Origin of the sequence: Comamonas sp. 17RB, assembly GCF_030056555.1 — a bacterium.
Classification (GTDB): Bacteria; Pseudomonadota; Gammaproteobacteria; order Burkholderiales; family Burkholderiaceae_C; genus Comamonas; species Comamonas terrigena.
In genome coordinates this window covers 1-57,671 of sequence record NZ_JASHHY010000001.1, presented here as the reverse complement: position 1 = coordinate 57,671, position 57,671 = coordinate 1, and the positions used below count along the sequence as shown (strand labels likewise).

General features: G+C 61.3%; 47 protein-coding genes, 7 tRNA genes and 1 pseudogene (1 of these 55 running past the window's edge). 30 read left to right on the top strand and 25 right to left on the bottom strand.

Annotated elements, in window-relative coordinates:
- The 3 genes in view from imuA to QM470_RS00265 are tightly spaced (at most 6 nt apart) and all read left to right on the top strand, a layout consistent with a single transcriptional unit that may run on beyond the window.
- A protein-coding gene (imuA, locus tag QM470_RS00275) for a translesion DNA synthesis-associated protein ImuA (protein ID WP_283337704.1) crosses the window boundary here: on the top strand, positions 1-323 show its 3' end. It extends 475 nt beyond the left edge of the window; 323 of the gene's 798 nt are visible here — the last part of the coding sequence; the start codon falls outside the window, past its left edge; its stop codon occupies positions 321-323.
- Entirely contained in the window at positions 268-1,572 is a 1,305-nt protein-coding gene (locus QM470_RS00270) for a Y-family DNA polymerase (protein WP_283337703.1), read from the top strand. Before imuA ends, QM470_RS00270 begins: the two co-directional genes overlap by 56 nt.
- 6 nt (positions 1,573-1,578) lie before the next feature.
- Positions 1,579-4,695: an error-prone DNA polymerase gene (locus QM470_RS00265; protein ID WP_283337702.1), complete on the top strand. Its 3,117-nt coding sequence runs from the start codon at positions 1,579-1,581 to the stop codon at positions 4,693-4,695.
- A gap of 386 nt (positions 4,696-5,081) precedes the next feature.
- Here QM470_RS00265 and QM470_RS00260 read toward each other — a convergent pair whose 3' ends face one another.
- Positions 5,082-5,513: a carboxymuconolactone decarboxylase family protein gene (locus QM470_RS00260; protein WP_283337701.1), complete on the bottom strand. Its 432-nt coding sequence runs from the start codon at positions 5,511-5,513 to the stop codon at positions 5,082-5,084.
- A 660-nt stretch (positions 5,514-6,173) separates the two neighbouring features.
- On the opposite strand from QM470_RS00260, the gene aceA reads away from it, so the two are divergent.
- From aceA to QM470_RS00180, 16 genes are all read left to right on the top strand, one after another.
- Positions 6,174-7,505, top strand: a complete 1,332-nt coding sequence (aceA, locus tag QM470_RS00255) for an isocitrate lyase (RefSeq protein WP_066531856.1) — start codon at positions 6,174-6,176, stop codon at positions 7,503-7,505.
- A 375-nt stretch (positions 7,506-7,880) separates the two neighbouring features.
- A complete protein-coding gene (gene thrS, locus QM470_RS00250; RefSeq protein WP_283337700.1) occupies positions 7,881-9,800 on the top strand; it encodes a threonine--tRNA ligase in 1,920 nt (639 codons plus the stop codon).
- Between the two features lie 77 nt (positions 9,801-9,877).
- The gene (gene infC, locus QM470_RS00245; RefSeq protein ID WP_083520170.1) at positions 9,878-10,498 is read left to right on the top strand and encodes a translation initiation factor IF-3; all 621 of its coding nucleotides are present in this window, start codon (positions 9,878-9,880) and stop codon (positions 10,496-10,498) included.
- Between the two features lie 187 nt (positions 10,499-10,685).
- Entirely contained in the window at positions 10,686-10,889 is a 204-nt protein-coding gene (gene rpmI, locus QM470_RS00240) for a 50S ribosomal protein L35 (protein ID WP_066531848.1), read from the top strand.
- Between the two features lie 26 nt (positions 10,890-10,915).
- Positions 10,916-11,275, top strand: a complete 360-nt coding sequence (gene rplT, locus QM470_RS00235) for a 50S ribosomal protein L20 (protein ID WP_066531841.1) — start codon at positions 10,916-10,918, stop codon at positions 11,273-11,275.
- Between the two features lie 182 nt (positions 11,276-11,457).
- Positions 11,458-12,510 (top strand): phenylalanine--tRNA ligase subunit alpha, encoded by a 1,053-nt coding sequence (pheS, locus tag QM470_RS00230; RefSeq protein WP_218332250.1) that lies wholly within the window; start codon positions 11,458-11,460, stop codon positions 12,508-12,510.
- 159 nt (positions 12,511-12,669) lie between these two features.
- Positions 12,670-15,126, top strand: a complete 2,457-nt coding sequence (gene pheT, locus QM470_RS00225) for a phenylalanine--tRNA ligase subunit beta (protein WP_283337699.1) — start codon at positions 12,670-12,672, stop codon at positions 15,124-15,126.
- Between the two features lie 30 nt (positions 15,127-15,156).
- Positions 15,157-15,504 carry an integration host factor subunit alpha gene (locus QM470_RS00220; protein WP_066531827.1) on the top strand — a complete coding sequence of 116 codons (348 nt, stop codon included), beginning with the start codon at positions 15,157-15,159 and terminating at the stop codon, positions 15,502-15,504.
- A 103-nt stretch (positions 15,505-15,607) separates the two neighbouring features.
- The gene (locus tag QM470_RS00215; protein ID WP_283337698.1) at positions 15,608-16,036 is read left to right on the top strand and encodes a MerR family transcriptional regulator; all 429 of its coding nucleotides are present in this window, start codon (positions 15,608-15,610) and stop codon (positions 16,034-16,036) included.
- A 30-nt stretch (positions 16,037-16,066) separates the two neighbouring features.
- A tRNA-Pro gene (locus QM470_RS00210) sits at positions 16,067-16,143 on the top strand.
- Between the two features lie 289 nt (positions 16,144-16,432).
- A tRNA-Val gene (locus QM470_RS00205) sits at positions 16,433-16,507 on the top strand.
- 34 nt (positions 16,508-16,541) lie between these two features.
- A tRNA-Val gene (locus QM470_RS00200) sits at positions 16,542-16,616 on the top strand.
- 35 nt (positions 16,617-16,651) lie between these two features.
- Positions 16,652-16,726: transfer RNA gene (locus QM470_RS00195), tRNA-Val, on the top strand.
- Positions 16,727-16,760: 34 nt separating this feature from the next.
- Positions 16,761-16,835: transfer RNA gene (locus QM470_RS00190), tRNA-Val, on the top strand.
- 34 nt (positions 16,836-16,869) lie between these two features.
- Positions 16,870-16,944: transfer RNA gene (locus QM470_RS00185), tRNA-Val, on the top strand.
- 34 nt (positions 16,945-16,978) lie between these two features.
- Positions 16,979-17,053, top strand: a tRNA-Val gene (locus tag QM470_RS00180).
- A gap of 589 nt (positions 17,054-17,642) precedes the next feature.
- Here the strand turns inward: QM470_RS00180 and QM470_RS00175 are convergent.
- Positions 17,643-17,903 (bottom strand): helix-turn-helix domain-containing protein, encoded by a 261-nt coding sequence (locus QM470_RS00175; RefSeq protein WP_172591805.1) that lies wholly within the window; start codon positions 17,901-17,903, stop codon positions 17,643-17,645.
- Between the two features lie 188 nt (positions 17,904-18,091).
- Here QM470_RS00175 and QM470_RS00170 point away from each other — a divergent pair, with 188 nt between their 5' ends.
- Positions 18,092-18,853 (top strand): EAL domain-containing protein, encoded by a 762-nt coding sequence (locus QM470_RS00170; protein WP_283337697.1) that lies wholly within the window; start codon positions 18,092-18,094, stop codon positions 18,851-18,853.
- 118 nt (positions 18,854-18,971) lie between these two features.
- On the opposite strand, the gene QM470_RS00165 is transcribed toward QM470_RS00170, so the two are convergent.
- The 3 genes from QM470_RS00165 to QM470_RS00155 all read right to left on the bottom strand — a co-directional run bounded on the left by QM470_RS00165 (position 18,972) and on the right by QM470_RS00155 (position 22,434).
- Entirely contained in the window at positions 18,972-21,476 is a 2,505-nt protein-coding gene (locus tag QM470_RS00165) for an EAL domain-containing protein (protein WP_283337696.1), read from the bottom strand.
- Between the two features lie 14 nt (positions 21,477-21,490).
- Positions 21,491-21,838, bottom strand: coding sequence for a hypothetical protein (locus QM470_RS00160; protein ID WP_283337695.1), 348 nt, complete (start codon positions 21,836-21,838; stop codon positions 21,491-21,493).
- A 233-nt stretch (positions 21,839-22,071) separates the two neighbouring features.
- On the bottom strand, positions 22,072-22,434 hold the full coding sequence (locus QM470_RS00155; protein WP_283337694.1) for a VOC family protein: 363 nt from the start codon (positions 22,432-22,434) through the stop codon (positions 22,072-22,074).
- A 319-nt stretch (positions 22,435-22,753) separates the two neighbouring features.
- Between QM470_RS00155 and QM470_RS00150 the strand changes: the two genes are divergently transcribed.
- Positions 22,754-23,659, top strand: coding sequence for an SdiA-regulated domain-containing protein (locus tag QM470_RS00150; protein ID WP_283337693.1), 906 nt, complete (start codon positions 22,754-22,756; stop codon positions 23,657-23,659).
- Between the two features lie 229 nt (positions 23,660-23,888).
- Here QM470_RS00150 and QM470_RS00145 read toward each other — a convergent pair whose 3' ends face one another.
- Both QM470_RS00145 and QM470_RS00140 read right to left on the bottom strand, forming a co-directional pair.
- On the bottom strand, positions 23,889-24,881 hold the full coding sequence (locus QM470_RS00145) for a Bug family tripartite tricarboxylate transporter substrate binding protein (RefSeq protein ID WP_283337692.1): 993 nt from the start codon (positions 24,879-24,881) through the stop codon (positions 23,889-23,891).
- Positions 24,882-24,945: 64 nt separating this feature from the next.
- On the bottom strand, positions 24,946-25,620 hold the full coding sequence (locus tag QM470_RS00140; protein WP_283337691.1) for an RraA family protein: 675 nt from the start codon (positions 25,618-25,620) through the stop codon (positions 24,946-24,948).
- 154 nt (positions 25,621-25,774) lie between these two features.
- On the opposite strand from QM470_RS00140, the gene QM470_RS00135 reads away from it, so the two are divergent.
- Positions 25,775-26,635, top strand: a complete 861-nt coding sequence (locus tag QM470_RS00135) for a sulfurtransferase (protein ID WP_283337690.1) — start codon at positions 25,775-25,777, stop codon at positions 26,633-26,635.
- Positions 26,632-27,315, top strand: a complete 684-nt coding sequence (locus QM470_RS00130; protein WP_283337689.1) for a GntR family transcriptional regulator — start codon at positions 26,632-26,634, stop codon at positions 27,313-27,315. Before QM470_RS00135 ends, QM470_RS00130 begins: the two co-directional genes overlap by 4 nt.
- Positions 27,316-27,936: 621 nt before the next feature.
- Here QM470_RS00130 and QM470_RS00125 read toward each other — a convergent pair.
- The 8 genes and pseudogenes from QM470_RS00125 to QM470_RS00090 all read right to left on the bottom strand — a co-directional run bounded on the left by QM470_RS00125 (position 27,937) and on the right by QM470_RS00090 (position 37,666).
- Complete coding sequence (locus QM470_RS00125; RefSeq protein WP_283337688.1) at positions 27,937-28,938, bottom strand: porin; 1,002 nt, start codon at positions 28,936-28,938, stop codon at positions 27,937-27,939.
- A 296-nt stretch (positions 28,939-29,234) separates the two neighbouring features.
- Positions 29,235-29,348: pseudogene (locus QM470_RS00120) on the bottom strand (IS5/IS1182 family transposase); the annotation flags it as partial.
- A 371-nt stretch (positions 29,349-29,719) separates the two neighbouring features.
- Positions 29,720-29,944 (bottom strand): hypothetical protein, encoded by a 225-nt coding sequence (locus QM470_RS00115; RefSeq protein ID WP_283337687.1) that lies wholly within the window; start codon positions 29,942-29,944, stop codon positions 29,720-29,722.
- A 226-nt stretch (positions 29,945-30,170) separates the two neighbouring features.
- The gene (locus QM470_RS00110; protein ID WP_283337686.1) at positions 30,171-32,633 is read right to left on the bottom strand and encodes a TonB-dependent siderophore receptor; all 2,463 of its coding nucleotides are present in this window, start codon (positions 32,631-32,633) and stop codon (positions 30,171-30,173) included.
- Between the two features lie 219 nt (positions 32,634-32,852).
- Entirely contained in the window at positions 32,853-33,884 is a 1,032-nt protein-coding gene (locus tag QM470_RS00105; RefSeq protein WP_283337685.1) for a FecR family protein, read from the bottom strand.
- On the bottom strand, positions 33,881-34,390 hold the full coding sequence (locus QM470_RS00100) for a sigma-70 family RNA polymerase sigma factor (RefSeq protein ID WP_283337684.1): 510 nt from the start codon (positions 34,388-34,390) through the stop codon (positions 33,881-33,883). Before QM470_RS00100 ends, QM470_RS00105 begins: the two co-directional genes overlap by 4 nt.
- Positions 34,391-34,837: 447 nt before the next feature.
- Positions 34,838-36,418, bottom strand: a complete 1,581-nt coding sequence (locus tag QM470_RS00095; RefSeq protein ID WP_349307052.1) for an esterase-like activity of phytase family protein — start codon at positions 36,416-36,418, stop codon at positions 34,838-34,840.
- Between the two features lie 105 nt (positions 36,419-36,523).
- A complete protein-coding gene (locus tag QM470_RS00090) occupies positions 36,524-37,666 on the bottom strand; it encodes a porin (protein WP_283337682.1) in 1,143 nt (380 codons plus the stop codon).
- 381 nt (positions 37,667-38,047) lie between these two features.
- Between QM470_RS00090 and QM470_RS00085 the strand changes: the two genes are divergently transcribed.
- Positions 38,048-38,857 (top strand): SprT-like domain-containing protein, encoded by an 810-nt coding sequence (locus QM470_RS00085; protein WP_283337681.1) that lies wholly within the window; start codon positions 38,048-38,050, stop codon positions 38,855-38,857.
- Between the two features lie 102 nt (positions 38,858-38,959).
- Here the strand turns inward: QM470_RS00085 and QM470_RS00080 are convergent, their stop codons facing one another.
- The gene (locus QM470_RS00080) at positions 38,960-39,955 is read right to left on the bottom strand and encodes a DNA-binding protein (protein WP_283337680.1); all 996 of its coding nucleotides are present in this window, start codon (positions 39,953-39,955) and stop codon (positions 38,960-38,962) included.
- 115 nt (positions 39,956-40,070) lie between these two features.
- Here QM470_RS00080 and QM470_RS00075 point away from each other — a divergent pair, with 115 nt between their 5' ends.
- Entirely contained in the window at positions 40,071-41,141 is a 1,071-nt protein-coding gene (locus QM470_RS00075; RefSeq protein WP_283337679.1) for a site-specific integrase, read from the top strand.
- A gap of 272 nt (positions 41,142-41,413) precedes the next feature.
- Positions 41,414-42,385 carry a Bug family tripartite tricarboxylate transporter substrate binding protein gene (locus QM470_RS00070; protein ID WP_283337678.1) on the top strand — a complete coding sequence of 324 codons (972 nt, stop codon included), beginning with the start codon at positions 41,414-41,416 and terminating at the stop codon, positions 42,383-42,385.
- 17 nt (positions 42,386-42,402) lie between these two features.
- Here the strand turns inward: QM470_RS00070 and QM470_RS00065 are convergent, their stop codons facing one another.
- From QM470_RS00065 to scpA, 7 genes are all read right to left on the bottom strand, one after another.
- A complete protein-coding gene (locus QM470_RS00065) occupies positions 42,403-43,086 on the bottom strand; it encodes a hypothetical protein (protein WP_283337677.1) in 684 nt (227 codons plus the stop codon).
- Positions 43,086-43,556 carry a VOC family protein gene (locus QM470_RS00060; protein WP_283337676.1) on the bottom strand — a complete coding sequence of 157 codons (471 nt, stop codon included), beginning with the start codon at positions 43,554-43,556 and terminating at the stop codon, positions 43,086-43,088. Before QM470_RS00060 ends, QM470_RS00065 begins: the two co-directional genes overlap by 1 nt.
- Before the next feature lie 95 nt (positions 43,557-43,651).
- The gene (locus tag QM470_RS00055) at positions 43,652-44,470 is read right to left on the bottom strand and encodes a YdcF family protein (RefSeq protein ID WP_283337675.1); all 819 of its coding nucleotides are present in this window, start codon (positions 44,468-44,470) and stop codon (positions 43,652-43,654) included.
- Between the two features lie 207 nt (positions 44,471-44,677).
- Positions 44,678-46,726, bottom strand: a complete 2,049-nt coding sequence (locus QM470_RS00050; protein WP_283337674.1) for an acetyl-CoA carboxylase biotin carboxylase subunit — start codon at positions 46,724-46,726, stop codon at positions 44,678-44,680.
- A 30-nt stretch (positions 46,727-46,756) separates the two neighbouring features.
- Complete coding sequence (locus tag QM470_RS00045) at positions 46,757-48,292, bottom strand: acyl-CoA carboxylase subunit beta (RefSeq protein ID WP_066534210.1); 1,536 nt, start codon at positions 48,290-48,292, stop codon at positions 46,757-46,759.
- A 76-nt stretch (positions 48,293-48,368) separates the two neighbouring features.
- On the bottom strand, positions 48,369-49,379 hold the full coding sequence (gene meaB, locus QM470_RS00040; RefSeq protein WP_283337673.1) for a methylmalonyl Co-A mutase-associated GTPase MeaB: 1,011 nt from the start codon (positions 49,377-49,379) through the stop codon (positions 48,369-48,371).
- Positions 49,380-49,418: 39 nt separating this feature from the next.
- Positions 49,419-51,605 (bottom strand): methylmalonyl-CoA mutase, encoded by a 2,187-nt coding sequence (gene scpA / locus QM470_RS00035; protein ID WP_283337672.1) that lies wholly within the window; start codon positions 51,603-51,605, stop codon positions 49,419-49,421.
- Positions 51,606-51,725: 120 nt separating this feature from the next.
- Here scpA and QM470_RS00030 point away from each other — a divergent pair, with 120 nt between their 5' ends.
- Both QM470_RS00030 and QM470_RS00025 read left to right on the top strand, forming a co-directional pair.
- The gene (locus QM470_RS00030; protein WP_283337671.1) at positions 51,726-52,367 is read left to right on the top strand and encodes a GntR family transcriptional regulator; all 642 of its coding nucleotides are present in this window, start codon (positions 51,726-51,728) and stop codon (positions 52,365-52,367) included.
- A 272-nt stretch (positions 52,368-52,639) separates the two neighbouring features.
- Positions 52,640-54,685 carry a sensor domain-containing diguanylate cyclase gene (locus tag QM470_RS00025; protein WP_283337670.1) on the top strand — a complete coding sequence of 682 codons (2,046 nt, stop codon included), beginning with the start codon at positions 52,640-52,642 and terminating at the stop codon, positions 54,683-54,685.
- Between the two features lie 57 nt (positions 54,686-54,742).
- Here the strand turns inward: QM470_RS00025 and QM470_RS00020 are convergent, their stop codons facing one another.
- Both QM470_RS00020 and QM470_RS00015 read right to left on the bottom strand, forming a co-directional pair.
- On the bottom strand, positions 54,743-55,015 hold the full coding sequence (locus tag QM470_RS00020; protein ID WP_283337669.1) for a PsiF family protein: 273 nt from the start codon (positions 55,013-55,015) through the stop codon (positions 54,743-54,745).
- Positions 55,016-55,199: 184 nt separating this feature from the next.
- Entirely contained in the window at positions 55,200-55,655 is a 456-nt protein-coding gene (locus tag QM470_RS00015; RefSeq protein WP_066534222.1) for an Lrp/AsnC family transcriptional regulator, read from the bottom strand.
- A gap of 316 nt (positions 55,656-55,971) precedes the next feature.
- Here QM470_RS00015 and gloA point away from each other — a divergent pair, with 316 nt between their 5' ends.
- Positions 55,972-56,388 carry a lactoylglutathione lyase gene (gloA, locus tag QM470_RS00010; RefSeq protein WP_283337668.1) on the top strand — a complete coding sequence of 139 codons (417 nt, stop codon included), beginning with the start codon at positions 55,972-55,974 and terminating at the stop codon, positions 56,386-56,388.
- A 515-nt stretch (positions 56,389-56,903) separates the two neighbouring features.
- Positions 56,904-57,671: MCP four helix bundle domain-containing protein (locus QM470_RS00005; protein WP_283337667.1), on the top strand; the 768-nt coding region annotated here is incomplete at its 3' end.

Sequence of the window (57,671 nt, the reverse complement as noted above, 5' to 3'; positions counted from 1 at the left end):
GCCTGCAAGTTCATGCCATCCATTGTGATGCCCCTGTGTTCCTGGTCCGCCCGGAGACGGCCATGTCCGAAGCCTCGGCAGCTCCGCTGCGGGTGTCGCTGGCCCTGGGTACAGGCTGGGAGCTGGATGTGTGCATCCGAAAGCGCCGGGGGGCGGTGTGTACCGAGGTGCTGCACCTCAAGGCGATCCCTGGCAACTTGAATTCCGTAATCACCCCCCGCATGCGCGAACTTCAGGCGCCAGGGGGGCTGCAGAAGGAGGTGCTCCATGCATTGGGCCGCTCTGATTCCCATACCGCTCCCGGACACCACCTCACCCATTGACTCTGTGCAGCTTGCTGTCTGGGCCCTCCAGTTCACGCCGCGCGTGGCGCTGCTCGAGGAGGCGGTGCTGATCGAAGTGGAAGCCAGTTTGCGTTTGTTTGGGGGCGTGAAAAGCCTGCACGCCCTGGTGGAAGAGGGTGCCCGGGATCTGGGTGCCCGTGTGGCCTGGGCGCCCACCGGCATGGCCGCTCTGGCCTTTGCGCGGCAGAGGGGTATCGACGGATTTTCCGCGCCTGTGGAACGGCTGCTGGACCGGCTGCTGCTGGAATGCATCACCGCCGTGAAGCGCCACCAACCGACATTGGCGCGGGTCGGGTGCCGGACCCTGGGCCAGGTACGTGCCCTGCCGCGCGCAGGCATTGCGCGCCGGTTCGACAAGGCCCTGTTGGAAGCCATGGACCAGGCCTATGGTCTGCGCCCTGAAACCTACGAGTGGGTGAAGGCTCCGGACACTTTCCATGCGCGCCTTGAGCTGATGTCCCGGGTGGAACTGGCGCCGGCCATGCTGTTCGGGGCGCGGCGTCTGCTTGTGCAGATGGCGGGTTGGCTGAAGGCTCGCCAACTGGGCGCGACCGCCTTCACGCTGCGCTGGTGCCACGATGCCATGCGCGCACGGGATGTCGGCAGCAGCGGGGAGCTGACCATTCGGACGGCAGAACCAACACAGAATGTCGATCACTTCGCGCGCCTGCTGTCCGAACACCTGGCCCGGGTGGCGCTTCTGGCGCCGGTGGGGGACCTGGAGCTGCGGGCCACCGAGGTGGAGCCCATGGTGGAAGAGAGCCGATCGCTGATTCCGGAGGTGGCGGGCAAGGGCTCCTCCATCAAGCTGGCTCTGGAGCGCATTCAGGCCCGGCTGGGCAACGATGCCGTGCGCCGGCCCGTGCTCTCTGCGGACCACAGGCCCGAATGGATGCAGCAGTGGCTATCGGCTGGGCAGCACCGCCCCAGCAAACCGGAGCTGGTGTGCGAGCTGCCGCAGCCGACCTGGATGCTGGGCACACCTGTGCGTCTCGTCGAACGCGCCAACAGGCCCATCTACCAGGGCGCCCTGCAGTTGCTGCTGGGCCCGGACCGTGTGGAAGGCGGCTGGTGGCACCGTGACCAGGTGGACAGCGGGGAGGTGCCGTTGAATGTGCAGCGCGACTACTGGCTTGCGCGCAGCGAGCATGCGGGCCTGCTGTGGATTTTCCAGGCACGTCTGGCCGGCGATGAAACCGCCTGGTTTCTACATGGGCACTACGCCTGAGGCACGATGCAACACGTTCTTCCCGCGTACGCCGAGCTGCGCTGCATCTCCAATTTCACCTTTCTACGGGGTGCCAGCCGCCCGGAGGAACTGGTGGAGCGTGCCAAGGCGCTGGGCTACAGTGCCTTGGCCATTACCGACGAATGTTCCTTGGCGGGCATCGTGCGCGCCCATGTGGCTGCCAGGCAGCAAGGCCTGGCCCTGTTGCTGGGCGCCCAGTTCTGCATCCAGCCACGCGATGCCGGCGAAGCGCCTTTCACCTTGGTAGTGCTGGCCCAGAATCTGAATGGCTACGGCAATCTGTGCCAGTTCATCACCAAGCTGCGGCGCGCTTCGGACAAAGGCACTTACCACCTGGACTTGGGCTGCATCACCGGCCAGGAGCTGCAGGACTGTCTGGTGCTGCTGTGCCCGGAACGCAAGGCCACCGATGCGCAGCTGGAGGCCATGGGCCGCTGGACGCTGACCCACTTCACAGGCCGCTGCTGGATCGGCGTGGACCTGGTACGGCGCCTGGACGATGAGCTGTGGCTGTACCGCATGCGGGCGCTGTCGGCGCTGACCGCCGTGCCCCTGGTGGCCGTAGGCGACGTGCACATGCACGTGCGCTCGCGCAAACCGCTGCAGGACGTGCTGACCGCCACCCGCATGGGCAAGCCACTGACCGAATGCGGCTACGCCCTGCAGCGCAGCGCCGAGCGCCACCTGCGCAGCCGTCTGCGCCTGGCCCAGACCTTTCCTGCGGAACTGCTGGCCCAGACCCTGGCCGTGGTGGCGCGCTGCAGCTTCAGTCTGGACGAACTCCAGTACCAGTACCCCGATGAGGTAGTGCCTGCAGGGCACACGGCGGCCAGTTACCTGCGCCAGGCAAGCTATGACGGTGCCAGCCGCCGCTGGCCTGCGGGCATCCCCGAGAAAGTCCAACGCCAGATCGCATACGAGCTGGATCTGATCTGCGAGTTGAAGTACGAGCAGTACTTTCTGACCGTCTACGACATTGTGGTCTTCGCACGCTCGCGCGGCATTTTGTGTCAGGGCCGCGGTTCGGCTGCCAACAGTGCGGTGTGCTACTGCCTGGGCGTGACCGAGGTGGACCCGGACCGAACTGCCGTGCTGTTCGAGCGCTTTATCTCCAAGGAGCGCAACGAGCCCCCAGACATTGACATCGACTTCGAGCACCAGCGCCGCGAAGAGGTGATCCAGTACCTCTATGCGAAGTACGGCCGCGACCGCGCGGCCCTGGCTGCGGCCGTGATCTCCTACCGGCCGCGCTCGGCCATCCGGGATGTGGGCAAGGCCCTGGGCTTCGATCCCGCTGTGGTGGACGCCATCGCCAAGGGGCAGCAGTGGTTCGATGGGCGCAGCATCCGGCAGGAGCGTTTTGCCGAGCTGGGCCTGGATGCGGGTTCCCTGGCCGTGCAGCAGCTGACCACGCTGACCGAGCAGTTGATCGGGTTCCCCCGCCACCTGTCCCAGCACACCGGCGGTTTTGTGCTCACGCGCGGCCTGCTGTGCCGCATGGTGCCTGTGGAGAACGCGTCCATGGACGAGCGCACGGTCATCGAGTGGGACAAGGACGATCTGGACGCGGCAGGGCTGCTCAAGGTGGACGTGCTGGCCCTGGGCATGCTGTCGGCGATCCGCCGCGCCCTGGACTTCATCGGTCAGCGCCGAGGCAGCGCGTTCACGATGCAGGACATCCCGCCGGAGGATTCGGCCACCTACGACATGATCTGCCGCGCCGACACCATCGGGGTGTTCCAGATCGAGAGCAGGGCGCAGATGTCCATGCTGCCCCGGTTGCGCCCGCGCGAGTTCTACGACCTGGTGGTGGAAGTGGCGCTGGTGCGGCCGGGCCCCATCCAGGGCGGTATGGTCCACCCCTATCTGCGCCGACGCCAGGGCAAGGACCCGGTGGTCTACCCGAGCGAGGCTTTGGAGGAGGCGCTGGGCCGTACGCTGGGGGTGCCGGTGTTCCAGGAACAGGTCATGCAGATCGCCATGCTGGCCGCCGGTTTCACCCCCGGTGAGGCCGATGGCCTGCGCCGGGCCATGGCGGCCTGGAAGCGCAAAGGGGGGCTGGAGAAGTACTACGACAGGATCGTGCAAGGGATGACCGAGCGCGGTTACGAGCGCGACTTTGCCGAATCCATCTTCGAGCAGATCAAGGGCTTCTCGGAATACGGCTTCCCGGAAAGTCACGCGGCCAGCTTTGCTCTGCTGGTCTATGCGTCCAGCTGGATCAAGCGCCACGAGCCCGCGGCCTTTCTGGCGGCGATTCTCAACAGCCAGCCGATGGGGTTCTATTCCGCCAGCCAATTGACGCAGGATGCGCGCCGCCACGGGGTCGAAGTACGTCCCGTGGATGTGATGCACAGCGATGTGGACTGCACGCTGGAAGAGACCGGCAAACCGCAGCCGGCGGTCCGGCTGGGCCTGCGCATGGTCTCGGGCCTGGGCCGCAGCAGTGCCCGGCGCATCGAGGAGAACCGCCGCCAGGCACCTTTCGGCAGCGCCGAAGCACTGGCCCGGCGCACGCGCCTGGACCAGCAGGAGATGAAGTCCCTGGCCGCAGCAGGGGCCCTGGCCAGCTTGTCAGGGCACCGTCGCCAGCAGGTCTGGGAGGCTGCGGCCTTGCACGCCGCGCCTGAGCTGCTGGAAGAAGCTCGCTTCGATGAAGCCTTGCTGGCGCTGCCTGAGGCGCCCGAGGGTGAAGAAGTGGTCTGGGACTATGCCTCCACGGGCCTCACGCTGCGCAGCCATCCCATGCGGCTGCTGCGCCCCAAGCTCGACCGCTGGAAGGTCAAGACCTCGCAGCAGCTGCGCCGTCTATCCAACGGCCAGCGGGTTCGGACTGCAGGCATTGTGACTTTGCGGCAGCAGCCGGGGACCGCCAACGGGACCGTCTTTGTGTCGCTGGAGGACGAGCATGGCTGCACCCAGGTCATCGTCTGGCGCGACGTGCGCGATGCGTATCGGCAGGTGCTGGTGGGCTCACGCCTGCTGGCGGTGGAGGGCATATGGCAGCGCCAGGGCCCGGTGTGCAATCTGATCGCAGAGCGCATGGCCGACTTGTCGCATTTGCTCGGCCGGCTGGCCACCGAGAGTCGGGATTTCAAATAAGGAAGGCCCCATGTCCCCATGCCACCTGTCTGGCAGCGAAGAGGTTCAGGTCCCAATCCCTGGTCGGGTCACCCAACGCGGGAGCCTGGGCCAGGGCAAGGAGCCGGAGTAGGTCTCCTTCGTCCGGGTCTTGCCGTTGGGAAACGGCTGGGTAAAAGCCGTGTCACGTAACAGAGCTACGTCATGCGGCGCAGGAGGGGATGTTGACGGCAGCCCTCGGGCCTCCCGTGTGAAGAGGGGTCTCTGCGCAAGCCGCGTTCGCTTCTGCTGGGGAGCGGACCGTGCATTGCACGGCCTTTTTGTGCCGGTCGGCGTGGGCCGGGGTTGGGCTGCCGCAGCATGCCCATGGACAAGAAGGTTGCGCTGACAGGTGCGCTGACTATTTGCTACTGGCGCATGCCGATGGCCAGACGGTTGAAGGCGCTCATCAGCGCAATCGCAAAGCTCAGATCGGAAATCTCGGTATCGCTGAAGTGTGGCTGCAGCGATGCAAAGTCGGAGTCCGGTGCGTGGGTGTGGGCCACATCGACCAGAGACTCCGTCCAGGCCAGTGCTGCGCGCTCCCGGGCATCGAACTGGGCGCTGACCCGCCAGCCGGCCAGGCTGTCGAGCTTGGCCTGTGCCATGCCTCCGGCGCGCAACGCCTTGGCATGCATCTCCAGGCAGAAGGCGCAGCCATTGATTTGGGACACGCGCAGATAGACCAGCTCGATCAAAGGCTTGCCCAGGCTGCTGTGGTCCAGTGCAGACTTGGTGGCCAGCAGACCCTGGTAGGCAGCCGGCGAGAGGGTGGAATAGGGCAGACGCAAAGTGCTCATGGAAGATGCTCCGAAAAAGAACCGTCAGGCGGCAGGATAAAGAGGACTCTTGACGATCTCCAGAATCTGCTGGATCTCTGGGGCCAAGATGGCATTTGCAGCCCCTACAGGAGGAGCCTTCAAAGAATACGAAGCGATTGCGCACGGGGGGGCAGTCGCGCAAGCCGTCTCTGCAGGCGCGGCGGAAAGCCCGGCTCGCAGGAAACATGGACATGCTTGCCATCCAGAAGTAGGTACATGCAGGATACTGTACATGAATACAGTATCCTGTTGAAGCTGCCATCTGCAGCCCTGGGACTGCAGGGGATATGCCAGTGCTGAGCCGCTTGCGGGAAGCCCTGAGGTGGCGCCTGTCAGGCGCCTCTATCGGGGTGCTTCTTTCCTGTCCGGCGTGATCATTTCCTGGTGGGGATGTTGCATTGCAGAAAAGCGTTTCCGCAATGTGGAAAATGATGCGTGTTGCTTCGCAGCATTTTTTCTCAATATGAGAAAAAACATTTCACATACAGAAATATAAAAATAAGCATTTGATTTAAAACGAATATTTTTTCGTCTTATATAAGATAGAAGTGATTGTTGGGAGCCGTCGCTTTGCCTACAGTTGTCTCCAAGGCCGCACACCACGGCAAACCAGTTTCACTACCTTTCAAGGAGATCACGATGACCAAAGCGCTGAACACCCAACTGAGCCGCGAACAGCAAATCGCCGCCCTGGAAAAAGACTGGGCCACCAACCCCCGCTGGAAGGGCGTCAAGCGCGGTTACTCCGCGGCTGACGTGGTGCGCCTGCGTGGCAGCCTGCAGCCCGAATACACCCTGGCCCAGCGTGGCGCCGAAGTGCTGTGGGAAAAAATCAACGGCAGCTCCAAGAAGGGTTACGTGAACGCTTTCGGCGCCATCTCTGCCGGCCAGGCCATGCAGCAAGCCAAGGCCGGCCTGGAAGCCGTGTACCTGTCGGGCTGGCAAGTCGCTGCCGACGGCAACACGTCCGAAACCATGTACCCCGACCAGTCGCTGTACGCCTATGACTCGGTGCCCACCATGGTGCGCCGCATCAACAACACCTTCAAGCGCGCTGACGAAATCCAGTGGGGCAAGGGTGTGAATCCCGGCGACAAGGAGTTCATCGACTACTTCCTGCCCATCGTGGCCGATGCGGAAGCCGGTTTCGGCGGCGTGCTGAACGCTTTCGAGCTGATGAAGAACATGATCCAGGCCGGCGCTGCTGGCGTGCACTTTGAAGACCAGCTGGCAGCCGTGAAGAAGTGCGGCCACATGGGCGGCAAGGTGCTGGTGCCCACCCGTGAAGCCTGTGAAAAGCTGATTTCCGCCCGCTTTGCTGCGGACGTGATGGGCGTGCCCACCATCGTGCTGGCCCGTACCGACGCCGAGGCGGCCAACCTGATCACCAGCAACCACGACGCCAACGACCAGCCTTTCCTGACCGGCGAGCGCACCCAGGAAGGCTTCTACCGTGTCAAGAACGGCCTGGAGCAATCCATCAGCCGCGGCGTGGCCTACGCTCCCTACGCCGATCTGGTGTGGTGCGAAACCGGCGTGCCCGACATCGGCTTTGCCCGTGAATTCGCACAAGCCGTGCACGCTGCCTGCCCCGGCAAGCTGCTGAGCTACAACTGCTCGCCCTCGTTCAACTGGAAGAAGAACCTCAACGACAGCCAGATCGCATCCTTCCAGGAAGACCTGTCTGCACTGGGCTACAAGTTCCAGTTCATCACCCTGGCCGGCATCCACAGCAACTGGTATAACACCTTCAAGTTCGCCCACGCCTATGCACGCGGCGAAGGCATGAAGCACTACGTGGAAATGGTGCAGGAACCCGAATTCGCGGCACGCGAACTGGGCTACACCTTTGTGTCGCACCAGCAGGAAGTGGGTGCGGGTTACTTCGACGACGTGACCACCGTGATCCAGGGCGGCTCTTCCAGCGTGAAGGCCCTGACCGGTTCCACCGAAGAAGAGCAGTTCCACTGATCTGCACGGCTCTGCTGGACCACTGACATGGCACAGTAGAACGGACGGAAGCTTGTTGTCTGGGGCCTGTGCGGCGGCCTAAAAACCGTCGCCAGGACACCCATTTAGGCCCGAAGCGCTGTTGCTCCGGGCTTTTTTGTGCATACGGCGTTAAAATGGTTGCCAGTATCCATTTACAAGAGCGAGAAAGGCAGTCTGGTTATGACACCGCGAACGAGTACCTTGCAAAGGTTGTGCAGCCGCTGAGGCTGCGAGTTCGCGCCTGCCCGGAGTTTTTTCTCCCTCTTATCCAAAGCGCGGACCTGTTCCGCGCTTTTTGCTTTTCAAAGCACTGGCCGCGGCCCCGTATCCCACATTAGGTTTCCAAGGATTTCCATGCTGAAAATTACGCTTCCCGACGGTTCGCAACGTGAATTCGACGGCCCGGTCACCGTCATGCAGGTGGCCCAGTCCATCGGCGCCGGTCTGGCCAAGAACACGGTGGCCGGCCGCGTCAACGGCCGTCTGGTCGACGCCTGCGATCTGATCAGCGAAGACGCCAAGCTGCAGATCATCACGCCCAAGGACGACGAAGGCGTGGAGATCATTCGCCACTCCACCGCCCACTTGGTCGGTCATGCCGTCAAGCAGCTGTATCCCACGGCCAAGATGGTGATCGGTCCGGTGATCGAGGAGGGCTTTTACTACGACATCTCCTACGAGCGCCCGTTCACGCCCGAAGACATGGCCGCCATCGAAACGCGCATGAAGGAGCTGATTGCGCAGGATTACGACGTCGTCAAGAAGATGACTCCGCGCGCCGAAGTCATCAAGGTGTTCCAGGAACGCGGCGAAGACTACAAGCTGCGCCTGGTCGAAGACATGCCCAATGAAACCGCCATGGGCCTGTACTACCACCAGGAATATGTCGACATGTGCCGTGGCCCCCACGTGCCCAATACCCGCTTCCTGAAGGTCTTCAAGCTGACCAAGCTGGCCGGCGCCTACTGGCGCGGCGACGCCAAGAACGAGCAGCTGCAGCGCGTGTACGGCACGGCCTGGGCGGACAAGAAGGATCTGCAGGCCTACATCACCCGCATCGAAGAAGCTGAAAAGCGCGACCACCGTCGCCTGGGCCGCGAGCTGGACCTGTTCCACATCGACGAATGCTCGCCCGGCACCGTGTTCTGGCACCCCAAGGGCTGGCGCGTGTGGCAGGAGGTGGAGCAGTACATGCGCCGCGTCTACCGTGAAAACGGCTACGAAGAAGTGAAGGCGCCCCAGATTCTGGACAAGACCCTGTGGGAGAAAACCGGTCACTGGGACAAGTACCGCGACAACATGTTCATCACGGAGTCGGAAAAGCGCGACTACGCGCTGAAGCCCATGAACTGCCCGGGCCACATCCTGATCTTCAAGCAAGGCATCAAGAGCTACCGCGACCTGCCGCTGCGCTACGGCGAATTCGGTCAGTGCCACCGCAACGAACCCACGGGCGGTCTGCACGGCATCATGCGTGTGCGCGGCTTCACCCAGGACGATGGCCACATCTTCTGTACCGAAGACCAGATCCAGAAGGAAGTGCTCGACTTCACGCAGCTGCTGCAAAAGGTCTACGCCGACTTCGGTTTCACCGACATCATCTACAAGGTCGCGACCCGTCCGGAAGCGCGCATTGGCTCGGATGAAGTCTGGGACAAGGCGGAAAAAGCGCTGTTCGACTCGCTCAAGGCTTCGGGTTGCGAATACCAGATCGCGGTGGGTGACGGTGCCTTCTACGGCCCCAAGATCGAATACACACTCAAGGATGCCCTGGGTCGCCAGTGGCAGTGCGGCACCATCCAGGTGGACTTCTCCATGCCCGTGCGTCTGGATGCCGAGTACGTGGGGGAAGACGGCAACCGTCACCGCCCCGTGATGCTGCACCGTGCAATCGTCGGTTCGCTGGAGCGTTTCATCGGCATTTTGATCGAACAATTCGCCGGTGCGCTGCCGGTTTGGCTGGCGCCCGTGGAAGTGGCCGTGCTCAACATCACCGACTCCCAGGCCGACTACGTGCAAGACGTTGTGGCAAAGCTGCAAAAAGCATTGCCGAATCAAAGTCTTAAGATTGTGTCTGACCTGCGCAATGAAAAGATCACGTATAAAATACGCGAGCATTCGTTGCAAAAGCTGCCTTACATCCTTGTCGCCGGCGACAAGGAGAAGGCCGCAGGAACTGTCGCAGTGCGCGCCCGGGGCAATAAGGACCTGGGTGTGATGTCCGTCGACGCCTTCATTGAACTGTTGGCCAACGACATCGCTTCCAAAGCCTGATTGAACATCAATTTGTGCTTTGGACTGCGTCAATTGCGCGCAAGCAGCTACGCTTTTCGTAGCGTTTTGAAATTAGGGTGAAAGCCATAGCTACTGAATTTCGTGATCGTCGCCACCGCGAGGAACGCAAACACCGTCTCAACCGTGAAATCCAGGCGCCTGAAGTGCGTCTGTCCGGTCCTGATAACGAACCCATCGGGGTTGTGAGCCTGGCGGAAGCGCTGCGCATGGCTGGCGACTTGGACGTGGATCTGGTGGAGATTGCCTCCACTGCGAACCCGCCTGTCTGCCGCCTGGTGGACTACGGTAAGTTCAAGTACCAAGAGCAAAAGCGCGCGGCCGAGGCCAAGGCGAAGCAAACCGTCATCGAAATCAAGGAAGTCAAATTCCGTCCTGGTACCGATGATGGTGACTACAACATCAAGTTGCGCAATATCCGCCGCTTCCTGGCCGAGGGCGACAAGTGCAAGATCACGTTGCGTTTCCGCGGTCGTGAAATCACGCACCAGCAACTGGGTCTGGATCTGCTGAACCGTCTGCGTGACGATCTGGCCGACACCATCCAGGTGGAGCAGTTCCCCAAGCTGGAAGGCCGCCAGATGATCATGATGATCGCTCCGGCGCGCAACAAAAAGCCCGCTCCAGTGGCCAAGCCCGCTGCAGCACCGGCAGAAGAAGCAGGCAAGACTGCCGCCTGATTCATAGGCATTTGCCGCGAATCGGGTTAGAATATGCGATTGGCGCCTTCGGGCGCCAATCGCATCGTGCTTTCTCAGGGAGGCACGGCCCCAGTCACATGGGGCAAACAAGTGTCTCGGTGTGCCTACAAGTGCCGCGTATTGGTTGCGCAGCCGCCTCACGAGCACAAATAACAGGAGCATTCACATGCCCAAAATGAAAACCAAGAGCAGCGCGAAGAAGCGTTTTCGCGTTCGTCCCGGTGGTACCGTCAAGCGCGGTCAAGCCTTCAAGCGTCACATCTTGACCAAGAAGACCACGAAGAATAAGCGCCACCTGCGTGGCATTACCTCCGTGCATGAAGGCGACATGGGCTCCATCGCAAAGATGTTGCCTGGCGCTGGTCTGTAATTCACTGACGAACTAGGAGAAAATACATGCCTCGCGTCAAACGTGGTGTAACGGCCCGTGCCCGTCACAAAAAAGTTCTGACCCTTGCTAAGGGTTTCCGCGGCCGCCGCGGTAATGTCTTCCGCGTCGCCAAGCAGGCGGTGATGAAGGCCGGTCAATACGCTTACCGTGACCGTCGTAACAAGAAGCGCGTGTTCCGTCAGCTGTGGATCGCCCGTATCAACGCCGCTGCACGTGAACTGGGTCTGACCTACAGCCAATTCGCCAACGGCCTGAAGAAGGCTGCCATCGAAATCGACCGCAAGATGCTGGCCGATATCGCTGTGCACGACAAGGCTGCTTTCAGCGCCATCGTGAACCAAGTCAAGGCCAAGCTGGCTGCTTGAGATCACGGTCAGTAGTTGCGACTCATGTAGTAGCTGCTGATGCACAAACAGCAAGGGCTAGGGCTTGAAAAGGCACTAGCCCTTGTTTTTTATCGCCGGGCTTTGGCATGTGGCGCGCTCCGTGTGGAGCGGTGCGGCAGGGCAGGGCTTGCAGGTTTTTCAAACGTCGATAAAGAGTCGATATGAACGAGTTGGATTCTCTGGTCGAGAGCGCGCAGCAGCTGTTTGCGCAGGCCCATACCCCCGCTGATCTGGAAAACGCCAAGGCGCAGTTTCTGGGCAAGTCGGGCAAGATGACCGAGCTCATGAAGGGCATGGCGCAGCTTTCCGTCGAAGAGAAAAAATCGCGCGGCGCTGCCATCAACGTGGCCAAGCAGGCGATCGAAGCGGCCCTGACCGCCCGCCGCAAGGCCCTGGCCGATGCCGAGCTGGAAGCCCACCTGAAGGCCGAAGTGCTGGATGTGACCCTGCCTGGTCGCCGCCGTGGCGCAGGAGGACTGCACCCTGTCTCCATCACCCTGGAGCGCATCGAGGGCATTTTTGGCTCCATGGGCTTTGATGTGGCCCAGGGCCCCGAGATCGAATCCGACTGGTTCAATTTCACGGCGCTGAACACGCCCGAAGACCACCCCGCGCGCTCCATGCATGACACCTTCTATGTGGAAGGCGGCACGCAACACGCGCCCAACTTGCTGCGCACGCACACCAGCCCCATGCAGGTGCGCCATGCCGTGCAGCATGTGAAGAAATACCGCAATCAGCTGGATGCCGGCCAGACCATGCCCGAGATCCGCGTGATTGCCCCCGGCCGCACCTACCGTGTGGACTCGGACGCCACCCACTCGCCCATGTTCCACCAGTGCGAAGGCCTGTGGATTGGCGAGAACGTGAGCTTCAAGGACCTGAAGGTCGTGTTCACGGACTTCTGCAAGACCTTCTTCGAGCAGGATGATCTGGTGCTGCGTTTCCGCCCCAGCTTCTTCCCGTTCACCGAGCCTTCGGCTGAAATCGACATCCAGTTCCAGAGCGGCCCGCTGGCCGGCAAATGGCTGGAAGTGGCAGGCTCCGGCCAGGTGCACCCCAACGTGGTGCGCAACATGGGCCTGGATCCTGAAAAGTACATCGGCTTTGCCTTTGGCATGGGCCCCGACCGCCTGACCATGCTGCGTTACGGCGTGAACGACCTGCGCCTGTTCTTCGACGGCGACATCCGTTTCCTGTCGCAGTTTCAGTAATTGAAGAAGCGGGCTGCCAGCGCTGTGGCTGCAGGCACTTCAGATGGTTTTGTCGAAGTCCTTGTGAATCCCGCGCCGCAGCTTCTTTTGAAAGTACGCATGCCCAGCCGGCTGCAGACCGCTACGGTGCAGCTGGCATGAACGCCAAAGAGTCTGACTATGCAATTTCCTGAATCCTGGTTGCGCGAGTACTGCAACCCCAACCTGACCACCCAGCAACTGGCCGATACCCTGACCATGGCCGGTCTGGAAGTGGAAGAGCTGGATCCTGTGGCGCCTCCTTTCGCCGGCATTGTCGTCGGTGAAATCAAGGAAGCCGTGCAGCATCCCGATGCCGACCGCCTGCGCATCTGCCAGGTGGACGTGGGTGGCCCCGAGCTGCTGAATATCGTCTGCGGCGCGCCCAATGCGCGCGTGGGCATCCGCATTCCCTGCGCCACTGTGGGCGCCGAGCTGCCGCCGGGTGAAGACGGCAAGCCGTTCAAGATCAAGATCGGCAAGCTGCGCGGCGTGCAGAGCTTTGGCATGCTGTGCTCGGCCAAGGAGCTGGGCATTGACGAAGATGCCAGCGGCTTGCTGGAGTTTCCGTCCGATGCGCCCCTGGGCCAGGATGTGCGCGAGTACCTGAACCTGGACGACACGCTGTTCACGCTGAAGCTCACGCCCAATCTGGCGCACTGCCTGTCGGTATACGGCGTGGCCCGCGAGCTGTCGGCGTTGACCGGTGCAGCTTTGAAGCCGCTGTCTTTCCCCGCTGCAGCCGTGGCATCGCAAGACAAGCTGCCCGTCAAGATTGAAGCGACCGACCTGTGCGGCCGTTTCTCGGGCCGTATCGTGCGCAACGTCAACACCCAGGTAAAGACGCCCCAGTGGATGCTGGACCGTCTGGCACGCTGCGGCCAGCGCTCGGTCTCGCCCCTGGTGGACATCTCCAACTATGTGATGTTCGAGCTGGGCCGTCCGTCCCACATCTTCGATCTGGACAAGATCAGCGGTGGTCTGAACGTGCGCTGGGGCAAGCAAGGCGAAACGCTCAAGCTGCTCAACGGCAACACCATCCAGATCGACGACTTCATCCAGGTGGGCGTGATTGCCGACGACAAGGAAGTGGAGTCGCTGGCCGGCATCATGGGTGGCGATGCCACCGCCGTGTCGGACGACACGAAGAACATCTACATCGAAGCTGCGTTCTGGTTCCCCAAGGCCGTGGCTGGGCGCTCGCGCCACTTCAATTTCTCGACCGACGCGGGCCACCGTTTCGAGCGCGGCGTGGACCCCGAGTTCACCACCGAGCACATCGAGCGCATCACCGCGCTGGTGCTGGAAATCTGCAGTACGCCTGACACGCAGGTGGCGGCCATGGACGACCAAAAGCCCAACATGCCCCAGCCCAAGCCCGTGCAACTGCGCGTGGCCCGTGCGGCCAAGGTGATCGGCATGGCCGTGACCCAGCAGCAGTGCCTGGATGCACTGAACGGCCTGGGCCTGCCCGCCACGCTGGCATCCGAAGGCGTGATCTCGGTCACGGCGCCAACCTTCCGCTTCGACATCAATCTGGAAGAGGATCTGATCGAAGAAGTGGCCCGCATGATCGGCTACGAGAATCTGCCGACCACCAAGCCTCTGGCCCCCATCTCGCCCAAGTTGCGCGCTGAAAACCAGCGCAGCCCGTTCGGGGTACGCCATGAACTGGCTGGCCTGGGCTACCAGGAGACCATCAACTTCAGCTTTGTCGAAGAAAAGTGGGAGCAGGAGCTGGCGGGCAACCACCATGCCATCAAGCTGCTCAACCCCATTGCCAGCCATTTGAGCGTGATGCGTTCGTCGCTGCTGGGTTCGCTGCTGCAGGTGCTGAAGTTCAACGTGGACCGCAAGGCCCAGCGCGTGCGCGTGTTCGAACTGGGTCGCGTGTTCTTCAAGGATGAATCCGTGGTCGAGTCCGACACCACTGTCAAGGGCTTCTACCAGCCCATGCGTGTGGCGGGTCTGGCCTACGGTGCCGCCGACCAGCTGCAATGGGGCCGGGCCGAGACCAAGGTTGACTTCTACGATGTCAAGGGCGATGTCGAAGCGCTGCTGGCCCCGGCCAAGCCGGTGTTCGAGCCTGCAGAACATCCTGCCATGCACCCTGGCCGCTGCGCCCGTGTGCTGCTGGATGGCAAGGCCATCGGCTTTGTCGGCGAGTTGCACCCCAAATGGCGCCAGGAATGGGATCTGGCCCAGGCGCCGGTGATGTTCGAGCTGGAACTGGATGCCGTGCTGGCCCGCCAGGTTCCGGTGTTCAAGCCGGTGGCCAAGCACCAGGCCGTGGAGCGCGACATTGCCGTGGTGGTCAAGGAGGCCGTAACCCATGCCCAGGTGATGGAAGCGGTGCAGCAAGGCGTGCAGGGCGGTATCCTGCGTTCGGCCGCGCTGTTTGACGTGTTCCGCCCCAAGAAGCTCAAGGCCGGCGAAGAAGCTGCGCCGGGCAGCCTGGCTCAGGATGAGAAGAGTCTGGCCATCCGCCTGACGCTGGGCCGCGATGAGGCCGCGCTGACGGATGTCGAAATCGACGCCGCCATGCAGGGCGCGATTGCATCGCTGGTGGAGCGTGTGGCTGCACGCCTGCGCGGCTGATGTGCCGCGTCATTTCCCAAGGAGCCTGAAATGATCGAATTTGCAGATGATGGCGCAGAGGCGTCCTCCGCCCTGACCAAAGCGCAATTGGCCGAACTGCTGTTCGATCAGATCGGCTTGAACAAGCGCGAATCCAAGGAAATGGTGGATGCGTTCTTCGACCTGATCTCCAAAAGTCTGGTCGATGGCGACGATGTGAAGCTGTCGGGTTTCGGCAACTTCCAGATCCGCACCAAGGCGCCGCGCCCGGGACGCAATCCACGCACCGGCGAGCTGATCCCCATCGACGCTCGCCGCGTGGTCACCTTCCACGCCAGCTCCAAGCTCAAGGAACAGATTCAGGGCGCAGAGGGTGGCGGCACGCCAGTTCAGCTCTAAAGCTCTCGGTACCTTGTACAAGCGCTCTTGGTCTATTGCACAAGCTGCGGTAGGCTAGGGCGCTTGTTTTGTTTGGCACGCCTGCGTTCGCAACCATCGGTTTATGGCCAACCTTCCTCCCATCCCTGCCAAACGTTATTTCACGATCAGCGAAGTTGCGCTGTTGTGTGATGTCAAGCCCCATGTGCTGCGCTACTGGGAGCAGGAGTTTGTGCAGCTGCGCCCCATGAAGCGGCGTGGCAATCGCCGCTACTACCAGCACCACGAACTGCTGATGGTGCGCCGTATCCGCAATCTGCTCTACGACGAGGGGTTCACCATCCAGGGGGCACGCAACCAGTTGCGTGCGCACGCTGGCGAGGAGGCAGCCTCCGGACGGGTGGATGCCACGGAGGCTGCGCCGGCGGATGCCAACCTGCAAACCCAACTGCTGCTGGATCAGCTGCTGCGCCAGGAGGGCGGGGCGCCAGCAGCCTCTTTGGAGCAGGTCCGCCACGAGCTTTTGCAGATTCGTTCGCTTTTGGCGCTGTAGGCCAAAAAATGTGTATATAATTCAAGTCTTCGGAATGTAGCGCAGCCTGGTAGCGCACTTGCATGGGGTGCAAGGGGTCGCGAGTTCGAATCCCGCCATTCCGACCATACGATAAGCCTCCTGACTTCGGTCAGGAGGCTTTTTTGTTGGCGCCGCCGCCCTTGGCCTTCCGGTGTGCGCTGCATGCGCACCATGGGCGTCTCCTCTTGCCCCATGCATGGCGCCGGAGCATTGGATTCCTTGCGCCGTGCGGGCAGCAGTATGCGCGGGGCACAAACATGCAGACTGGCAGCGGTGCTAGCAAAAAGCTGAGCACTTTCCAAAAGTGGTGCGCACTTGATGCTAGAATCTCAGCTTCGCCGGATCAGCACAATACTGTGTGAATCTGGACGAAAGGGGTGATTAGCTCAGCGGTAGAGCACTGCCTTCACACGGCAGGGGTCACATGTTCGATCCATGTATCACCCACCACAATTTCAGTGCAGATCTGTCCGGTCTGCACATCGGGTGATTAGCTCAGCGGTAGAGCACTGCCTTCACACGGCAGGGGTCACATGTTCGATCCATGTATCACCCACCACAATTTCAGTGCAGACCTGTCCGGGTCTGCACATCGGGTGATTAGCTCAGCGGTAGAGCACTGCCTTCACACGGCAGGGGTCACATGTTCGATCCATGTATCACCCACCACAATTTCAGTGCAGATCTGTTCGGTCTGCACATCGGGTGATTAGCTCAGCGGTAGAGCACTGCCTTCACACGGCAGGGGTCACATGTTCGATCCATGTATCACCCACCACAATTTCAGTGCAGATCTGTCCGGTCTGCACATCGGGTGATTAGCTCAGCGGTAGAGCACTGCCTTCACACGGCAGGGGTCACATGTTCGATCCATGTATCACCCACCACAATTTCAGTGCAGATCTGTCCGGTCTGCACATTGGGTGATTAGCTCAGCGGTAGAGCACTGCCTTCACACGGCAGGGGTCACATGTTCGATCCATGTATCACCCACCAACAAAAGCCTCTTGAACTCCGGTTCAAGAGGCTTTTTTCTTTGCCACGCTCCGGCGCTGGGAAAGCAGGCGTCTTCTCCATGCATGGAGATGCCAGGCCGGGTGGCCGCCGCCCTGTGCTGCCATGCGCTTGGGAGGAGGGTAAGGCGGCATAGCCTGGATCACCCTTCGGCCAAGCTGCAGCCGTCATGGTGCGCCGCGGCCGGTTTGGTGCGATGAAGAGTGGGATACCGAAGGGAAGTGGGGCGGACATTGCGCAAGCGCCGTACAGACACTGCTGCAGCCACCCATGGTTTAGGCCCTGAAAACCATGTCTTGCCACCGCATGCGCCTTCACGCCATGCATATCCGGAGAGGGCAGCTGCCGCAAGAGTGCGCGTGCGGGAGAATTTTCCGGGAAAAGCCGCCCGCACCGTGGCATGCGTCACATCCACAAGACGCCAGCCTTCCGAATGCTGTGGCAACACAAGGCTGCAGCGGAACAGGCTACCGTTATTGAACCTGAGTCTGGTTTCCCTGTTCTTGGGAATTAATCTGAAAATTAATAGGGATATATTTCATATAACAAACGAAGCTTTGCATGGATGCGCTCAATAGTAATTGATCTTTTCTTTCCATGGAAAGATCAAGTCTTTGGCTTCTCGCACTTCGCTGATGATTTCAACCGCATCCACATTCATTGCATCGCATAGCTCCAGGAACTCCACTACATTCAGGTTTCTCTCTCCGGACTCTATTTTTGAAATAAAAGACTGTGGTTTATACAATCGGTCCGCAAGTTGTTTCTGCGACAGTCTTTGGCGCTCTCTTGCTTCACGCAATACACTACGAAGCTTTTTTTCGCGATCCACATGCAAGAGATTCAATGGTGGTCATTGCAAATTTTGAGATAACTTAATTTTCAAACAAATTCTAACAAATCCCAAAATGGGATATTGTAAAAAATATATAAAATTATCAGTCTGGACCACCCCACAGGGCAATATCTCAGTTTGGAATGTATTTATAACAATTCTGCGCGGAATAGAAATTTGTTTTTATGATGAAAAGAGAAGTACTTGCAGCGGAAGAGAGGCGGTGTTCCAGGATAAATAAAGACGAATTGTTTTTTATGTTTCAACCCATGGTTGACAGCAGGTTCAGCATAACGGGAATGGCCGCCGAATTGCAGCACGCCAGATGCAACCGAATCATCCACTCCGTGAAGGACTTGCTCATTCCGCCAGCCAGCGGCTCCTCATCTGCATTGGAGAGCGCCTGGTCCTTTGCGGAGGCATGCAGTCAGATTTCTCGCTGGGAAAAAGAAGAAGAGAAGCGGGACTGGAAGCTGAGCATTGCATTTCATCTTGATGCGGTCGTCAGAAATTACGGAATAGATTTTCTGAGACGTATTCTGAATACAAGCCAAATTGACACTTCAAAAATATACCTGGAGGTGGATGAAATAGCCAGCTTGCCCAGAATAGATTGCACGCTGATCAATGGGATCAAAGCCTTGCGCAGCATGGGCGTGAAAATATCAGTCAACAACTTTGGGACTGAATATTCATCGCTTCACAGACTGAAAGAAGTCCCGGTGGACAGGATCACCATTGGCGGGGAGTTTATAGAGTCTATTTTTTATAACAAAACAGACCAGCTTATATTTTCCAATATCATGGCGCTTGCGAAAATGCTCAAGGTGGAGGTCCTGATAAAAGACATAAACAATCTTGAGCAGTTTGAATATTTTGCAAAAAATCAATGCGATATGCTATCGGGCGCTGTTCTGGGCTTCAGGGCCAATCAGCAGGAAATATGATCCTTGCACACTTGCCGGCCTTGCTGCGCCGGCGGCCATGCGCCATGCGATGCCAAGTGTGACCATGCGGCATGGAGGACTTGAGGTCGGTGACGCACAGACCGATGTTCCAGGCAGATCAGTGCAAAGATTGGGTGGCGGCCCGACCCACAGGCGCCCGACTGGCGTTCACCGCCCATTGTGCGGCCGGCTGTGGCTTGCCAAACAGATAACCTTGCTGCAGCAGACACCCCATTTTCCGGAGCAGATCGGATTGTTCGGTGGTTTCCACACCCTCGGTGATGATGCTTAACTCCAGGTCTCTGGCCATGGAGGAAATGGCACGCACAATCTTCTGATCTTGAGAGGATGTGGCGATATTCTGCACAAAGCTACGATCGATCTTGATGAGATGCACCTGGTATTTCGAAAGATAGCCCATCGATGAATAACCGGTGCCAAAGTCGTCGATGGCGATGCGTACGCCTTGAGAGCGGATTTGTGCCAAGACCTCGATCGCTGAATTTTCATCGTGCAGTAGCATGTCTTCCGTCACCTCCAGAATCAAACGGTTGGCGGGCATGCCTGTTTCTTTCAATATTTCAGCCAGGCGGTTGGGCAGATCCCCCGTATAGATATCACTGACCGAAATATTAACGCCCAGGTAGGGACATTCGGGATTGGCGAGATGAGGCCGAAAGGCCTCACAGGATTGGCGCAACACATATTGCGTCAGCTTGGAGATATGGCCTGAATCTGTGGCAGCGAGGATGAATTCGGGGGGGGGGATCATCCCCAGTTCAGGATGTTTCCAGCGCGATAATGCTTCAAATCCGGCGATGCAACCGCGTTGCGTATCCATTATCGGCTGGTAATAGATTTCGATATCACCCTTTGCGATGGCATCGGGAAGAGCCGATTCGATCTGGAACTGGCGTGTAGAGCGCTCGAACAGGCAGCGGTCAAAAGTCACCACATGCGTGTTTCCGCTGCGCTTCGCCTCGTACATTGCCGTATCTGCTTCACGCAGCATATTGTCGAGGTTGATCTGAGGCGGATGGGCAATGCTGATGCCAAAGGCAGCAGAAACGGATATATGCTGTCCGTTGACGCTGAGGGGGGTGCTGAACAGGTCCTCGCAACGTGTGCACAAGTCATTCAATGCGCCATCGTCATCCAGGCGTGAAACGATGACGAATGAGTCGCCACCGAAGCGCGACAAGGCCTCATGCCTGGAACACCAGGCCTTCAAGCGATCCGCCACCGCGCGCACTACGGTATCGCCAAAAGCATGGCCGTAGGTGCTGTTCAGGAGCTTGAAACGGTTCAGACCGAGCATCACCAGCGCGACCTGATCACGCTCTGCAGTACGGTCGAATTGCCGGAATAACTGCGGCAATTCGTGGCGATTGGGCAGTCCTGTGAGGTCGTCGTGTGTGGCTTGGTAGCGTAGGGCACGTTGACGGTCAGCCAGCACCCGGCTTCGGATGACCAGGGCAGCAAGACAGGCGATCAGCGTGGCAATGATGACCGAGAAGATGATCAATGGCTTGCGATATTTTGAATCGAATATCGAAGCGGGTTCATTGATGAAAGCGCTGCCCGAGGGAAGATCCTGCTTGCTCAGACCCAGGCGTTGCAATTCAAGGTAATCGAAAACCAGAGCCAAAGGTGTTTTTCGAACGTACGGTATTTGGGAAGGGGCAACGCCGGATAGAACCTTCTGCGCCATGGCTGCCTGCAGCCGGCCGGTTTCAATTCCGCTGTTCATGTATCCGCCGACCGCGCCTTTTCCGACCGAGGTGTCCAAATCGGTGTAGACCGGCAAATCGGTGGCAGCACGCACGAAAGACACAGCTTCTTCAGGCTCCAGCGGGGATAAGCCTTTTTTGGCCGGAATCGCTCCCAAAACAAAGAGCAAGGTCTCCTGCGTTTTTTCTTTCAGCCTGTCCTTGATGGCCAAAAGCTCAGGCGTTATCCAATGCTCCACGATGGGGCCTGCGGGCTCCAGCGCCATCACCGTATTGATGTCGTTGCGCATGCTGACGCCCACATCATCTTCAGGGGTGACGAAGACAAGACGCCGAGTGCCGGGATGGAGTGACAGTGCCGTGTGCAGCGTACGTGACAGATCAAAACGTTCAAGGATGCCCGTCACCTCGGTCATGTTGCCGATGAGATCGCCAGGACTGCCATTGATCCCGCTGAACACAACAGGGGGATTGCCGAAGATCCGGGGATTGCGCGCGACGAAAGCGAGCGCATTGTCGTCAACCGTCAGCACCAGATCGAAACGTTTGTTGATGTACTTCTGTGTGAGGTAATTCAGGACGTTGTCATATTGGGCCGGGCCAGGAAGACGTTTGCTGTCCAGCCATTCCGTATGAAAGACGGGCCGGGATTCACCATTGCCCTGCCATTCGTTTATGCCTGCCAGGATTCTGTCTTCCCAGCTGTGCCCGGGATGGTAGGAGAGCAATATCAGAACTTCCGGACGCTGATGCGCCGCATTCTGCGCCCGGGCCGGGCTCCACCAGGCGAAGCCCAGGATACAAGCCACCATGCAGATCAAGCGTTGCAGTCGGCCGCCACGGCTCCAAGCATGAAGAGGAGGGCGATGGGGAGGCATGGAGCATTGGGCCATAGTGAACGTGCAGCTCATTCTTGCATGCAGATGTGCGGAAACGTGCAGTACATACCCTTTATTTTGTTTTTCACATTAATTAATATTAATAAGCTTGGGGAAACTGAAGACTTGAATCCATTTTGAGGATAGATTCCATGTCCATTTAAAATCCAGGACATTACCGACCCAGCATCCACATGCAGCATCTTTGCACGCACTGCGGTACGGGATTTCCTGAAAAGAAGGCTTTTTGCCCAGAAGCCAACGGGCGGCATGAATGGCTGAAAGCCGCTGGACAGAACAGATGCCTGTGGCGTTTGGCTGGATGTGCTGCAGTCGTTCAGATCAGCAGGCTTAGATAGCAGGGGCCGAACCAGCATGGATGACTCCTTCCTACCAAGCCCTCAAAGGCCGCTCGACAGACAAAAGAATTTTGGCTTTCGCCTTCACCGTGGGCGATAGCTGCCTGGAAGCAATACCTGCCTACAACGTGGAAAGGTGAATGCATCAACTGTCGCCATGGTGGGCGGGCAAGGAGTCCGACTATATATGCTGCCGTGCTCCACCCAGGGAAAATGTCCTGACCGGATGCCTTGTATGGACACATGGGGTGTCATGCACGGTATTGGCGGCTCGACACACTGATGGAATTGCCGTCGGGATCCTTGGTATTGGCGAACGCATAACCCCTGGCCCGATGGATGGTTCCGAAATCGAGCCCGGCAGCGGCAGCCGTGGCGACGAACCGGTCAACATCCGGCACGCTGAACGACAGTTTCAGCGTAGCAGAGCCCAACTTGAGGCTCTTGGCGGCCTGGTGGATCAGAATCTCTGCACCACCGTCCTGAGGCTTCAACTCTATCAGTCCATCGACCACGGCGTAGCTGGTGACATAGCCAAAGTGATCAGCATAAAAGCGCGCTGAGCGCTGCATGTCTTTGGCATAAATAAGCAAGGTGGTAAGCGCGATGGTCATGGCCAGGCAGTATGGCAGCGTGGACTCCTTGAGCGGACCTTGGTGGGCGATAACGCGCGCGTCAGCTCCGCGTCTTTATATCCAGCGGCTGTGTTGGAGCGGTGTCTTTGCCTCTTGCAGCCATGGGCCAGCTCCAATCCTGGACCGGGGAGGGTGCTTACCGAGACAGGTCGCAAAATATTTAAGGGTAAATACCAGGCGCTAGGATGCAGGCCCTGTTTGCGTTCTTGCCCTTGTCATGCTGTCTGTTGTTTGTGCTGCGCGTGCGCGGTGTTGGTTACGTCGTCTGGCACTGGCGATGTTGGCGGTGGGGCTGATCATGGGTGCCTATTTCCAGGTGCCTGCCGTTGCGTACTACTGGGCGCAGAGTGCCTGGAAAAACACCGATGCCGCGCATCCGCAGGCGCTGTGGCTGCCGCAATACCAGGCGGTGGTGCAGGCGCGGCCAGTCGTCGGGCTGGAAGACAATCTGTCGGGGCTGACCTTCAGCACCCACACCGGAACCTTGTTTGCCACCACCAACCGTCCGGCACAGATTGCGGAGTTGAGTACGGAAGGGGAGGTGCTGCGCACCATCCCGATCCACGGTGCACGAGATACCGAAGGCATCACCCACATTGCCGGCGAACGCTTCCTGCTTTCGGATGAGCGCACCAACACCTTGTATGCGGTGAACATCGGGCCCGATACGCAAGCAGTGCAGGCGCGCGAGCCGCTGCCCATGCCGCTGACGTCGCTGCACCGCAACCTTGGAGTGGAAGCCGTGTCCTGGGACGCACGCCACCAGCGTTTGCTGGTGGGGCAGGAAAAATGGCCTTTGCGCCTGCTGAGCGTGGAAGGCAGTCCCGAGATAGCCGCTTCTGGCGCTGTCACCCGCCCCGCCGAGCTGGCGGTGAAGGAGTGGAGCGCACGCGGGCTGGGGGCGCTGTTCATCAATGACCTGGCTTCCGTCACCACCCATGAGGCGACAGGCAATCTGCTGCTGCTGAGCGAAGAGTCCGCGATGGTGGTGGAGTACACCCCGCAGGGTGACCCCGTGAGTCTGCTGCCCCTGTGGTCCGGCTTGCACGGCCTGGAGCACAAGATTCCACAGCCGGAGGGCATCACCCTGGCGCCGGATGACCGGATGTTCATTGTCTCGGAGCCCAATCTGTTCTATCGCTTTGAAAAGCCCGCCACCCGTGGCGTGGTCCGGCAAGCCACGGGGCTGGGCGCCGCGTCCTGAGCCAGCATCGCCAGCGGCCGTACCTGGGCAACTACGGACGGCAGCAAGCGAGGGCCTTGCGGAAAAGTGATGCCAGCGACCGCGACCGTCTGCCAGTATCGCCGCGTTATTTATTGCGCAAGGGCGGGTGGATTGCCAACGGGTCGCGGTGCACGGCGAATGCACCGCGCGGCTACGGGACCTAGGCAAAAGAGCGCAGGTCCGGGCATGGAGCCAGGGCTCCGCCCCATCATTGGGCGCGCACGCCGGCATCCTGGGCTGCCTTGCTCCACTTGGTGACTTCCGACTGGACAAATGCCGCAAAGGCCTCTGGTGAGTTGCTGACCGGCGTGGCGCCGCTGTCTTCGATGCCCTTGACCACACCTGGGTCCTTCAAGGCCTTTTGCACGGCACGGTTGAGTTTCAGCAGGATGGGTTTCGGGGTTCCTGCCGGAGCGAACAGACCGGTCCAGCTGGTGAACACTACGCTGGCGAAACCGGCTTCGGCGGTGGTGGGGACATCGGGCAGCAGCGGTGAGCGCTTGTCGCCGGTGACCGCCAGCGCGCGCAGCCGGCCCGCGCGGATCAGCTCCGGCACGCTGGGGATGGAGGGGGATGCGATATCGCCTTCGCCGGCCACAACGGCCCGCACGGCTTCCATCGGGCTGCGATAGGGCACGTGGATCATGTCGAGCTTGCTGTGCAGGCGCAGCAGTTCGATGGTGAAGCGGGAGCCGCTGCCATTGCCGGCGGATGCATAGCTCAGGCGACCGGGACTGGCTTTGGCGCGCTCCACGAAGTCGGAGAGGGTGTTGATGCCCGAACCGGGGTTGACCACCAGTGCCAGGGGCGAGTCGTTGAGCTGCGAAATCGGTGCGAAGTCCTTGATGGGGTCATAGGCAAGGTTCTTCTCAGTGCCGGAAAGCAGCCCGTGGGTGCTGACCGAGCCGATCAGCAGCGTGTAGCCATCGGGTTTGGCCCGGGCGACGGTCTGGGCGCCAATGATGCCGCTCGCACCTGCGCGGTTCTCGACCACGACTGCCTGGCCAAGCTGTTCGCCAAGGGCTTTGCCGACCAGGCGCGCCATGATGTCGGCAACCGATCCGGGCGACTGGGGAACGATGAGGACGATGGGTTTTTCGGGGAAGCTCGCCACATCCGCTGCAGCGAATGCCCCGAAAGAGAAGAGCGATGCCAGAGTGGCAGCAAGAAAGCGTTGAACGCCAAGGGAAACGGTCTTCATAGGATATCGACTCGGAAATGGCGGAGCCAGGAGGCGGGCCCCGCGGTATGCATGGAGGAGGGGATCAATTGCCTTGCGCGATGGCCTGGTCCACCCAGGCCCGAGGCCAGGACCGGGTTGCGATCTGCTGCGCCCATTGCGCTTCCGTTGCCGCGTGCGCAAGTGCCTTTTCGATCACGGGTGCTGCATCCTCGCGCGGGAGGACGATGATTCCGTCCTGGTCACCAACAACCAGGTCCCCCGACGCCACCACCACGTTTGCGGCGGCAATCGGGTAGCCGATTTCGCCTGGACCCGATTTCCAGGGGCCATTGGGTGTCACGCCACGGGCATACACGGGGATAGGCAGCTCGGCCAGGCCTTCGATGTCGCGGACAGCGCCGTCGATCACGATGCCGGCAATGCCGCGAGATACCGCATACCTGCCCATCATCTCGCCAATGATGGCGTTGTCCAGTGCACCGCCCGCAGCCACGACGATGACATCGCCCGGCAATGCAAGGTCCAGAGCCTTGTGCAGGAACAGGTTGTCACCGGGGCGCACCTTGACGGTAAAAGCAGGGCCTGCGACACGGTTGGCCTTGCTGGAGTAGTTGCGAAAACCCCCGGGAAAGCTGAAGAGGCGGTGTGAGACATCGCCAATGACGGCGACCGGGATGCCGCGGGCCTGGGCTGAAAGTGCATCGGGGATACGAGCGAAGCCGGTGTCAATGCGCCAGCCCAGTTGATCTTCTGCCATGAGAACGTCCTTCTTAAAAGTTCAGGACGGCAGTATGTTTTTTTATTGTTTTTTACCTAAGCATGTTTTCTGCAGATTCTTAGTCGAATTTTGCCTTTGCAGGTTAGCAAGCATTCCACATAATTAGAACAATCTAAAGACAATATAAATTCATATGAGCAACTCTCCACTGATCTCTGCCGAGGGACTGAAGGCCGCCGTGGCGGCAGGCAAACCGGTTGTCGTGCTGGATGTGAGCTATGACCTTTCCGACCCAGACGCCGGCCTGCGCGCCTACCTGGAAACGCACATCCCAGGCGCGCTGTACGCGGACCTGGGCGATGTACTCAGTGCGCACCATGGGCAAGGGGCTTCCGGTGGTCGGCACCCGCTTCCCCAACGCGCGGAATTTGCGAGCTGGCTGGCAAGCCAAGGGGTGTCCAACAGCACCCATGTCGTGGTCTATGACCGCAACCGCTGCAATTTCTGTGTGCGCTTGTGGTGGATGCTGCGCTGGCTGGGCCACGATGCGGTGTCCGTGCTGGACGGCGGGTTGCAGGCGTGGGTCGCCACCGGCGGTGAGGTGGTTTCAGGTCCCCCGCCAAGACCGGCTTCGGCCAGGTTTGAGGTGCAGCCGCCGCTGGTGGACCTGGTCGACGCCGAGCGGGTGGAACAGCTGCTGGGTGACGGTACCCATGTCCTGATCGACGCGCGTGCCGCCGAACGCTATCGGGGGGATGTGGAGCCGATTGACACGGTGGCAGGGCACATCCCAGGGGCACTGAACCGTCCTTTTGCCCTCAATTTCCGCCCGGATGGGCGCTTCAAGTCCGTCCAGGAACTGCGCGCCGAATTCGCCGCGTTGCTGCCCGCCAACTATGTGGGTCTGGTGAACTACTGCGGCAGCGGCGTGAGTGCGACACCGAACGTGCTTGCACTGGAACTTGCGGGTTTGGGCCCAGCCAGTCTTTATGCCGGCAGCTGGAGCGACTGGAGCCGTCGCCTTGGTGCACCGGTGGAGAAGGGCGCCCCATGAAGGCCGTGGGTACGCGACGCGGGTCTGCTGACGAGGTGTATGCGCTGCTGCGCAAGCGCATCACCTTGGGCACCTATGGACCCAATTTCCGGCTGAAGGAAGTTTCACTGTCGGAGGAGTTGGGCATTAGCCGCACCCCGATACGTGCCGCGTTCCAGCGTCTGGAGCAGGATGGCTTCATCGAAGCGGTACCCAATCGGGGGGTGATCGTCGCGCCCTGGACCGATCTGGACAATGATGAGGTGTTTGACCTGCGCATCCAGCTGGAATCCCATGGAGCTTCCTTGGCTGCGCAGCGGCGCAGCGAAAGCGATATCGCGCGCCTGCATGCACTCAACGCGGAGATGGCTAGCTTGATCCAGCAGCGATCGGAGGACTTTCGCTCCGACATTCAGGACATCAACCGGCGATTTCATGAAGCCGTGGTTCAGGCCGCCCGTTCACCGCGTCTGGTCCAGATGGTGGCAAGCCTGCTCAACACGCGGCGGGTCACCGGTGCCTTCTTCTTTTATTCTGACGATCAATTCACCGAGAGCCTGGAAGACCACCAGGCCATCACACGCGCCATCGAGCGGCAGCAAATTGAGCTTGCCAAGACGCTCATGGCCAGCCACGTCCGTGTCACCTGGGAGCGGCTGAAATCCCAGCGTCAGGATGCGAACCCAGCGGCTGCAGCATGACAAAAGACCATACGCTGGAATGCCAGCGTGAGGAGGTGCTGTCGGTGTACAAGGCTGCTGCAGCCTTGTACATCACAAATTCATCGCACGATTTTACCAAGGAACCGATGGAGCAACTGAGGCGAACGGGGTTGCGGCAGAGGGCCGCATCTGCCATATACGCAATGCTGGCTGCCATGTTATTTAACATAATACACATCGTATTCTTTACATAGACTCCAAAAAAACGAGTGGCGGACCTGGGATCTGATGCTTTTGCCTACAACTTTGTGCGGGCTGGCAAGCACCACTTGTTGACACACGGTTCGCGCTCTATGGACTAGCTCCCAACCTGCCAACTAAAACGGTTCAACTCAGCTGGTCAAGTTCATCAGCTGCTCCCTCAAGACCATCGCTGCTGGCAGCTTTGCACATCCGAAGATGTTCATCTTCGAACTCGGGACAGACAATCAGCACCCCCTGGTGCGGCTGCAAGACGCCTGGGCAGTACGCCCGCGCTACATGCCGTACCCCCGACCTGAACACAAGGCGAAAAAACGGCGGTCCACAGACCGCCTTGGGGGCGGCTGCTGCGCATTACCGCTGCAGCCACCGCACCTTCAGAGGTGCTGCATGCAACGCTTAGAAGGCGTGGGCCATGCCCACTCCCCATGCGGTGCGCGAAGGCTGCTGGTCAAAGCGCTGGTAGCCCAGGCTGGTGTAGAGCATGGTGCGCTTGGAGAGGTGGTGCTCCGCCCCCACCGAGACCATCTTGTTTGTTGCATCACCCGCCACGCCGTCCAGACGCACGCGCTGCTGCCCATAGCTGGCGCGCAGCGTGGTGGCGTCGATGGCATAGGTGCCTCCCACCGACACCATGCGGGAGCGATCGGCCGAGTCGCCCGCCTGGCTGTGGTTGTAGCTGAGCAGCACGGCCGCCGCACCGAAGCGGTAGGTACCGCCGGCAAACCAGTCCTTGTCACCGCTGCCGTTGCGCTCGTAGCCCAGCATGGTGCCCACGGCACCTTGGTCGTAATTCACGGCGGCCGACACAGCGCGTCCGTCGCGGCCGGGGGCCGTGGTGCGTTCGGGCGATGCGCTCAGGTGCACGGTGACGCCGCCCCAGTTGGGCGAGTCGTAGAAGATGCCGTTGGCCATGCGCCCGTATTCAGGGTCACCGTTATTACTGGCCCGGTCCGTGGGCGTGAAAGTGTGTGCCAGATGCCATGCGGTCGAGGCGATGCGGTTGACGTTGGAGAAGGCATCGTATTTCCACTCCTGGCTCCACATTGCACTGAGCGCACGCCCCAGGCGCACATGGCCCCATGCCCCTTGCAGACCCACGGTGGACTCGTCGTGCCAGAACGGCTTGGAGCCTTGCCCTTCCATGGCACCCGTGCCCATTTCAAAGCGGGTGCTCAGGCGGAAGGTGGCTTTCAAGCCATGGCCCAGGTCTTCCACACCGGAAAACGCCAGGTTGCTGCGCTGGATGGTGCCCAGGCGGTTGGTCTTGTCATAGTCACGGTACATGCCGGCATCCAGATAGCCGCTGACCGTGACGTCCGATTGGGCGGCCGCAGGCAGGGTGGTGCAAGCAAGCAGGGTGGCAGTCACGCCGAGGGGCAAGCGAAGGGATGGGTGCATCCTGGGAAGCTCCTTGTCTGAAAAAGCGCAGACACCGCTTCCGCAGGAAACGGCGCCAGCAGGCGCTGCCGTAGGCAGCTGGGGAACGATTAAACCCGCCGTGCAGACAGTGGACGGGAGGAGGATGGCGCCAAGACTGGACGGTTCAGGAATCACAAGGGCCGCAAAGTCCGCGGCCATCCCAAACAAATGGCGCCTGTGGGTCGCGCAGAGCGATCCACACGTGCATTCTAGAAACCACGGTGCACAGGGGTGTCACCGATAGCCCAACAACCCGGTCACGTATTGCGTGAAATTGTCAAAGACGGCTGGAGCCAGATGGTCAATGAGCCCCGCGCTTTGAGCGCTGTGTTGTATTGCTTCCAATTGGTGATGCGGTAGCGGGATTTGGACTGCGGGGACTGACTCATCATCCGAGGCTACCTGACCCTAGTCGGCAATTTGTGCAACAACGCCCCCGGCTGGTCAAGTTCATCCGGAGCCTTCTCCAGCCCATCTGATTGAGCAGATCTGTTCATCTGAAAGAACTCATCCGCGAACTCCGGACAGACAATCAGCATCCCCCGATGCGGCGGCTTCATGGGTACGACCGAGATCGTGTACGAGTTCTCCAGCGCGTTCCAGCATGACTTCCAGGTGATTTGCCTGCAGAGAAGCCCCCACAGTACGTTGTACCGATATCGCAGCCGGTAAGTCCACGGCCTCGTATGCCAAAGAGCCAGCTTGGGTGTGCCCACGATGTCGTTCAAATAGTCGACCTTGTGGATGTGACGTCGACCTACTATTCGATGCCATCGCAGCCCATCGGGCAGCAGTCCGGATCAATACCATGGGTACAGCAACCTGCTTCATCCATCTGCCGCTGGCTCTCTGCGAGCTCCTCATCGGTTGCCCAGCCGAGTTGCTTCGCAATTTCGATGGCTTCTGGTCGATGGGCCTCCTGCACGCTAATTGGGGTGTGAAGTGCCTCTCTAGCGGCTTCTAGGCGCTTTTGCTGGGCGCTCATAGGTGCAGGTGCAGGTGCGTTCATGCTCGGCGCGCCCATGCGCGCCGCCAAGATTGAGCAGCCCCAATTGCGGGACTGGTCCCTCCATGCACCAGATTTGCAGGGTGTCCCCCCCCCACGCTGCCTGCCAATCACGAAGGCGCATCTCCAAGCACCACGCCGTTGCAACGCCTTTGCCCGCGCCCTCATGAAGTGCAAGTGAGAGACTGCTAGCGGTGGTTGGCCATCACCACTTGTAGCTCAGACGCGCAATGGCCGTACGCCCCTCCCCCAGGTTACAGCCCAGTGCAAACGCGCAGGCGGCCACGTAATAGCGGTTGCTGAGGTTGCGCACGTTCACGCTCGCGCTCCAGCCTTTCCATGCCGGATTGGCACGGGCCAGGTCATAACGCAGAGCCAGGTCCATCAAGGTATAGGCGGGCACTTTGAAGGTGTTGGCCGCATCGCCCCAAGAGGAGCCGGTGTAGCGTGCGCCCAGGCCGATGCTCAAGCCGTCGGCAAGTCCATCGGTGAAGGCGTAGTCCAGCCACAACGATGCCAGATGCGCCGGCACCCGTGCCGGACTCTTGCCGATGTTGGAGGCGGTATTGTCCCTGGTGGTCTCAATGTCCAGCACACTGTATGCGCCCACCATCTTCAGGTTGCGCGTGATCTGGCCCACGCCTTCCAGCTCCACCCCTTTCGCACGCACTTCACCCGTCTGCACGCTGTAACTGCTGTTGTTCGGATCCAGGGTGCTGACGTTTTGTCGACGCAAATCAAAGGCAGCCAGCGTAAAAAAGCTGCGCGCGCCAGTCGGCTGGAACTTGATGCCGACCTCTCGTTGCACGCCGCGCTCGGGATCGAACGGCCGGCTGCCGCGCGCAGGCGAAGTTGTTCCCGACACTGGGTTGAAGGACTGCGCATAGCTGACATACGGCGCCCACCCGTTGTCGAATACGTAATTGAGCCCAGCACGTGAAGTGGTTGCGGTCCAGTCACGGTCGGTCAGTACCGCATTGGCCAACCGGTCATCGATGCGGGTCGAAACCCGGTCATGTCGCACGCCCAGCGTACCCACCCAGCGGTTCCAGCGCAGTTGGTCCTGGGCATACACGCCCATCTGCGTGGTCGTCTCCAATTGGCTGGAGCGATAGGTGAAGGCCGATGTGTCCACGGCATTGCTGTAGTCCGGCTGGAACAGGTTCAGGCTGGGTGCGGCACCGGTCTGGGTGCGGGAGTCGCCTTCGTAGCGCGCATAGTCCAAGCCCAGCAGCAGGTTGTGGGTGACCGCCTGTGTGGAGAAGTGGCCTTTGAGCTGGTTGTCCACCGTGGTGTTGCGCGCCGTCATGTCCCGCAGGTCGTAGGAGCGGTTGATGCTCGTTCCGCCGAGCAGCCCGCTCGTACGGTAAACAAACCGCATATCGCTGTGGCCGTATGAATGGCGGAAGTTCTGTTGCACGGTCCAGTGGTCGTTGAATGCGTGCTCGACCTCGTAGCCCAGCGAAGCCAGTACATTGGTATCGCCATCAAACCCAGGTGCACCGATGTCCCGTGCCATCGGCACCCGCCCGAAGGGACTGCTGCCATCCACGGCCGCATACGGGATGAGACTGGTGAAGTTGGCCCAGTTCTTCTGGTAGGACGACAGCAGTGTCACACGCGTGCGGCCATCGGGTTTCCAGGTCAGGCTGGGTGCAATGTAAAGGCGGTCATCCTTGAAGTTGTCCACGTACATGTCGGCATCGCGCGCCAAGGCCACAAAGCGGTACAGCAGGTTGCCTTCCCCGGCCAAGGGGCCGCCCACATCGATGGCCACCTGCTTGCGGTTGCCAGTGCCCGTGGACAGTTCCAGCTCGCCCTGCTTGTCTTGTGTGGGGCGTTTGGACACCATGGCGACCGCGCCCCCGGGCACGGCCGACTGGCCAAACATCACCGACGTGGGCCCTTTGAAGAACTCCAGGCGTTCTAGGCCAAAAGGCTCCTCCGCCCAGTAGCCCACGGTGCGCACACGCAGGCCATCCAGGTATGCCCCGCCCTGGCCCGAAGTGGTAAAGCCGCGCAACATCAAGGCGTTGCCCGCATTCTGCGCCCCGCTGTAGTCGGTGCGAACCCCTGCTGTATAGCGCAGCGCCTCGGCTGTGCTCTGCACAGCCTGATCGCGCATCTGGTCACTCGTGATCACCGAAACGGCCTGCGGGGTCTCCAGCAGCGATGTATCGGTCTTGGTGGCCGTGGACGCGCGGGTGGCCACCCAACCGGCCACCGGCGCCCAGGGGCTTTCACGGTCGGCATTGGCCGTGACACGCACCTCTGCCAACCCGGCTTCGGTCACCTGCGGCACACGACCGAGGACATATCCGCCGTGGGGCTGCACTCTTGCCTCCAGACCGGAGCCACGGAGCAATGCGGTCAAACCGGCTGCAACGGTGAAGCGGCCCTGCAACCCCGGGCTGCGCAGGCCTTGCACCTGCTCCTGGGTGAAGGACAGCAGCAGGCCGGAATCGCGGCCAAAGCGGGTAAGCGTCTCATCCAGCGGGCCGGCGGGAATGCGGTATTCGCGCAAGCCCTCGGTGGCGGCCGGGGCCACTACAGCAGGTGAGATCGGAGAGGTCTGGGCCAGGACATGGTCCAGGTGGGCGGCCAGGCCGGCCGCAGCCAGGGCCAGGACCAAGGGACGGGTGGAAGCAGCAGTGCGCAGCAAAGACATGGAAGCAAGGCAGAAAAAGGGGATACACAACCCGCAGCCGGCAGCGGCCAGGGGCGGCCCGGGCGGTGCAGTCCCGCCCTCTTCTTCCATGTCCCGCCAAAGTGGCAAATAGACCACCTTTGATGCAAATATTTTTTAGAAAGATCTGCGGGCTGATCGGCGCGGGCTGCTCTGCTGGAGGAAAAACAAGGGGCGCTTGATATGGTTTTTGCAGCTTTGCTACAGCACGCCCACGGGGGCGATCGCAATCTCCTGCCCGCCCCACCAACGACGCAGCGTGTGCACTTCCAGCTGCAGCAGCGCGCCCAGGCTGACCATGGCGCGCGGCACGTCGTCCAGCGGGTAGGTGCCCGAGACCTGCAGGCCGGCCACGGCAGGGTGACAGATCAAGGTGGCGCTGCTGGCGGGCTGCAGGGCCTGGAGCACAGCATCCAGGCGCAAGCCGCGCGCCACCAGCATGCCGTCGATCCAGGCCGTGTGGTCTTCGTCGGCCGGTGTGGGCGTCAGCACCTGGCTTGCATCCAGCCAAGCCTGGCGGCCGGCCGGCAGCACCTGGGTCTGTGCGGGCGCCAGACGTGGCTGCAACTGCACCGCGCCTTCATACACAGCGACCAGGCTGCGCCCATCGTCTGCCGTGCGCACGGTGAACCGTGTGCCCAGGGGCCGCATCTCACCAGCCATGGTCTGCACAACCAGTGGACGAGCAGGCTGCTGACGGTCAGAGGCGGACGTCACATGGACTTCGCCCCCGCGCAGCACCAGGCGGCGTTCCGTGATGCTGTACGCCAGGTCCAGGGCGCTGCCACTGTGCAGCACAAGCTGGGTCCCGTCGTCCAGTGTCAGGCGCCGGCGTTCGCCGTGCGCCGTGCGCACATCGGCCACCCAGCTGCGCCAGGGCGTGTTGGCCTGCATCTGCCAAACCGCGCCACCGCCAAACACCAGCAGCACCAGGGCCTGGACGGCACGACGCCGACCCGCGCGACGCCGCGGCACCAGGGCGGCGCGTGCGGCGGCCAGGAGGGGTGGAGTCTGCGGACTGTTCAGACCTTGCAAGCGCTGCTGCACGGCCTCAATGCGCTGCCAGGCCTGGGCGTGCTGGGGGTCGGCCGCATACCATGCCTGCCACTGCATCTGCAACGCGGCGCTGGCGGGCGCATCCTGCAACTGCAGCCACCACTCCACGGCGCTCTGGGCCACGGTGGCCGGCACGTCGGGAAGCAGCGGGCTGCGGGCCGGCGCGGCCCTGCTCATGCTCCTACCGCCGTAAAACAGGCCAGGCCAGCCTGGACCAGGTAGCGTTTGACGGTGGTCTGTGAAATGCCCAGGGCCTGGGCGATCTCAGCCTGTTTCATGCCATCGAGCTGGGACATGAGAAAAGCCTGGCGCACGGGCGCAGCCAAGCCGTCGAGCATGCGGTCTATCTCATCCAAGGCTTCGAACACCAGAGCACGCTCCTCTGGCGAAGTCACCAGGGTCGGCGACAGCATGGCCAGGGCTTCCAGGTAGGCTCGTTCCAACTGCTGGCGGCGGTAGTGGTTGGCCAGCACGCGCTGGGCCACGGTGGTCAGGAAGGCCCGGGGTTCGCGCGCCTGCACAGGCTCCTCACGCGTCAGCAGGCGCACAAAGGTGTCGTGCGTTAGATCGGCCGCTTGGTGCACATCGCCCAGTTTTTTGCGCAGCCAAGCTTGCAGCCAGCCGTGGTGATCGGTATAGAGGCTGGCAACTTCGGTGTGAAGGGAGCTGGGTGCGGTAGGCATGGCGGGTCTCTATTCCTCTGCAGGACAAGAGGTCCGCAATCAAACAATAATAATTCTCGTTCAATTGTATCCACAGGCTTGCGCATCGCTGCCGTGGTCGCGGCATTTACGCCACAGCGCGGAGCATTCAAGCTGCTCTATATAGGCACCGACCGCCAGGCGCAGATGCGCGGCTCTCCTCTGTGCAAAGCAGGTAAATGGCCGAAGGCGTGGCCGCGGTGCCAAAGGTCTGAAACGAGGTGCAGATCCTCGGCTTCGGACTTATCCTTCGCCCCCGAGACCTCGTGGCCTAGTGCCCTAGTGGCTTCGCACATCTGCTGGTGCGCAGCCATGAAATCGGGACACACGATGGTCCCTCATGGATCGCTTCGAGCGGATCTGCTGCAAACAACAATGCGCCCCGCGTTGCCACGGGGCGCATTGCGTTGCTCATGCAGTCGCTGCCGTTCAGAGCGCGCCGTACTCGCTCAACTTCTTGCTGAACTTGAAGGTCCACAGTCGCTGCGCGCGATCGTTGACGTCGTTGGTGGTAAAGCGCAGGCTTGCCGCGCCCTTGGCGCACTTGCCGTCGTTCACGATCTTGCCGTCGGCGTCCACCATGCATTTGGTGACGTCGGAGCCTTCGATCTCCTTGCCGTTGGCGTCCAGCACGGCCAGCGAAACACCGAAGTCGGTGTCGTTGGTCAGCGCCAAGGTGTGGTCATCGACCAGTGCCAGGCCCTCGGCTTTCTCGGCCACCCAACCGGTAGCGTTCAAGTTGAAGAGCCGGGTCTTCTTGAGCGTCACGATCTTGGAATAGTCCGCGCCATTGACCGGCTTGCCGGTCAGGCTGCTTTTTTCCAGGTCGGAGCCCAGTGCGGTGATGTCGGTCGCGTTGGCGGGAAACTCGATCAGCACCAGATCGTTGAAGACTTTCTTGTCCTGACCCGCGCCCTGCTCTATGGCGATGAACTTTCCCTTGCCCAGCGAGACCACATCTCCCAGCTTGGCGTTGCCGGTTTTGCCCTGGCTGTACCAGCGGCTGTCCACGGGCAGCGCAAACAGGCGGGTCTTCTCGGTGGTGGGGTCAAATTCCACCCAGCGCACAAAGCGGGCATAGTCGCGCACGTTCTCCGGCTTGCCGGTCGCGCCGGGAACGGCTGCGCCGGTGTAGTCGGCCTTGCCGTCGTCCAGCGGGCTTTGCAGGAAACCATGCAGCTTGCCGCTGGCCACATCGATGCTCAGCCCCTCCATGCCCCGGTTGGCGCGGCGCTTGGCGAGGATGGCTGGCAAATCGGCTGCGCCGGTACCGGGCTTGTATTTTTTCTGGATGATGCCGGTAGCCGGGTCGATCTTCACGATGAAGGGGCCGTATTCATCGGACACCCACAGCGCATTGCGTGCGGCATCCACCACCACGGATTCGGTGTCCAAGCCGAATTCGCTGTAGCCCTTGGCATTGCCAGGATAGGTGAAGGAGTCGTCCAGCACCTGTTCACCCGTGTTGCCTGTGATGCCGCGCGGTTGTACCCGGCCATTGGCGTTCTGTGTGGCGCTGAACTTGATCGGCAGGGTCGAGACAAGCTTGGCGCCATCCTTGCCGAGCGTGATCACGCCAATGGACGGCGTGAAGTTGGGCGATGGAAACACCGTGGAACTGGCGAAGCCCGTGGGGTTGGAGCCGTCGGTGATCTGCGTGACCGGGCCGGTGGTCGCGTTCGGGCCGCGGTCGGTGATGGCGTAGAACTCCAGCGTGCCGTCGGCGCGCCGGCCCTTCAAGGCCAAGCCGGAACCGTAGGCCGGCAGAAAGCCTTGGGGGAAATCGCCCTTGGTGGCCGGGTGCTTGCCTTCATAGGGGAAATAAAAGCGGCTGTCGAACTGGACGTCCTGGCGCGTGACGATGGCACTGATGCTGCCGACACCGGTGGTCTGCGTGACCGTTTCGGCACCAGCAACCTGGAGCGGGCGGGTATCGGCGCAGGCGCTCAGCAAGGCGACCGCAGCGGCAGTCGCTGCCATCAGACAGAAGGAAGAATGGAGGTGGCGCATGGCGGGTATGGCGGGAGAAGAAGATGGAAGGCCAAAAAAACAGGCCCTGCGGGGCAAGGGCCTGTTCCAAGGTGGAGGTTCGCTATGAAAAGACGCTGGCGGCGTTCAGAACGAGTGGCTGATGCCCAGGTCCACACCGCTCGAGCTGGCGTTGGCAACACCCGCCGGGCCGCCGATCAGACCAACGCTGGCACCGTTCTTGTTGCTGACGTGCGCCACACCGCCGTACAGCGATGTGCGCTTGGACAGGTCGTAGACATATCCGATCGAATACTTGTCGGCCTTGCCGCCGCTGCGCGTGAGGGCCGTGGCGTTTCCGCTGAATTTGGCGCTGGCGTACTTGATGCGGAGATTGCCCGGGCCCAGAGGCAAGGCGCCGCTCAGGTAGAAACCGTCGACCTTGCCGGATGTTCCGGTGCCGACGGGCTCCCACTTCAGGCGGTTGTATCCGCCGCTGAGCACGAAGCTGCCGAAGTTGTACGAAGCGCCCAGTGCCAAGTCGTCCAGGTCACTGGTTGCGGCGATGGCGCTGGGCGCGGTCACTGCACGGTTTCCGGACATCTTGCCGTAGCCGATGCCCATGTTCAGCGGGCCGGAGCGGTAGCCCAGGCTACCGCCGACATACTTGCGGGCCTTGCTTGCGCCGGAGCCGGAGGTGTTTTCGTCACCGAAGGATGCCGACAGCTGGCCGTAGAAGCCACCCAGGTCGCGAGGCAGCAAATAGCTGACGGAGTTGCTGATGCGCGTGCGATCCACCGTACCGCTTTGGCTGGCTGCGTTGTAGGCTGTCTGGCGGATGGTCTGGAACAGGTTGGCCTGCACGCCGGTGGTGGTGTCAGGGCCACCGAAGGCGGTGAAGATGTTGTAGCTGGGGGTGTAGTCGCGACCCAGGCGGATTTCACCCCAGGTCTTGTTGGACAGTCCGATGGTGGAGCGGCGCTCAAAAGCCAGAGAGCCGCTGCTGCCACCGGTACCAGCGTCGGGGTTGAGTCCACCTTCGAGCCAGAACTCCGCCTGGTTGCCGCCGCCGAGGTCTTCCTTGCCGCGGAAGCCAATCAGGCTGGTCTTGCCTTGACTGGAGTTCAATGCATTGAGTCTGTTGCTGCCGGACTTGGCGCTGGTGATACCGACGTCCACCACGCCAAAAACGGTGACGGAAGATTGTGCCAATGCCAGGCTGGAAGTCGATGCGACCAACGTGCCCATCACGAGTGCCAGGGTGCGCGAGTGCGCTTTTTGAGTTTTCATTGCCGAGATACGAACTGAACTGATCAAAGGGAATGGCGGTGGCTTTCTGCAACCGCTGCGGAAACTCTAAGCAACGCACAAGTACTGTTTGTGACAGTCATTTTGTGTGGCGTGAAAGTCACTGCCGCCGCGCATGCCGTGTGTGTTCCTGCGTCAAGGCCGTCTTGCTGTGTTCGGCCCCGGCTTGCAAGACGGCACTGGTGTTCGGTCCTGCCCCGGGATTGACCCGTCGCATCGTCGCGCTGCCACGTGCGCTTGCCCAGGCTGAATGCGTGCCGCACCACGATGGACTTGCATCTGCAAGCGCATGCTGGCTGGCCCCTCCTCCACCCGTTCAGTCAGATGTTTGGAGGGTTTTGTATTGCACAATACAAACCATCGATGTCCAACACCATGCCCGGTACTGCTCCGACACACCAGACCTACTCCGAGTTGCAGCAGGCCTACGACCATTTCAATGAAGCGTTGTTTGATGGCAGGTTGCCCCACTGCCTTCTGACGCTCCAGCGGGAGAAGCGCACTGTGGGGTATTTCTCGGCCGCGCGATTTGCGTCGCTCGAAGGCGCAACGACCGACGAGATCGCCATCAACCCCTCCTACTTTGCGGTTGTCCCGCTGGTGGAGACCATGCAGACCTTGGTGCATGAGATGGCCCATCTCTGGCAGCAGCACTTTGGTCAGCCAGGTCGTGGCCGCTATCACAACGAGCAGTGGGCACAGAAGATGGAATCCATCGGCTTGATGCCCTCCTCCACCGGCCAGCCTGGCGGCAAGCGCACCGGGGACATGATGGCCGACTACCCTGTTGCCGGCGGCCGCTTCCTGGCCGCTTGCGAATCGCTTCTGACCAGTGATTTCTCGTTGAGCTGGTACGACCGTTTTCCTGCCGAGGAGCACGTGCAGCTGGGGCAAAACACCGTGTCTGCGCAGTTGGTCGGTGTCACGGGCGCTTCAGCCCCCATCAAAGACAACCCGGCCCTGGCGGGCGCGGTTCGCCCTGGTGGACCCAGCCGCAAACCCATCGCAGAAGTTGCCGCAGGCGAGGAGCCCTCCTCCCCCGAGGCCGCCCTCAACAGGTCGAACCGTACCAAATACACATGCAGCGGGTGCCCGAAGCTGAGTGTCTGGGGCAGGCCCAACCTGAATATTGTGTGTGGCGACTGCGGGAGTCGATTTGTCGCTCTGAGCTAGCACAGGCCAGAGCCGAAGAAAATTTCAGGCGCTGTGTTTTCATGATGCGCTTCCTCTGCGCCCTCAGATTGAGCGCTCAGAGGAGTCCAGCCCCCAGGGTAGTTATTTCCGGTTTTTCCGCAGGGCTCGCGCAGGCAGGTTTTTGCGTGCCGCGGCCCGTGCCAGGCGTGGCCGTGAGGCAGCTACATCAGCCACAGGATGGATGAGGGCCTGCGACTGCTGCGCCACCTGGCTGCGCATGGCGGCCAAGGCCTTCAGATCGTCAATGCGCTCCAGGGCCGAGCACAACGCCTGTTCGGCCGACAGCTGTGCTCCGCGCGTTTGCACCAGCTCTTCTTCGGAACGCACAAAGCGCTCGTGCAGTTCTTCGTAGCGTGCCTGCTGGCGGCGCTCGCCCTCGGCCTGCTGTTTTTTGCCTGCGGCCAGATCTTGCCGTGCGCGGTCCAGATCGGCCAGCATGCGGCGTTCATTGCCGGCAAACTGTTCGGCCAGGCGTTGGCGCTCGGCGGATGCGGCCTGCAGTGCTTCGGCGTGCTGCTTGTGGTCTTCTTCACGCAGACGGTTCTTCTCGGCCATTTCGTTGCGCAGCGCCTGGATCTGCGCCTCACGCTCCTGCAGCAGCTGCTGCATCTCGTCCTGGCGGCGCGACAGTTCCTGTGCCTGGCTGCGCGCCAGTTTCATGGCGTCGTCCATGGCCTTTTTCTGCTGGTGCATGGCCTCTTCGCGCTGAACCAGGTGCTGTTCATTGGCAGCGACCGTCTTCTCGGCCGCCGCAATGGCCGATTCGCGTTCCTGCAGCAGCTGCTCTGCTGCCTGCCTGGATTGCTCCAGCGCGCTCACCCACATCAGCTGCGCGGCCTGACGCACCGGCTCCGGTACGTCGTCTGCCGGTTCCTGGGCAGATTCCGCCACCCCCAGGCGGGCGCCCAGCGTGGCAAACCAGGCTTCCAGCATGGGGCTGACGGTATTGGGCGATCCACGACCAATGTGCTGGCGCACGCGCTCGATCGTGGGACGCAGCCCCTGGGCGATCAGGGCGTCTGCGGCGCCCCATACATCGGCTTCCTGGATTCCTCGCGTACTTTTGCTGGTGTTCATGCCCACATCCTTTTCGATTACCATCGATAAGTGATTGTTATCGTGATTTGTTGAATATTATTATATAACAACATACATGTAACGTATTAAATATAACAAATACTACATCATACATATGCAATATCTCGTCTCAGGCGCTACAAAGGGGGTGGAAGCCCCGGTACAACTGGGCCACGCCACGGTCAACGCCATCAAGGACCTGCTGGCCGAGGGAGAGTCCGTCAACACCCGAGCCAGCTACCAAAGCGCCCTGCGCTACTGGCAGGCCTGGCACCGCCTGCGCCATGGCGAAGACATGGTCTGGCCAACGGATGTGGCGCACGTACTCCAGTTCATCGTGGACCATGCCGAGCGCCAGACCCCCACCGGCCTGCGCTGCGAGCTGCCGGAAACCATGGACCGTGCGCTGGTGCAGGCGGGACACAAGGGCCGCATGGGCGCCCCCTCCTACAACACGCTGGTGCACCGTGTGGCGGTGCTGTCCAAATACCACCAGAGCCAGGACTGGCCCAATCCATGCCAGGACGCCCATGTGCGCGAGCTGATGGCGCGCACGCGCAAGGCCTACGCCAAACGTGGCGCCATGCCGCAGAAAAAAGCGGCCATCACCAAGGAGGTGCTGAGCGCTTTGTTGGCCACCTGTGACGACAGCCTGCGCGGCAAGCGTGACCGGGCATTGCTGCTGTTTGCCTGGGCCAGTGGCGGACGCCGCCGCTCTGAGGTGGCGCAGGCCGAAATGCGCCACCTGCGCCGGGTCGCACCGCAGGAATACCTCTACACCCTCACCCACTCCAAAACCAACCAGGCGGGCATGGATGCACCCGACAACCACAAGCCGGTGCTGGGTGCGGCCGGCGCAGCGCTGCAGGAATGGCTAACGGCCAGTGGCATCATGGACGGAGCCATCTTCCGCCGCATACGCAAAGGCGGCCATGTGGCAGAGCCGCTGTCGCCTGCGGCCGTGCGCACCATCGTCAAGGAACGGTGCGCACTCGCGGGGGTGGAAGGCGATTTTTCCGCGCATTCACTGCGCTCCGGCTTTGTGACCGAGGCTGGGCGCCGCAATGTACCCCTGCCCGAAACCATGGCCCTGACCGGCCACCACAGCGTGGCCACGGTGCTGGGCTACTTCCGCGCGGAATCGGCGCTGCACAACCAGGCGGCGCGGATGATGGATGAGGACTAGCCCGAAGATGCGGGGCGATCAGACCGCGTCCCGCCACCTTTTGCAGCCTTGCTGCGGCGGTGAAGCACTGCCTGCCCTGTCGCAGATAGCCCTGACATCTCACGGATGCACGCCGATGGGGGGCCAGGCCGGTGCATGTCTTCTCGATCCGGGCCGGCACACATCTGCGCCCTAGGGTTCGCACCCTGGTGATGCCAAAGCCTTTGCTGCACAAACCCAAAGTGATGCCTCTCCTCCACTGAATCAGGTGCCGCGGCACCCAAGGAATCTGTATGCCACGTTGGGTTTGGAAGTCGGTCTGTTTGTTGGCCACCTTTGCGGGCCTGTCTGCAGTGCATGCTGCGGACAATTTCCCATCTCGCCCCATCAAGCTGCAGGTGGGCTTCCCGGCCGGAGGGCCCACCGACATCACCATGCGCGTGATAGCCGAACACGCCAGTAAGACACTGGGACAGCCCATCGTGGTGGAGAACAAGCCCGGTGCCGGCGGGACCCTGCCAGCAACCACGGTACAGATGTCGCCCCCTGACGGATACACCATCGGCCAGTCGCCGCTAGGCATTTTCCGCACGGGCTATACACAGAAGATGAGCTGGGACCCCCTCAAGGATCTGCGCTACATCATCAATCTGACGGGCTATACCTTTGGCCTGACCGTACCCGCCAACAGTCCGTTCAACAGCTGGCAGGACTTTGTGGCCTATGCCAAGGCCAACCCCGGCAAGATTACCTATGGTTCTGCCGGCGGCAACCTCACCAGCCCGCACCTGACCATGGAGCGCATTGCCGAAGCGGCAGGCATCCAGCTGACCCATGTGCCCTTCAAAGGCAGCGCCGATCTTGCCCAGGCCCTGCTGGGTGGCCATGTGATGGCTGCGGCCGACAGCAGCGCCTTTGTGCCCTATGTGGAATCTGGCAAGGCCAAGCTACTGAATGTCTGGGGCGAAAAGCGCATGGAACGCTTCCCCAATGTACCCACGTTGAAGGAACTGGGCATCGATATCGTGCAGACCTCACCTTACGGCCTGGTGGCCCCCAAAGGCACACCACCCGAGGTGGTCAAAAAGCTGCACGATGCCTTCAAAAAGGCGCTGGAGGACAAATCCTCCATCGATGCCCTGGCCAAGTACGACATGCTGCCCAATTACATGAGCAGCGAGCAGTACACCCAATTTGCCCGCGAAGTGAGCCAGCGAGAGAAGGTCATCATCGAGCGGCTGGGGCTGGAAAAGGTCAAGAACTGAGCCTGCGCAGAGCGCACTTAGCGAGCAGAAGGCTTTACGGCGCGGTCGTCCTCCACGCTCGATATGGGAAAAATCGCATACAGCACATGGTGGTGCGCCCTGCTTGCAGGATGGTGCGCCTGCAGGCTGTGGGCACCGAACAGCAGCGCGTCTTTGGTGAGGACATGGTGCATCCGGTCCCAGGCTCCACCGTTGTCGTAGAGGTACGGTGCACACCACCACGTTCTCCAGCTTTCGCTGAAACCAAAGGCCAACCATATGGCATAGCTGGGCGCCTCGGCCCATTGCGCACGGTCTCGAAAGCCGCTGCGAAATTCGAGGCGTTGCATTTTCTGCAAGTCCTGGAGCATCTCTTCGGCCTTTTCGACCGAGTAGAGTTTTTTGCATTCCACCAACGCCAGGCAACTGCTGCTGCCGGACTCCTCAGGCTTCAGCAGCATCAAGTCAATACGTGTGTGTCCTGCCTCGAACGATTGGCTTCCCACTTCAGGGTAGGCGCACCACCCTGCGGATTGGGCCGCATGGGCCAGCTGCAGTGTCAAATGTGCCTCGGACAAACCATTGCGCATGTGGTTGACCGCAGGCCAGAACACTTGCAGACCCGCATCCAGCGTGCCGCAAGCCTTGGCAATCAGCGATTCCAATGCCTGGACATGCTGGCACAGCCGCTCTGGCGCTGCAGGCGTCTGCTGTGGATGCATCAGCCCAGCGCAGCAATCACGTCCGCAGGTGCCTGCACCAGTTCGATCAGCACGCCTTCTCCGGCAATGGGGAATTCGTCGTTGCTCTTGGGGTGCAGAAAGGTGATGTCATAGCCGGCAGCTCCCTTGCGGATGCCCCCGGGGGCAAAGCGCACACCGTTGGCGGTCAGCCATTCCACGGCCTTGGGCAGGTCGTCGATCCACAGACCGATGTGGTTCAGCGGCGTGGCGTGCACGGCTGGCTTTTTCTCGATGTCCATGGGCTGCATGATGTCCACTTCCACCTTCATGGCGCCCTTGCCCATGGCCAGAATGTCTTCGTCCACGTTCTCGCGCTCGCTTTGGAAGGTGCCGGTCTGTTCCAGGCCCAGCATGTCTACCCACAGCTTCTTCATGCGGCCCTTGTCGGTACCGCCGATAGCGACTTGCTGGATGCCCAGCACTTTGAAAGGACGGGTGTTTGCAGTCATGAAATACTCCTTATGAGGTAGCGGCCTGTGCTTTCCTGTTCAGTACAGGCCGCCAATTGGATTCAAAATAATCGCAACACGCCCCGCCCTTGCCTTCACACCTCGCCCAGTGCCCAGCTGCTGAGCATGGCGAAGTATTCCCGCAGCCAGGCGTTGTAGCGTGTGGCCAGAGGAGTGGCCGCAGCCACGGGTACCATGCCGGTCAGACCTTGCTGGCGTGCCATGCCCATGGCGCGCATCAAATGAAAGTCGCTGCTGACCATGGCCATGGGCGCGGTGGCGTCCACGCCGCGCTCTTGCAGCAGTGGGCGGCTGAGTTGCAGATTCAATTCGGTGCTGGTGCTTTCGCCTTCCATCACCAGGCGTTCGGGGGAAATGCTGTGGCGCTCCATCAGATAGCGGGCCATCACGGCGGCTTCGCTTTCGGTTTCACCCCAGTCGATGCCGCCGCACACGGCGATCAAGGCCATGGGCTGCAGGCGCGCCAGCTGGGCCGCCGTGTCCAGACGTTCCTGAAGGACCGGGCGCGGCCGGCCGTCCTGCGTGCCACTGCCCAGCACCACGATGGCCTCCACTGCCGGCACTTGCGCGGGAGGCACGCCGATGCCCAGCAAGCGGCTCCAGAAGATCAGCACGCTCAGCACCCACAGTGCCAGCAGGATCCAGCCCCATTTCCACAAGGCGGCGTGGCTGCGCTTGCTGTGGCGCCAGCGCTGTACTTCCGGCCACAGCCAGGCCAGCAAGGCACCCACGGCGCCGAGCGCACCCGGCACCACCACACCCACATTGAAGTGGTTCCACATCATCAGCACCACGGCATCGGCCAGCAGCACGGCACTGACCAGAGACAGCAGCGTGCGTTGCAGGCGTTGACCAGGGCTGCGGCTGGAGGTGGACGATGACAAAGTGGCCAAAGGGGCTTTCAAATACATAGCTGCTTGCGCAAGTACCGGGTGCGCGGAAGGTGGTTTTGACGGATATTGCAGAGCTTAACTGCAACCAGTTGTTACCTTCCGAGTGTGCCTGATGAAAAGCCCGCGCGGTGCCAACCGCGCGGGCCCGTCACACAGACCAGAGCGTGGCGGCGCAACGCCATGTCGGCACCGCCACGTCTGCCGCCATCATTCGAATTCCAGAATGATGTCGTCCACAGCCAGCGAATCGCCCTTGGCGGCGCTGATCTTGCTCACCACACCGTCCTGCACGGCGAACAGGATGTTCTCCATCTTCATGGCTTCGATGACCGCCAGCTTTTCACCGGCTTGCACCTTCTGACCGGGCTGCACCGCCACGTCGACCAGCAGGCCGGGCATGGGCGAAAGCAGGAACTTGGACAGATCGGGCGGTGCCTTGTAGGGCATGAGCTGGTGCAGCGTGGCGCCCTTGGGCGACAGCACCAGCACATCGGCTTGCGTGCCGTTGTGGATCACACGCAGAGCCAGCGGGTTCTTGGCCGTGCCGCGCTCAATCTGGCAGGTGAAAGGCTTGCCGTTGCAGCTGCCGCGCACCACCAGGTCACGGAGGTCAGCGTTGCTGCGCATCTCGTAGGTCTTGCCGTTGACCACCACGTTGCATACGCGGGCTTCGGCGTCAAAGTCGGTCACCTCGCCGCTCACGTACTGGTGCTTGCCTTCGGCACCCAGTATCACTGCCGTGTACTGGTGGCCCACATGCACCTGGTGGCCCTGCATCTGACCGGTAATGGTCGAAGCCCGGGCGCGGTAGCGGCGGTTGCGGAACATGGCCAGTGCGACCAGGAAGTCCGGGTCGGCGTGCGGCACGTCTTCGGCATGGAAGCCGTTGGCATAGTGCTGGGCGATGAAGCCGGTGTTGAACTTGCCCGAGACGAAATCCGGGTGTGCCAGCAGCGCCGCCTGGAACGGAATGTTCGAGCTGATGCCGCGGATGGCAAAGCCGTTCAGGGCTTCACGCATCTTGGCAATGGCGTCGTTCCGGTCCTTTCCGTGCACGATGAGCTTGGCGATCATCGAGTCGTAGAACATCGGGATCTCGCCGCCTTCGAACACGCCGGTGTCCACGCGCACGCCCTGCAGGCTCTGGGTGTTGGCCTGCCACATCGTCTGTTCGGGGGGCTGGAAGCGCACCAGGCGGCCGGTCGAAGGCAGGAAGTTGCGGAACGGGTCTTCGGCGTTGATGCGGCACTCGATGGCCCAGCCGTCGCGCTTCACGTCCGCCTGGGTGAACGCCAGCTTTTCACCGGCTGCCACGCGGATCATCTGCTCCACCAGGTCCAGGCCGGTGATGCATTCGGTCACGGGGTGTTCCACCTGCAGGCGGGTGTTCATTTCCAGGAAGTAGAAATCCTGGTCCTTTCCGACCACAAACTCCACGGTGCCGGCGCTCTGGTACTTGACGGCCTTGGCCAGGGCCACGGCCTGCTCGCCCATCGCCTTGCGGGTGGCATCGCTGATGAAGGGGCTGGGCGCCTCTTCGATCACCTTCTGGTGGCGGCGCTGGATGGAGCATTCGCGCTCGTTGAGGTACACCACATTGCCGTGGCTGTCGCCCAGGATCTGGATTTCGATGTGGCGCGGCTCCTGCACAAACTTCTCGATGAAGATGCGGTCATCGCCAAAGCTGTTGCGAGCTTCGTTCTGGCAGGCGGTAAAGCCTTCCAGCGCCTCCTTGTCGTTGTAGGCCACGCGCAGCCCCTTGCCGCCGCCGCCGGCGGAAGCCTTGATCATCACCGGGTAGCCGATGCCCTGGGCAATGCCGACAGCCTTTTCTGCATTCTCGATGGCGTCGTTGTAGCCCGGAATGGTATTGACCTGGGCCTCGCCAGCCAGCTTTTTGGAGGCGATCTTGTCCCCCATGGCCGCGATCGAATGTGCCTTGGGGCCGATGAAGGCAATGCCCTCGTCTTCGCAGCGCTTGGCAAAGGCTTCGTTTTCCGACAGGAAGCCGTAGCCCGGGTGCACGGCCTGGGCGCCGGTGGACTTGCAGGCGGCGATGATGCGGTCGCCCAGCAGATAGGACTCACGGCTGGGCGCGGCGCCAATGTGCACGGCCTCGTCGGCCAGCTTCACATGGCGGGCATCCTTGTCGGCGTCGGAATAGACCGCCACGGTCTGGATGCCCATCTTGCGGGCGGTGGCGATCACGCGGCAGGCGATTTCGCCGCGGTTGGCAATCAGGATCTTGGTAAACATGGTGTGTAGTTCTCCTGGTTCTTGTTCTTCTTAGAGCGGAATGTTTCCGTGCTTGCGCCACGGATTTTCCAGCTGCTTGTTCTTGAGCATTTCCAGCGAACGGCAGATGCGCTTGCGCGTCTCGTGCGGCTGCACCACATCGTCGATGAAGCCACGTGCGCCGGCCACGAACGGGTTGGCAAAACGGGCCTTGTATTCGGCTTCGCGTGCAGCGAGTTTTTCGGGGTCGTTCTTGTCTTCGCGGAAGATGATTTCCACAGCACCCTTGGCGCCCATCACGGCGATTTCGGCGTGGGGCCAGGCCAGGTTCACGTCGCCGCGCAGGTGCTTGGAAGCCATCACGTCGTACGCGCCGCCGTAGGCCTTGCGCGTGATGACGGTGATCTTGGGCACGGTGGCTTCCGCATAGGCGTACAGCAGCTTGGCGCCGTGCTTGATGATGCCGCCGTATTCCTGCGAGGTGCCGGGCATGAAGCCGGGCACATCGACGAACGTGACCACCGGGATGTTGAAGGCATCGCAGAAGCGCACAAAGCGCGCGGCCTTGATGGAGGACTTGATGTCCAGGCAGCCCGCCAGCACCAGGGGTTGGTTGGCCACAATGCCCACGGTCTGGCCGGCCATGCGGGCAAAACCGATCAGGATGTTCTTGGCGTATTCGGGCTGCAACTCGAAGAAATCGCCATCGTCCACGGTCTTGAGAATCAGCTCCTTCATGTCGTAGGGCTTGTTGGGATTCTCTGGCACCAGCGTGTCCAGCGACATTTCGGCACGGTTCACGGGATCGGTGCTGATGCGCACGGGCGCTTTTTCGCGGTTGTTCAGCGGCAGGTAGTTGTAGAGGCGCCGCAGCATCATCAGTGCTTCAACGTCGTTGTCAAAGGCCATATCGGCCACACCGCTCTTGGTGGTGTGGGTGATGGCGCCGCCCAGTTCTTCGGCCGTGACTTCTTCGTGGGTCACGGTCTTCACGACTTCAGGGCCGGTCACGAACATGTAGGAGCTGTCCTTGACCATGAAGATGAAGTCGGTCATGGCGGGCGAGTACACCGCGCCACCGGCGCTGGGGCCCATGATCATGGAGATCTGGGGCACCACGCCCGACGCCAGCACGTTCTTCTGGAACACATCGGCATAGCCGCCCAGAGAGGCTACACCCTCCTGGATGCGTGCACCACCCGAGTCGTTCAGGCCGATCACGGGGGCACCGACCTTCATGGCCTGGTCCATCACCTTGCAGATCTTCTCGGCATGGGTTTCGGAGAGTGCGCCGCCGAAGACCGTGAAATCCTGGCTGAACACAAAGACCAGACGGCCGTTGATCATGCCGTAGCCGGTGACCACACCGTCGCCGGGGATCTTGGTGTTTTCCATGCCGAAGTCCGTGCAGCGGTGCTCCACGAACATGTCCCATTCTTCGAAGGTGCCGTCGTCGAGCAGCAGCTCGATGCGTTCGCGCGCCGTCAGCTTGCCCTTCTTGTGCTGTGCGTCGATGCGCTTTTGTCCCCCACCCAGCCGAGCGAGTTCTCGCTTGGCTTCCAGCTGCTTCAGGATGTCTTCTTGCATGCTTGTCCTCTAACGTGATTTGGGTTGTGTGCCTCGCTCGGCCTGTGCGGCGTCTGCGGTGATTCGGTTGGGCTGTCTACGCGCTACTGGATTGCGCAGACAGCAGATGTCGTGCTGCCGTGCTGGCCGCGATACGCCCTGCCGCCACATCCGCCTGCAGGGAGGGCAGCAGGGCCTGCACCTGCGGATGCTGGCGAAAAGCCTGCTTGAGGCCAAAGTCGATGCGCTCCCACATCCAGGCCAGCGACTGCTTTTCGCGGCGCTGGGCCAGACGGCCGTTGCGAGTCTGCAGGTCCTGGAAGCTGGAAACCTCTGCCCAGAAGCCTTCCACCCCCTGCCCCAGCAAGGCGCTGATCTGCAGCACCCGCGGCTGCCACAGTGCGCCGGTACAGGCGTGGTCGGGATTGCCATGCATGCCCAGCAGCCGCAGGCTGGACGTGATCTGGGCCTGCGCCCGCGTGGCGGCGTTGGGGTCGATGTCGGCCTTGTTGATGACCACCAGGTCCGCCAGCTCCATCACGCCCTTTTTGATCGCCTGCAGATCGTCGCCCGCATTGGGCAGCTGCAGCACGCAGAACATGTCGGTCATGCCGTGCACGGCAATCTCGCTCTGGCCCACGCCCACGGTTTCGACGATCACCACGTCGTAGCCAGCAGCCTCGCAGACCAGCATGGCTTCGCGGGTCTTCTCGGCCACCCCCCCCAGGGTGCCGCTGGACGGACTGGGACGGATATAGGCTTCCAGCCGCATCGACAGCTGCTCCATGCGGGTCTTGTCCCCCAGGATGGAGCCGCCGGAAACGGTGGACGACGGGTCGATGGCCAGCACCGCCACCTTCAGCCCCTGTCCGATCAGGTACAGACCAAGGACTTCGATGAAGGTGGACTTGCCCACGCCGGGCACACCGCTGATGCCCAGGCGGAATGCCTTGCCGGTGTGCGGCAGCAGGGCCGTGAGCAAGCCATCGGCCTGCTCGCGGTGGTCGGGGCGCGAAGATTCCAGCAAGGTGATGGCCTTGGCCATGGCGCGGCGCCGCACGGCAGGATTGCCGCGCAGAATGCCGTCTTGCATTTGCTCAGGGGTCACAGCAGATCGCCTTTGCTCTGTCTCGGTATCAGCGACAGATTACAGGTTGTGGGCCTGCTTGATCTGCTCCAGCACATGCTTGGCGCTGGCAGGGATCGGCGTGCCGGGGCCATACACCCCCTTGACGCCGGCGTTGAACAGGTAGTCATAGTCCTGGGCCGGGATCACACCGCCGACGAAGACAATGATGTCGTCCGCACCCTGCTTTTTGAGTTCGGCAATGATGGCGGGCACCAGGGTCTTGTGGCCGGCTGCCAGCGTGGACACGCCCACGGCGTGCACATCGTTCTCGATGGCCTGGCGGGCACACTCTTCGGGCGTCTGGAACAGCGGGCCCATGTCCACGTCAAATCCCAGGTCGGCAAAGGCGGTGGCCACCACCTTGGCGCCACGGTCATGGCCGTCCTGGCCCAGCTTGGCGATCATCACGCGGGGACGGCGGCCCAGGGCGCCGGAAGTGGTGTTGATCTCTTCCTTGAGCTTGTCCCAGCCTTCGGCCGAGTCGTAAGCGGCAGCGTACACACCGGTCACCTTTTGCGTATCGGCGCGGTGGCGGCCGAAGGACTTTTCCAGCGCGTCGGAGATTTCACCCACCGTGGCGCGCAGGCGCACGGCCTTGATGGACAGGTCCAGCAGATTGCCGTGGCCGGTGTCTGCCGCCGCCGTGAGCGCGGCCAGGGCCGCATCCACTGCCTGCTGGTCGCGCTTGGCCTTGATGTCCTTCAGGCTGGCAATCTGGCTGTCACGCACCTTGACGTTGTCCACTTCCAGAATGTCGACCGGGTCTTCCTTGGCCAGCTTGTACTTGTTGACGCCGACAATGACTTCCTTGCCGGAGTCGATGCGGGCCTGCTTTTCGGCTGCCGCGGCTTCGATCTTGAGCTTGGCCCAACCGGAATCCACGGCGGCCGTCATGCCGCCCATGGCATCCACTTCTTCGATGATGGCCCAGGCCTTGTCGGCCATTTCCTGGGTCAGCTTTTCCATCATGTAAGAACCGGCCCAGGGGTCGATCACATTGGTGATGTGGGTCTCTTCCTGGATGATCAGCTGGGTGTTGCGGGCAATGCGAGCGGAAAACTCCGTGGGCAGGGCAATCGCCTCGTCCAGTGCATTGGTGTGCAGGGACTGGGTGCCGCCAAACACGGCGGCCATGGCTTCGATGGTGGTCCGCACCACGTTGTTGTAGGGGTCCTGCTCGGTCAGCGACCAACCCGAGGTCTGGCTGTGCGTGCGCAGCATCAGGCTCTTGGGGTTCTTGGCATCGAAGCCCTTCATGATGCGGCACCACAGCAGGCGCGCGGCACGCATCTTGGCCACTTCCAGATAGAAGTTCATGCCCACGGCCCAGAAGAAGGACAGGCGACCGGCAAACGCATCCACGTCCATGCCCTTGGCAATGGCTGTTTTCACATATTCCTTGCCGTCGGCCAGCGTGAAGGCCATCTCCAGCGCCTGGTTGGCGCCGGCTTCCTGCATGTGATAGCCCGAAATCGAGATCGAGTTGAACTTGGGCATGTTCTGGCTCGTGTACTCGATGATGTCGCCAATGATCTTCATCGACGGCTTGGGCGGGTAGATATAGGTGTTGCGCACCATGAACTCTTTCAGAATGTCGTTCTGAATCGTTCCTGCCAGCTGGTCCTGGCGCACGCCCTGCTCTTCCGCCGCCACCACGTAGCCGGCCAGCACCGGCAGCACGGCACCGTTCATGGTCATGGAGACGGACACCTTGTCCAGGGGAATCTGGTCGAACAGCACCTTCATGTCTTCGACCGAATCAATCGCCACCCCGGCCTTGCCCACGTCACCGGTCACACGGGGATGGTCGGAGTCGTAGCCGCGGTGCGTGGCCAGATCGAAAGCCACCGACACGCCTTGACCGCCGGCGGCCAGTGCCTTGCGGTAGAAGGCATTGGACTCTTCGGCGGTAGAAAAGCCTGCGTACTGGCGGATCGTCCAGGGCCGGCCGGCATACATGGTGGCCTGGGGGCCGCGGATATAGGGCTCGAAACCCGGCAGCGTATTGGTGTAGGGCAAGGCTGCCGTGTCCTCTGCCGTATACAAGGGCTTGACCGTGATGCCATCCGGCGTGACCCAGTCCAGGGCTTCCACATCGCCGCCAGGAGCCGCCTTCGCAGCGGCCTTGGCCCAGTCTTTCAGGCTGGATTGGGTGAAATCGTCAGGCTGGGCTGCGCCCTGCGCGGCTTGGGAATCGTGGCTCATGGGAAACGATGATCCAAAAAAGGTTGCAGTGAATCGCTCAATGCGCGAGAGTGTACATTATTCATAATTATGAATGCACAACCCGAACCGAAACTGACGAGCCTTTACAATTAGCGGCCCATGTCCCATTCCCCTGCCCTGTTTACACCCCGTGCTCTGTATGTTGAAGTTGCCGAACAATTGCGGCAGCGCATTTTTCAACGTGCGCTGGAACCCGGCAGCTGGATCGATGAGCTCAAGATCGCCGAGGAATTCGGCATCAGCCGCACGCCGCTGCGCGAAGCGCTGAAAGTGCTGGCCGCCGAAGGCCTGGTGACCATGAAGCCGCGCCGCGGCGCCTATGTGACCGAGGTTTCGGAGACCGATCTCAAGGACGTGTACCACCTGCTTTCCTTGCTGGAGAGCGATGCAGCCGGCGTGGTCGCGACCCTGGCCACCGCTGCCCAGCTGACAGAGCTGCAGTCCCTGCACGATGAGCTGGAGGCCGCCGTCGACGATGCAGAGCACTTCTTTGCCGTCAACGAGCGTTTTCACATGGCCTTGCTCACCGTGGCCAACAACCGCTGGCGCAACCAGGTGGTGGATGACCTGCGCAAGGTGATGAAACTCAACCGCCACCAGTCCTTGTTCAAGACCGGCCGCATCCACGACAGCCTGCAGGAGCACCGCAACATCCTCCAGGCCTTGCACCAGCGCGACAGCGAAGGCGCGCGCCTGGCCATGCAGCTGCATTTCCGCAACGGTCTGCGCGCCGCCGCCTGACAGGCTTCTTTTTGCCAGTGCAGTGGGCTGCGTCGTCCCGCGGTAAATGCCACCAATTGTCATCTCGGGCATCCATTCGGCCCGGCGGGATTGGCGCCCTTCTTGCCCCCCCCTAAGCTGGCACTGCTGCTGCCGAGCGACGTCCCGTCCCGCGCCCAGCGCACGCACCGCCAGCCTGTGGACACTGTGTGAGCCATGCTGTGTGCGGCGCTGCAGGACTTGGACGCCACGTTGCACGTGCCGCATACATGCCACTGCACCAAGGAGTCACGTTGCTTTCGAATTTCTTTTTGCTGCAAGGCCAGCCGGAGCATTTGCTGCATGTGCGGCATGACTCTTTGCTGGTGATTCTGTCGATTACCGTGGCGATTGCCGCCTCGGTGCTGGCGCTGTACCTGGTGCAGGCCGGTATACGTGCTCCGGGCCGCTTCCAACGGCAGGTGGCACTGCTGTGCGGCTGCGGCACGCTGGGCCTGGGCATCTGGTCCATGCATTTCATCGGCATGCTGGCTCTGGAGCTGCCGGTGGATGTGCACTACCACCTGGGCGTGACCCTGGCATCCATGCTCCCCGGGCTGTTTGCGTCCTGGCTGGCGCTGCGCCACCTGCTGGCCCCGCAGTCCAGCCTGCCCCGGCTGCTGGCGGCCGGCGTGGTGGTGGGGATGGGCATTGCGCTGATGCACTACAGCGGCATGTCGGCCATGCACATGTCCGCCGATCTGCGCTACGACCCCTGGCTGTTCGCCGCTTCGCTGGCCGTTGCCATACTGATGGCAGTGAGTGCACTGGTGCTGTGGAACCGCATGGTGCATCGCAGCCACAGCCCCATCTGGCAGCGGCTGGTGCTGCCCTCAGTGGTGCTGGGGGGCGCCATCACGGGCATGCACTACATCTCCATGTCGGCAGCCCGCTTTGTGGGGAACAGCGTACAGCCGGGCCTGGACGATACCAGCTTCAGCCATGGCCTGGCCTTGCTGGTTATCGGTATCTGCGCAGTGATGTTCGGCCTGATGGCACTGGCCAGTGCTGCACTGCGTTACCGCGGTCTGTGGCTGCAGGTGCAGCGCAGCGAGTCACGTCTGCAGACCATGGCCAGCACCGCAGTGGATGCCGTCATCACCATCGATGGCCAGGGTCTGGTGCAAAGCTTCAACCCCGCTGCCGAGCGGATCTTCGGCTGGAAAGCCAGCGACATCATCGGCCGCAATCTGAAGCTGTTGATGCCCTCCGCCCTGGCGGAACAGCACGATGGCTACCTGGAACGCTATCACCAGAACGGTGAGCGGCGCATCATCGGCACCGGCCGCGAAGTGCTGGGCATGCACAAGGATGGGCGCCATATCCCGCTGCGCCTGTCCATCGGCCAGGCCGATACCCCGGACGGGCCGGTCTTTGTGGGCTTTGCCTATGACCTGACCGAGCGCAAACGCACCGAGGCGCAGCTGCGCATTGCCGCCAGCGTGTTTGACCACACCTGCGAAGGCATTGCCGTCATTGACGCCAACCACTTGGTGGTGGAAACCAACCCGGCCTTTGTCCACCTGACCGGCCTGTCGCGCGCAGAATGTGTGCACACGCCGTTCGATGCGCTGTACCAGGGTGCCAAACCGGCCATCAACATGCCGTCCATCTGGCAGGCGGTCACGGCCAATGGCAACTGGCAAGGTGAAGTCGTTCTGCCCCGCGCCGATGGCAGTGACTGGACGCAGCGCCTGTCCTTGACCGCGGTGCTCAATGAACACAAGCGCCTGACACACTACGTGGCGGTGATCAGCGATGTCAGCCTGCACCCCCGCGCCCAGTTGGCGCTGGAACACAAAGCCTTGTATGACAGCGTGACCGGTCTGCCCAATGAAGTGCTGCTGATCGAACACATCGCCCACGCCATCCCTTCGGCCAAACGCAACAGCACGCAGCTGGCCGTGATCAGCATCGATTTCGACCATTTCCACCGCATCAATGAAATTCATGGCCGCAGTGTGGGCGACGAGCTGCTGGAAAAAGTGGCCTACCGCATCCGTGGCTACCTGCGTGGCGAAGACACGCTGGCGCGGGGGCGCAGTGATGAACTGGTGGTGGTGCTGGCGGGACTGAAGGATGAGGAAGGGCTGCACATCATGTGCAACCGCCTGATCGGTGCACTGCAGCTGCCTGTGGAATTGTCGTCCATCGTGATCCAGGTGTCCGCCAGCTGTGGCTGGGCGCTTTACCCGCGCCAGGGGCACACCGCCGCCACTCTGCTGGCTGCTGCCCGCCTCGCACAACACCCGGTCAGGCCCGCAGGCAGTGGCATCACTCCCGCCCCGGCAACGGAATAGCCGCCCCCTCAAAAACCGCGGATGCGGTGGGGGGCGTGGAGGCGCCGGCTGCGCCGCTTACTTCTTCAGGCATGCACTCATGAAGGCCTTGCGTTCGTCGCCCTTCTTGCCGGTGGCATCGGCATTGCAGGACTTCATGCGTTCCTGCTGGCGCTTCTTGCCGTCTGACAGGCAGGACTTCATGAACTCCTTGCGTTCATCACCCTTCTTGCCAGCGGCTTCGGTATTGCAGGTGCCCATCAGGTTTTGCTGGGCTGTGGGAGCCTTGTCGGCAGCAGATGCCAGCGAAGCAGCCAGAACCAGTACGGACAGAACGATGCAGTTTTTCATGGTGTGTGTTGTGTGCAATCACGCCGATGACCGGCGCGCAGCCATTTCAGCACAGCCCCCACCCTCCAGCAATGACAAGCCGATCGGTTTCTGCAAATTTTTGTGAGCATGCCTGGCAAGCACCGATGGCGCCGGCAACCGATTGAGCTTGAAGCCTGGGCAGCCGCCTCCCACGCCCTGTCCTTCACACGCCCAAGGGCAGGTCGGAGCGCTTGAGCGTACGCAGCACAAAGCTGGACTGGCTGTGGCGTATGCCTTTGATCTTGTAGAGTTTTTCGCGCAGCAGACGCTCGTAATCGCGGGTGTCCTTGACCACGACACGCAGCAGGTAGTCGTACTCACCGGACACCAGGTGCGCTTCCACCACCTCGGGAATGGTTGCCAGCACTTCGCCAAACTTCTCCAGCGTATTGTCGGAATGGCTGTCCAGCGTGACCATTACCAGCACCGTGTCGGCCAAACCCAGCGCCTGGGGGTTCAGGCGTACGGTGTAGCCCTCGATCACGCCGGCTTCCTCCATGCGCTTGATACGGCTCCAGCATGGCGAAGCACTCAGGCCGACGGCTTGCCCCACCTCCTGCAGGCTGGCGCGTGCATTGGTTTGCAATACCGCCAAAATTTTTCGATCCAAAGCATCCATCAGAAAATTTTACGGCTCATTCTTAATAAGCAAAACAAAATTCTGTAGCGGGCGGCAATCTGCAAATTTGAAGCAACATTTTCTGTAGCACCCGGCGCACACTGACAGCCATGGGAGCGGCGCTGACGATGGCCGCAACACCAGTCACATGACAGCGCTGATAAACCGTCGGCATATGGAGATGTGAAGTACTTCCCCGCCGAAGCACCTGAATCAGGCCGCGACACCTTATCCCCGGTGCCGCGGCCTGCTTGTTTGCATGGTGCCCTGGCCCAGCATGGATGAGACGACTGCAGGCACAATGTGCAGCATGACTATGCGATTCCTCCACACGATGCTGCGCGTGGGCAACCTCCAGCGCTCGATTGACTTCTACACCAACGTGATCGGCATGCAACTGATCCGCACCTCGGAAAACCCCGAGTACAAGTATTCGCTGGCCTTTCTGGGCTTTGAAGGCGGCAACCCGGGTCAGGCCGAGATCGAGCTGACCTACAACTGGGGCACCGAAAGCTACGACCATGGCAATGCCTACGGTCACATCGCGCTGGGCGTGCCCGACGCCTATGCCGCCTGCGAGAAGATCAAGGCTGCTGGCGGTAACGTGACGCGCGAAGCCGGCCCGGTCAAGGGCGGCAGCACCGTGATTGCCTTTGTGACGGATCCTGATGGCTACAAGATCGAACTGATCGAGCGCAAGGACGACCAAGGCGCGGGCACCGGCCTGCGCTGATCTGTTCTGTTCTGAGAGCCGCACCAGACGGGACGGCTCCACCGATGGCGCATCAATGCTGAGCGAACAGCCGGCTGCGCCTCCACACCCACTCTGCCCCCGCCGCCACCTGGTGCCGGGGGCCGTTTTTTGTCTGGTCGCAGCGGAACACAGCGACGTTGCCCCTGTCTTGCACTGCGCAACGCCAGGCCTGCCGCGCGCAGATATGCCATGGCGGGAGCGCTCGGTGGCAGTGCGTTCACCGGACTGGCGCAGCGGCCGCATCGCTGGACTGTGTTCCTGGGCAGGCTCCGCCTGCGGACACGCAACGCCATGCCACAGCGCAAGCAGACAGGCTTACGCCTGCGCGACACCATCCATCGCCATTCTTTACGCAATTCTCTGATAATCGGTATTACTTTCAGTTACTTTTTGCGGTAATGCACAGCTTGCTGCGCTTTCCTGCTCTTTCCTGCGCCGATGGCATGGTTCCCGTTCCGGCTGCGTGAACGTCTTCTGTGGAATGGATGAATGCGATGAAGTTTTCCAAGCTCAACATTGGTGCCCGTCTGGGCCTGGGCTTTGCCGTGGTGCTGGCGTTTGCCGTGGTGATCACCGGCATCGGCATGTGGCAGATGCACTCCGTAGGCAAAGCCACGCAGCAAATGCTGGAAGAGTCCTTGACCAAGGAACGCCTGATCAGCGACTGGAGCAAATTTGTCACGGTGGGGGTGACGCGCACCACGGCCATCGCCAAGAGCAGCGACGCCAGCCTGGTGCCTTTCTTTGCTGCGGAGGCCGCTGCCTCCTCCAAGAACGCGGTGGAGCTACTGAATCAGTTTGAAAAGCGCATCTCCATGCCGGCCGAGCGAGAGATCCTGGACAAGATTCTGGAAATCCGCAAAGCCTATCTGGCCACGCGCGACAAAGTGGGCAAGCTCAAGGCCGAAGGCCTGACCAGCGAGGCAGATGCTGCCTTGGCCAATGACTACGCGCCGGTGGCCCAGGCCTATCTGCAGCAGCTCGAAAAGCTGCTGAGCCTGCAGCGCTCCAGCCTGGACGCCAATGCGGCCGAAGTACAGGCCATCGAAAACACCAGCCAGACCTATTTCGTGATTCTGGCCGTGCTGGCCCTGGCCATTGGTGCCGTGAGCGCCTGGCGCCTGACACAGGGCATCACCGCCCCGCTGCGCAATGCCGTCACCGTGGCCCGCCGTGTGGCCGATGGCGACCTGAGCGCCGACATCCGCGTGACCGGTACCGACGAAACCGGCCAGCTGCTGCAGGCCCTGCACGACATGAAC

Bases quoted from the DNA above. Each gene is read 5' to 3' on its own strand.
- QM470_RS00270 (WP_283337703.1), top strand. From the start codon at position 268: ATGCATTGGGCCGCTCTGATTCCCATACCGCTCCCGGACACCACCTCA.
- QM470_RS00265 (WP_283337702.1), top strand. From the start codon at position 1,579: ATGCAACACGTTCTTCCCGCGTACGCCGAGCTGCGCTGCATCTCCAAT.
- QM470_RS00260 (WP_283337701.1), bottom strand. From the start codon at position 5,513: ATGAGCACTTTGCGTCTGCCCTATTCCACCCTCTCGCCGGCTGCCTAC.
- aceA (WP_066531856.1), top strand. From the start codon at position 6,174: ATGACCAAAGCGCTGAACACCCAACTGAGCCGCGAACAGCAAATCGCC.
- thrS (WP_283337700.1), top strand. From the start codon at position 7,881: ATGCTGAAAATTACGCTTCCCGACGGTTCGCAACGTGAATTCGACGGC.
- rpmI (WP_066531848.1), top strand. From the start codon at position 10,686: ATGCCCAAAATGAAAACCAAGAGCAGCGCGAAGAAGCGTTTTCGCGTT.
- rplT (WP_066531841.1), top strand. From the start codon at position 10,916: ATGCCTCGCGTCAAACGTGGTGTAACGGCCCGTGCCCGTCACAAAAAA.
- pheS (WP_218332250.1), top strand. From the start codon at position 11,458: ATGAACGAGTTGGATTCTCTGGTCGAGAGCGCGCAGCAGCTGTTTGCG.
- pheT (WP_283337699.1), top strand. From the start codon at position 12,670: ATGCAATTTCCTGAATCCTGGTTGCGCGAGTACTGCAACCCCAACCTG.
- QM470_RS00220 (WP_066531827.1), top strand. From the start codon at position 15,157: ATGATCGAATTTGCAGATGATGGCGCAGAGGCGTCCTCCGCCCTGACC.
- QM470_RS00215 (WP_283337698.1), top strand. From the start codon at position 15,608: ATGGCCAACCTTCCTCCCATCCCTGCCAAACGTTATTTCACGATCAGC.
- QM470_RS00170 (WP_283337697.1), top strand. From the start codon at position 18,092: ATGATGAAAAGAGAAGTACTTGCAGCGGAAGAGAGGCGGTGTTCCAGG.
- QM470_RS00165 (WP_283337696.1), bottom strand. From the start codon at position 21,476: ATGGCCCAATGCTCCATGCCTCCCCATCGCCCTCCTCTTCATGCTTGG.
- QM470_RS00160 (WP_283337695.1), bottom strand. From the start codon at position 21,838: ATGCTGGTTCGGCCCCTGCTATCTAAGCCTGCTGATCTGAACGACTGC.
- QM470_RS00155 (WP_283337694.1), bottom strand. From the start codon at position 22,434: ATGACCATCGCGCTTACCACCTTGCTTATTTATGCCAAAGACATGCAG.
- QM470_RS00150 (WP_283337693.1), top strand. From the start codon at position 22,754: ATGGGTGCCTATTTCCAGGTGCCTGCCGTTGCGTACTACTGGGCGCAG.
- QM470_RS00145 (WP_283337692.1), bottom strand. From the start codon at position 24,881: ATGAAGACCGTTTCCCTTGGCGTTCAACGCTTTCTTGCTGCCACTCTG.
- QM470_RS00140 (WP_283337691.1), bottom strand. From the start codon at position 25,620: ATGGCAGAAGATCAACTGGGCTGGCGCATTGACACCGGCTTCGCTCGT.
- QM470_RS00135 (WP_283337690.1), top strand. From the start codon at position 25,775: ATGAGCAACTCTCCACTGATCTCTGCCGAGGGACTGAAGGCCGCCGTG.
- QM470_RS00130 (WP_283337689.1), top strand. From the start codon at position 26,632: ATGAAGGCCGTGGGTACGCGACGCGGGTCTGCTGACGAGGTGTATGCG.
- QM470_RS00125 (WP_283337688.1), bottom strand. From the start codon at position 28,938: ATGCACCCATCCCTTCGCTTGCCCCTCGGCGTGACTGCCACCCTGCTT.
- QM470_RS00115 (WP_283337687.1), bottom strand. From the start codon at position 29,944: ATGAGCGCCCAGCAAAAGCGCCTAGAAGCCGCTAGAGAGGCACTTCAC.
- QM470_RS00110 (WP_283337686.1), bottom strand. From the start codon at position 32,633: ATGTCTTTGCTGCGCACTGCTGCTTCCACCCGTCCCTTGGTCCTGGCC.
- QM470_RS00105 (WP_283337685.1), bottom strand. From the start codon at position 33,884: ATGAGCAGGGCCGCGCCGGCCCGCAGCCCGCTGCTTCCCGACGTGCCG.
- QM470_RS00100 (WP_283337684.1), bottom strand. From the start codon at position 34,390: ATGCCTACCGCACCCAGCTCCCTTCACACCGAAGTTGCCAGCCTCTAT.
- QM470_RS00095 (WP_349307052.1), bottom strand. From the start codon at position 36,418: ATGCGCCACCTCCATTCTTCCTTCTGTCTGATGGCAGCGACTGCCGCT.
- QM470_RS00090 (WP_283337682.1), bottom strand. From the start codon at position 37,666: ATGAAAACTCAAAAAGCGCACTCGCGCACCCTGGCACTCGTGATGGGC.
- QM470_RS00085 (WP_283337681.1), top strand. From the start codon at position 38,048: ATGTCCAACACCATGCCCGGTACTGCTCCGACACACCAGACCTACTCC.
- QM470_RS00080 (WP_283337680.1), bottom strand. From the start codon at position 39,955: ATGAACACCAGCAAAAGTACGCGAGGAATCCAGGAAGCCGATGTATGG.
- QM470_RS00075 (WP_283337679.1), top strand. From the start codon at position 40,071: ATGCAATATCTCGTCTCAGGCGCTACAAAGGGGGTGGAAGCCCCGGTA.
- QM470_RS00070 (WP_283337678.1), top strand. From the start codon at position 41,414: ATGCCACGTTGGGTTTGGAAGTCGGTCTGTTTGTTGGCCACCTTTGCG.
- QM470_RS00065 (WP_283337677.1), bottom strand. From the start codon at position 43,086: ATGCATCCACAGCAGACGCCTGCAGCGCCAGAGCGGCTGTGCCAGCAT.
- QM470_RS00060 (WP_283337676.1), bottom strand. From the start codon at position 43,556: ATGACTGCAAACACCCGTCCTTTCAAAGTGCTGGGCATCCAGCAAGTC.
- QM470_RS00050 (WP_283337674.1), bottom strand. From the start codon at position 46,726: ATGTTTACCAAGATCCTGATTGCCAACCGCGGCGAAATCGCCTGCCGC.
- QM470_RS00045 (WP_066534210.1), bottom strand. From the start codon at position 48,292: ATGCAAGAAGACATCCTGAAGCAGCTGGAAGCCAAGCGAGAACTCGCT.
- scpA (WP_283337672.1), bottom strand. From the start codon at position 51,605: ATGAGCCACGATTCCCAAGCCGCGCAGGGCGCAGCCCAGCCTGACGAT.
- QM470_RS00030 (WP_283337671.1), top strand. From the start codon at position 51,726: ATGTCCCATTCCCCTGCCCTGTTTACACCCCGTGCTCTGTATGTTGAA.
- QM470_RS00020 (WP_283337669.1), bottom strand. From the start codon at position 55,015: ATGAAAAACTGCATCGTTCTGTCCGTACTGGTTCTGGCTGCTTCGCTG.
- QM470_RS00015 (WP_066534222.1), bottom strand. From the start codon at position 55,655: ATGGATGCTTTGGATCGAAAAATTTTGGCGGTATTGCAAACCAATGCA.
- gloA (WP_283337668.1), top strand. From the start codon at position 55,972: ATGCGATTCCTCCACACGATGCTGCGCGTGGGCAACCTCCAGCGCTCG.